52 protein-coding genes (2 of these 52 running past the window's edge) are annotated in these 56996 nt (G+C 57.8%); 19 read left to right on the top strand and 33 right to left on the bottom strand.

The window, feature by feature from the left end; translation table 11 throughout:
* Both BIND_RS00965 and BIND_RS00960 read left to right on the top strand, forming a co-directional pair.
* Positions 1–971: the 3' end of an FUSC family protein gene (locus BIND_RS00965; RefSeq protein WP_012383208.1), read on the top strand. The gene continues 1012 nt to the left of window position 1, outside the view; only the last 971 of its 1983 coding nucleotides appear in the window; its start codon lies off the left edge, out of view; it ends in the stop codon at positions 969–971.
* A 43-nt stretch (positions 972–1014) separates the two neighbouring features.
* Positions 1015–2541, top strand: a complete 1527-nt coding sequence (locus tag BIND_RS00960; RefSeq protein WP_041777858.1) for a TolC family protein — start codon at positions 1015–1017, stop codon at positions 2539–2541.
* Here the strand turns inward: BIND_RS00960 and BIND_RS00955 are convergent.
* Both BIND_RS00955 and BIND_RS00950 read right to left on the bottom strand, forming a co-directional pair.
* Positions 2535–3338: a bestrophin-like domain gene (locus tag BIND_RS00955; protein WP_012383206.1), complete on the bottom strand. Its 804-nt coding sequence runs from the start codon at positions 3336–3338 to the stop codon at positions 2535–2537. The genes BIND_RS00960 and BIND_RS00955 overlap by 7 nt on opposite strands.
* A 16-nt stretch (positions 3339–3354) precedes the next feature.
* Positions 3355–5217: a chloride channel protein gene (locus BIND_RS00950; RefSeq protein ID WP_041778274.1), complete on the bottom strand. Its 1863-nt coding sequence runs from the start codon at positions 5215–5217 to the stop codon at positions 3355–3357.
* 353 nt (positions 5218–5570) lie between these two features.
* Here BIND_RS00950 and BIND_RS21760 point away from each other — a divergent pair, with 353 nt between their 5' ends.
* The 4 genes from BIND_RS21760 to BIND_RS00940 all read left to right on the top strand — a co-directional run bounded on the left by BIND_RS21760 (position 5571) and on the right by BIND_RS00940 (position 7026).
* Entirely contained in the window at positions 5571–5732 is a 162-nt protein-coding gene (locus BIND_RS21760) for a hypothetical protein (protein ID WP_012383204.1), read from the top strand.
* Between the two features lie 161 nt (positions 5733–5893).
* Positions 5894–6055: a hypothetical protein gene (locus BIND_RS21755; protein ID WP_012383203.1), complete on the top strand. Its 162-nt coding sequence runs from the start codon at positions 5894–5896 to the stop codon at positions 6053–6055.
* Between the two features lie 45 nt (positions 6056–6100).
* Positions 6101–6349, top strand: a complete 249-nt coding sequence (locus BIND_RS00945; RefSeq protein ID WP_012383202.1) for a hypothetical protein — start codon at positions 6101–6103, stop codon at positions 6347–6349.
* Positions 6350–6417: 68 nt separating this feature from the next.
* Positions 6418–7026, top strand: coding sequence for a TetR/AcrR family transcriptional regulator (locus BIND_RS00940; RefSeq protein WP_012383201.1), 609 nt, complete (start codon positions 6418–6420; stop codon positions 7024–7026).
* A gap of 29 nt (positions 7027–7055) precedes the next feature.
* Here the strand turns inward: BIND_RS00940 and BIND_RS00935 are convergent, their stop codons facing one another.
* The 3 genes from BIND_RS00935 to BIND_RS00925 form a co-directional block, all read right to left on the bottom strand.
* A complete protein-coding gene (locus tag BIND_RS00935; RefSeq protein ID WP_041777856.1) occupies positions 7056–8150 on the bottom strand; it encodes an MBL fold metallo-hydrolase in 1095 nt (364 codons plus the stop codon).
* A 255-nt stretch (positions 8151–8405) separates the two neighbouring features.
* Entirely contained in the window at positions 8406–9746 is a 1341-nt protein-coding gene (locus BIND_RS00930; protein ID WP_012383199.1) for a sigma-54-dependent transcriptional regulator, read from the bottom strand.
* A complete protein-coding gene (locus BIND_RS00925; RefSeq protein ID WP_244395930.1) occupies positions 9746–11524 on the bottom strand; it encodes a sensor histidine kinase in 1779 nt (592 codons plus the stop codon). Before BIND_RS00925 ends, BIND_RS00930 begins: the two co-directional genes overlap by 1 nt.
* Positions 11525–11856: 332 nt before the next feature.
* Between BIND_RS00925 and BIND_RS00920 the strand changes: the two genes are divergently transcribed.
* Positions 11857–13161: a dicarboxylate/amino acid:cation symporter gene (locus BIND_RS00920; protein ID WP_012383197.1), complete on the top strand. Its 1305-nt coding sequence runs from the start codon at positions 11857–11859 to the stop codon at positions 13159–13161.
* Between the two features lie 412 nt (positions 13162–13573).
* Positions 13574–14563, top strand: coding sequence for an alpha/beta hydrolase (locus BIND_RS00915; RefSeq protein WP_012383196.1), 990 nt, complete (start codon positions 13574–13576; stop codon positions 14561–14563).
* Between the two features lie 170 nt (positions 14564–14733).
* Here BIND_RS00915 and BIND_RS00910 read toward each other — a convergent pair whose 3' ends face one another.
* From BIND_RS00910 to BIND_RS22135, 4 genes are read right to left on the bottom strand one after another with little or no spacing between them, the layout of a single operon-like run.
* Positions 14734–15639: a metal ABC transporter substrate-binding protein gene (locus BIND_RS00910; RefSeq protein WP_012383195.1), complete on the bottom strand. Its 906-nt coding sequence runs from the start codon at positions 15637–15639 to the stop codon at positions 14734–14736.
* A gap of 5 nt (positions 15640–15644) precedes the next feature.
* Complete coding sequence (locus BIND_RS00905) at positions 15645–16517, bottom strand: metal ABC transporter permease (RefSeq protein ID WP_012383194.1); 873 nt, start codon at positions 16515–16517, stop codon at positions 15645–15647.
* An 8-nt stretch (positions 16518–16525) separates the two neighbouring features.
* Positions 16526–17269 (bottom strand): metal ABC transporter ATP-binding protein, encoded by a 744-nt coding sequence (locus BIND_RS00900; RefSeq protein WP_012383193.1) that lies wholly within the window; start codon positions 17267–17269, stop codon positions 16526–16528.
* Entirely contained in the window at positions 17266–17391 is a 126-nt protein-coding gene (locus tag BIND_RS22135; RefSeq protein WP_280109988.1) for a hypothetical protein, read from the bottom strand. The genes BIND_RS00900 and BIND_RS22135 overlap by 4 nt, the downstream gene beginning before the upstream one ends.
* Positions 17392–17671: 280 nt before the next feature.
* Here BIND_RS22135 and xylB point away from each other — a divergent pair, with 280 nt between their 5' ends.
* Complete coding sequence (xylB, locus tag BIND_RS00895) at positions 17672–19150, top strand: xylulokinase (RefSeq protein ID WP_012383192.1); 1479 nt, start codon at positions 17672–17674, stop codon at positions 19148–19150.
* 70 nt (positions 19151–19220) lie between these two features.
* Here xylB and BIND_RS00890 read toward each other — a convergent pair whose 3' ends face one another.
* The 3 genes from BIND_RS00890 to BIND_RS00880 all read right to left on the bottom strand — a co-directional run bounded on the left by BIND_RS00890 (position 19221) and on the right by BIND_RS00880 (position 23491).
* Positions 19221–20624: an MFS transporter gene (locus tag BIND_RS00890; RefSeq protein WP_012383191.1), complete on the bottom strand. Its 1404-nt coding sequence runs from the start codon at positions 20622–20624 to the stop codon at positions 19221–19223.
* A gap of 159 nt (positions 20625–20783) precedes the next feature.
* Positions 20784–22313: a CoA-acylating methylmalonate-semialdehyde dehydrogenase gene (locus tag BIND_RS00885; protein WP_012383190.1), complete on the bottom strand. Its 1530-nt coding sequence runs from the start codon at positions 22311–22313 to the stop codon at positions 20784–20786.
* A 14-nt stretch (positions 22314–22327) separates the two neighbouring features.
* A complete protein-coding gene (locus tag BIND_RS00880) occupies positions 22328–23491 on the bottom strand; it encodes an iron-containing alcohol dehydrogenase (protein WP_012383189.1) in 1164 nt (387 codons plus the stop codon).
* 170 nt (positions 23492–23661) lie between these two features.
* On the opposite strand from BIND_RS00880, the gene BIND_RS00875 reads away from it, so the two are divergent.
* On the top strand, positions 23662–24558 hold the full coding sequence (locus BIND_RS00875; RefSeq protein WP_012383188.1) for a LysR family transcriptional regulator: 897 nt from the start codon (positions 23662–23664) through the stop codon (positions 24556–24558).
* An 86-nt stretch (positions 24559–24644) separates the two neighbouring features.
* On the opposite strand, the gene BIND_RS19895 is transcribed toward BIND_RS00875, so the two are convergent.
* Entirely contained in the window at positions 24645–26330 is a 1686-nt protein-coding gene (locus tag BIND_RS19895; protein WP_012383187.1) for a DUF2382 domain-containing protein, read from the bottom strand.
* Positions 26331–26557: 227 nt separating this feature from the next.
* Entirely contained in the window at positions 26558–27541 is a 984-nt protein-coding gene (locus BIND_RS00865; protein ID WP_012383186.1) for an aliphatic sulfonate ABC transporter substrate-binding protein, read from the bottom strand.
* A 304-nt stretch (positions 27542–27845) separates the two neighbouring features.
* Here BIND_RS00865 and ychF point away from each other — a divergent pair, with 304 nt between their 5' ends.
* The 3 genes from ychF to bluB all read left to right on the top strand — a co-directional run bounded on the left by ychF (position 27846) and on the right by bluB (position 30839).
* On the top strand, positions 27846–28943 hold the full coding sequence (gene ychF / locus BIND_RS00860) for a redox-regulated ATPase YchF (RefSeq protein ID WP_012383185.1): 1098 nt from the start codon (positions 27846–27848) through the stop codon (positions 28941–28943).
* A 169-nt stretch (positions 28944–29112) separates the two neighbouring features.
* Positions 29113–30117: a MaoC family dehydratase gene (locus BIND_RS00855; RefSeq protein WP_012383184.1), complete on the top strand. Its 1005-nt coding sequence runs from the start codon at positions 29113–29115 to the stop codon at positions 30115–30117.
* Between the two features lie 11 nt (positions 30118–30128).
* Complete coding sequence (gene bluB / locus BIND_RS00850; protein WP_012383183.1) at positions 30129–30839, top strand: 5,6-dimethylbenzimidazole synthase; 711 nt, start codon at positions 30129–30131, stop codon at positions 30837–30839.
* A 20-nt stretch (positions 30840–30859) separates the two neighbouring features.
* Here the strand turns inward: bluB and BIND_RS00845 are convergent, their stop codons facing one another.
* The 3 genes from BIND_RS00845 to BIND_RS00835 all read right to left on the bottom strand — a co-directional run bounded on the left by BIND_RS00845 (position 30860) and on the right by BIND_RS00835 (position 32494).
* Complete coding sequence (locus BIND_RS00845) at positions 30860–31678, bottom strand: fructosamine kinase family protein (protein WP_012383182.1); 819 nt, start codon at positions 31676–31678, stop codon at positions 30860–30862.
* On the bottom strand, positions 31679–32149 hold the full coding sequence (locus tag BIND_RS00840; RefSeq protein ID WP_012383181.1) for a low molecular weight protein-tyrosine-phosphatase: 471 nt from the start codon (positions 32147–32149) through the stop codon (positions 31679–31681).
* 135 nt (positions 32150–32284) lie between these two features.
* Positions 32285–32494: a DUF2239 family protein gene (locus tag BIND_RS00835; protein WP_041777854.1), complete on the bottom strand. Its 210-nt coding sequence runs from the start codon at positions 32492–32494 to the stop codon at positions 32285–32287.
* Positions 32495–32768: 274 nt separating this feature from the next.
* Here BIND_RS00835 and BIND_RS00830 point away from each other — a divergent pair, with 274 nt between their 5' ends.
* Positions 32769–33989: a patatin-like phospholipase family protein gene (locus tag BIND_RS00830; RefSeq protein ID WP_012383180.1), complete on the top strand. Its 1221-nt coding sequence runs from the start codon at positions 32769–32771 to the stop codon at positions 33987–33989.
* Between the two features lie 646 nt (positions 33990–34635).
* On the opposite strand, the gene BIND_RS00825 is transcribed toward BIND_RS00830, so the two are convergent.
* From BIND_RS00825 to BIND_RS00805, 5 genes are all read right to left on the bottom strand, one after another.
* Positions 34636–38181: an ATP-binding protein gene (locus tag BIND_RS00825; protein ID WP_012383178.1), complete on the bottom strand. Its 3546-nt coding sequence runs from the start codon at positions 38179–38181 to the stop codon at positions 34636–34638.
* 22 nt (positions 38182–38203) lie between these two features.
* The gene (locus BIND_RS00820; RefSeq protein ID WP_012383177.1) at positions 38204–39436 is read right to left on the bottom strand and encodes a metallophosphoesterase family protein; all 1233 of its coding nucleotides are present in this window, start codon (positions 39434–39436) and stop codon (positions 38204–38206) included.
* Positions 39437–39524: 88 nt separating this feature from the next.
* Positions 39525–40199: an HAD family hydrolase gene (locus BIND_RS00815; protein WP_012383176.1), complete on the bottom strand. Its 675-nt coding sequence runs from the start codon at positions 40197–40199 to the stop codon at positions 39525–39527.
* Positions 40200–40246: 47 nt separating this feature from the next.
* The gene (locus BIND_RS00810; RefSeq protein ID WP_012383175.1) at positions 40247–40786 is read right to left on the bottom strand and encodes an adenine phosphoribosyltransferase; all 540 of its coding nucleotides are present in this window, start codon (positions 40784–40786) and stop codon (positions 40247–40249) included.
* Positions 40783–41658 (bottom strand): S-methyl-5'-thioadenosine phosphorylase, encoded by an 876-nt coding sequence (locus BIND_RS00805; protein WP_012383174.1) that lies wholly within the window; start codon positions 41656–41658, stop codon positions 40783–40785. Before BIND_RS00805 ends, BIND_RS00810 begins: the two co-directional genes overlap by 4 nt.
* Positions 41659–41864: 206 nt before the next feature.
* On the opposite strand from BIND_RS00805, the gene msrP reads away from it, so the two are divergent.
* Positions 41865–42830, top strand: a complete 966-nt coding sequence (gene msrP, locus BIND_RS00800; protein ID WP_012383173.1) for a protein-methionine-sulfoxide reductase catalytic subunit MsrP — start codon at positions 41865–41867, stop codon at positions 42828–42830.
* A 75-nt stretch (positions 42831–42905) separates the two neighbouring features.
* Here the strand turns inward: msrP and BIND_RS00795 are convergent, their stop codons facing one another.
* The 3 genes from BIND_RS00795 to petA all read right to left on the bottom strand — a co-directional run bounded on the left by BIND_RS00795 (position 42906) and on the right by petA (position 45825).
* Positions 42906–43763, bottom strand: coding sequence for a cytochrome c1 (locus BIND_RS00795; RefSeq protein WP_012383172.1), 858 nt, complete (start codon positions 43761–43763; stop codon positions 42906–42908).
* 167 nt (positions 43764–43930) lie between these two features.
* Positions 43931–45187 (bottom strand): cytochrome b, encoded by a 1257-nt coding sequence (locus BIND_RS00790; protein ID WP_012383171.1) that lies wholly within the window; start codon positions 45185–45187, stop codon positions 43931–43933.
* A 119-nt stretch (positions 45188–45306) separates the two neighbouring features.
* Positions 45307–45825 (bottom strand): ubiquinol-cytochrome c reductase iron-sulfur subunit, encoded by a 519-nt coding sequence (gene petA / locus BIND_RS00785; RefSeq protein ID WP_012383170.1) that lies wholly within the window; start codon positions 45823–45825, stop codon positions 45307–45309.
* Positions 45826–46248: 423 nt separating this feature from the next.
* On the opposite strand from petA, the gene BIND_RS00780 reads away from it, so the two are divergent.
* A complete protein-coding gene (locus tag BIND_RS00780) occupies positions 46249–46788 on the top strand; it encodes a tRNA (cytidine(34)-2'-O)-methyltransferase (protein ID WP_012383169.1) in 540 nt (179 codons plus the stop codon).
* A gap of 3 nt (positions 46789–46791) precedes the next feature.
* On the opposite strand, the gene BIND_RS00775 is transcribed toward BIND_RS00780, so the two are convergent.
* The 5 genes from BIND_RS00775 to BIND_RS00755 form a co-directional block, all read right to left on the bottom strand.
* The gene (locus BIND_RS00775; protein WP_012383168.1) at positions 46792–47769 is read right to left on the bottom strand and encodes an Hsp33 family molecular chaperone; all 978 of its coding nucleotides are present in this window, start codon (positions 47767–47769) and stop codon (positions 46792–46794) included.
* Positions 47766–48725, bottom strand: coding sequence for an ornithine carbamoyltransferase (gene argF, locus BIND_RS00770; RefSeq protein WP_012383167.1), 960 nt, complete (start codon positions 48723–48725; stop codon positions 47766–47768). The genes BIND_RS00775 and argF overlap by 4 nt, the downstream gene beginning before the upstream one ends.
* On the bottom strand, positions 48722–49939 hold the full coding sequence (locus tag BIND_RS00765) for an aspartate aminotransferase family protein (protein WP_012383166.1): 1218 nt from the start codon (positions 49937–49939) through the stop codon (positions 48722–48724). The genes argF and BIND_RS00765 overlap by 4 nt, the downstream gene beginning before the upstream one ends.
* A 270-nt stretch (positions 49940–50209) precedes the next feature.
* Positions 50210–50800, bottom strand: coding sequence for a cob(I)yrinic acid a,c-diamide adenosyltransferase (locus BIND_RS00760; protein WP_012383165.1), 591 nt, complete (start codon positions 50798–50800; stop codon positions 50210–50212).
* A gap of 37 nt (positions 50801–50837) precedes the next feature.
* Entirely contained in the window at positions 50838–51032 is a 195-nt protein-coding gene (locus BIND_RS00755; protein ID WP_012383164.1) for a twin transmembrane helix small protein, read from the bottom strand.
* 301 nt (positions 51033–51333) lie between these two features.
* Between BIND_RS00755 and folP the strand changes: the two genes are divergently transcribed.
* Both folP and folK read left to right on the top strand, forming a co-directional pair.
* Positions 51334–52107 carry a dihydropteroate synthase gene (gene folP, locus BIND_RS00750; protein WP_012383163.1) on the top strand — a complete coding sequence of 258 codons (774 nt, stop codon included), beginning with the start codon at positions 51334–51336 and terminating at the stop codon, positions 52105–52107.
* Positions 52100–52618, top strand: a complete 519-nt coding sequence (gene folK, locus BIND_RS00745; RefSeq protein WP_012383162.1) for a 2-amino-4-hydroxy-6-hydroxymethyldihydropteridine diphosphokinase — start codon at positions 52100–52102, stop codon at positions 52616–52618. The genes folP and folK overlap by 8 nt, the downstream gene beginning before the upstream one ends.
* On the opposite strand, the gene BIND_RS00740 is transcribed toward folK, so the two are convergent.
* The 3 genes from BIND_RS00740 to BIND_RS00730 all read right to left on the bottom strand — a co-directional run bounded on the left by BIND_RS00740 (position 52606) and on the right by BIND_RS00730 (position 55561).
* Positions 52606–54570 carry a S9 family peptidase gene (locus BIND_RS00740; RefSeq protein WP_041778264.1) on the bottom strand — a complete coding sequence of 655 codons (1965 nt, stop codon included), beginning with the start codon at positions 54568–54570 and terminating at the stop codon, positions 52606–52608. The genes folK and BIND_RS00740 overlap by 13 nt on opposite strands.
* A gap of 233 nt (positions 54571–54803) precedes the next feature.
* On the bottom strand, positions 54804–55070 hold the full coding sequence (locus tag BIND_RS00735) for a hypothetical protein (protein ID WP_012383160.1): 267 nt from the start codon (positions 55068–55070) through the stop codon (positions 54804–54806).
* Positions 55071–55303: 233 nt separating this feature from the next.
* Positions 55304–55561, bottom strand: a complete 258-nt coding sequence (locus tag BIND_RS00730; RefSeq protein ID WP_012383159.1) for a hypothetical protein — start codon at positions 55559–55561, stop codon at positions 55304–55306.
* Positions 55562–56239: 678 nt separating this feature from the next.
* Here BIND_RS00730 and BIND_RS00720 point away from each other — a divergent pair.
* Positions 56240–56996: the 5' end (the start) of a sigma-54-dependent transcriptional regulator gene (locus BIND_RS00720; protein WP_012383158.1), read on the top strand. The gene runs 797 nt beyond the window's last position; the window shows 757 of its 1554 coding nt (coding positions 1–757); it begins with the start codon at positions 56240–56242; its stop codon lies off the right edge, out of view.

The raw sequence follows: 56996 nt of genomic DNA, 5'->3' as shown, positions 1-56996 counted from the left end.
GCCATGCGCTCAAAACCACGGCGGCAGCGATGATCTGCTATATTTTCTATCTGCAGATCGATTGGTCTGGCATTCATACCTGCCTGATCACCTGCTACATCGTCTCGCTCGGCAGCGCCGCCGAGACGGCACGCAAAATGATGCTGCGTTTCATTGGCGCTGTGATCGGCGCGGCCCCTGGCATGCTGATGCTGGTCTTTGTCATGCCGCATCTCGAATCGATCGGCGCCTTGATGATCCTCGTCTTTCTCGGAGCCTTCGTCGCCGCATGGGTGGCGGCGGGCGGCGAACGCATCGCCTATGCCGGGTTCCAGATCGCCTTCGCCTTTTTCCTCAGCGCCATCCAGGGCTATGGCCCGGGCTTCGACCTGACGGTGGCGCGCGATCGCGTCATCGGAATTTTTGTCGGTAATCTTGTGATGTATGTGATGGCGACACAGGTCTGGCCGGTCAGTGTCAGCCAACGCATCGGCGAAACGATCAAAGCCTCTCTGCGAGGATTGCGGGACATGGCGAAATCCGCGAGCCAGCCGGAATGGAATACCGGCGCTTTGGCCGCGCGGAACGCGCTCACGACACTCGAAGATGAGATCGAGCTGGTGGCTTTCGAGCCCTCCGCCCTGCGGCCTCGTGAAGATTGGATCGCGGCGCGGGCACAAGTGAGCACGGAACTTGAGACCACTTTTCGACTGCTCGCCCCCCTGACACCCGCCGATGGGCCCGCATCCTTGGCGGATTGCGCCGCTCAATTCGATCAGCTTGTCGGGCCTGCCAGCGCGGAAGAGGATCGTGTCGCCGCATCCGTTGAGGCTTCCCCTGGCACCAGTGCCGCACCAACTGGCACCATCGTCACGGACGCGGCCAGAACCGCCCTGCGCCAGCAGATCGACCGGCTGACACGCGCCCTGAACACGGCTTCCGATATCCCGGCCACGGGAACGATCCAGCAGGCTTCCCATGCGACGGTCTGATTTGGCTCGCCCCTTTCCTATCCGCCTTGCGACGAGAAGCCGAATGGTAAGCGGCCTCTTCGCCGCGCTTCTCCTCACTGGCTGCGCCCCAAGCGCGATCGATCTCGCACCGCCCGCGCCGGACCAGCCCTATGTGCCGCAAACGAAGGAAACCGGCGCGATTGACGCAGGCAAGCCTGCCCAGGAGCCCGTGAAACAGAATTTCACTTTGCCCGCCAATGCCGAGGCTGGCGGCCTGCCGGCCCCGCCAGAGCTCGCAGCCAGCAAAATCTATTCGCTGGCCGAATTGATCGATATTGCCCAGCGCAATAATCCGACGACCAAGGTTGCCTGGAATGCGGCGCGCGAGGCGGCGCTGGCCGTCGGCATCGTCGAATCGACCTATCTGCCGCGTCTCAGCGTCAGCGCCATCGGCGGCACGCAGCAAAGCAACAGCACGCTGACCACCGGCGTCCTCAATGTCGGCATCAGCAATACCAACAAGGCCCATTCGCAGGGTGTGATCGGCGCCGCCGGCCTGCAATGGCTTCTCTTCGATTTCGGTCGCCGCGCGGCTTTGGTCGAGGCGACGCAACAGCTTTCCACAGCATCCAACATCACCTTCACCGGTGCGCATCAATTACTGATCCACAAGGTCAGCCTCGCTTTCTATGCTTATTCCGCCGCGCGGACGCTCACGGCCAATGCCGCGCAATCGCTGCAAAATGCCAAAGAAGTGCAGGACGCCGCCGAGGCAAAGCTGAAACAGGAAGTCGGCACGATCGTCGATGTGGCGCAAGCCAAACAGGCAACCTTGCAGACCAATCTCTTGCTGGTCCGGGCCAAGGGCCTCGAACAGGACGCCTATCTTGCCCTTCTCGGCGCCATGGGCATTTCGCCCCTGACAAAGATCCGTGTCGCCTCGGCGGAAGGCCGCACGCTATCGGCCTCCATGATGCAGCCGACGGAAGCGATCATCGAAACGGCCCTGGCGCAGCGCCCGGATGTCCTTGCCGCCTTTGCCGCGCAAAAGGCGAGCGAGGCCAATGTCCGCGCCGCGCAGGCCGATTTTCTGCCAAAGGTTTTCGCGTCGGGCACCGTGGCGCAGGATAACGGCGGCCTCGGCGTGACGGCCATTCCCGGCGTTGGCAGCGATTCCTTGCCGACCCTCAATCTCAACGGCAGCCGGTTTTCCGGGATCGTGCTCGGCGGCGTCACCCTGCCGCTTTACGATGGCGGCACACGGGCCGCCTTGCTGCTGCAAGCGCGTGAGAGGGAAGCCGCCGCCGGTTCGATCCTGAGCCGCACCAAGCAGGAAGCCGCGCGCGAAATCGTTGCCGCCGAAAATGGTCTCAAGACCAGCCTCGCCGCTTATACAGCGGCCAATGCCCTGGTGCAGGCGGCGCAGACTACATTCGATGCAGCCCTCGCCGCCTATCGCAATGGTGTTGGCTCAGTCACCGCGACCTCGCTCGCCGAAACCAATCTCCTGCAAGCGCGCATCGGCAGGACAGATGCTTATAGCGCGGCACTGACCGCCGCCGCCACGCTCGCGCTCGCCAGCGGCTCGCTCGGCTCGGTGCCTTATTGATCAGCGCCTTGTTGAGGCGTGACCTCAATGCTCTTCAGGAGGGTGGTCAGTCTTTCGAGAACAGGCCGAAATTCATCCGGCGGCAAACTCAGGGCCCCTTCAAACGGGTAATCCAACAACCGCACCAGAACCAAAATGCTGGCAACGCCGAATGTGAAGCAAGCGCTCATGGCAACAGCCATCAGTCTGTCCTCGATTTGTGAAAACGATGCGAAAAGCGACAAAAGGCCGGAAAAAATGATCAGGAGCACCCAGAGGGGCAAAGGAACGCCATAGCTGGCTTCGAAAATCCGTTTGTCGCGCTCGATTTGCGCTTGAGCGAGCAAGGCGGCAACGCGCCGTTTCGTATCATTCAAATCCGGTTCGGAAAGACGCATCGCGGCTATTTGCTGGGTCAATGTATCAAGCTTCTCGGCCGTGGCCTTGTCGCCGCGCCGATGCCCCGCCAGCCGGGGCCATTCCGTCTCGATGACGCTTTCGACATAATTTCTTTGTGCCTTGAGGATCGTGCCGGCTTCCTCCCGCGGCAGGGTCACCGCCAGAACTCCCATGCTGCGCAAGGCATCGCTTTCAGCCCAAAGCGCGTGCGCCGCCTCGTTATATTCACTCCAGACCTCGCTGAAGACGAAAGCCAGCAATACGGCGAAGATGACGCCAAGCTGCAGGAACATGGTGGCGCCGACATCGTGATAACGGCGGCGCAGGCCAATCTCGATGTGATGATGGACAAGCAAAGTGACACAGATGGAGAGCGAGATCACGATGCCAATGACAAGAAGCGAACCCAAAGAGCCCATGACGGCCTTTCCTTCTTTATCCCTCACCTGACCAGGTCTCGCCCGACAAATCCCGGCGCGCTTTGTCGAGTTCCTGCGTATAGCGGCGCAGGACTTGGGATTCCGTGAGCAGGCCGATGATCCGCCAATCCTTGACATCGGCGACGACGGCCAGGGCCTCGCTTTCGCTGCGCTCGAACATCTGCGCCGCCATTTTGACGTTCATCTCCGGTAGAAGGACGCACATTTTTTGGCGCAGCAAAGGGGTTATGGTTGCATCTTTCGGCGCACCCGTATCGCTTTTACCACCCTTTTCGCGGCCAAAATCCTCCTGAACCGGATTGTTTTGAAATTCGGTGAGCCAGGCATCGGTCACCGCCACCATGCCGGCATAATGGCCCTGCGTGTCGGCGGCGATGACCCATTGGGCGGAACCTAAGGGAAATTCTCGCTTGAAACGGGCGAGCGGCAGATCGGACCGGACGATGGCCGTATCGCTGCGCATCAGCTTGCCAACCGTCAAATCACGCATCCAGCCGATGTCTTGCGCGCTGCGGATCGATTCCCCGCGCAAATGCAGGCGCCATGTAGCGAAGGAATAGCCGAACATGCGCCGCACCATGACCGAAACGATCGCCGCGACCGCCAGCATTTCGATTGAGAGCGGCAGATCGCCGGTCGTCTCCAGCGCCAGAAAGGTCATGGTCATCGGGCCACCGATAATCGCCACAGCCATGGCCGCCATTCCGACAATGGTCGCCAGCCAGGCATCGGGCGCCAGCGTCGGATTGGCCCAGGCCGTGACCCCGACGAATATTCGCCCGAGAATACCGCCGAGATAGAGCGAGGCGAAGAAAAGGCCGCCGCGAAAACCCGAGCCGATGGAAATGGCCGAGGCCGTGGCCTTGAGCAACAGCACGCCGAAGAGGAACCCGATAGCGGGCGCCTCCTCGTCGAAAAGGTCTGAGAGCGCACCATGGCCGGAAGCCAGCACATGCGGTGTGATCAGGGCGAAAGCGCCGAGAACGACGCCCCCGACGGCCGGCCGCAGGATGATCGGTATGCGGCTGTTGCGGAACAAAGCCTCGGCGGTGGTCACCGCGCGCATGACACCAATGCCAAACAGGCCGCAGATCATCCCAAGCAGGAGGAGCAGCGCCATATCGCTGTTCGAGAGAGCGACGGCGGGAATATGGCCGATGAAATCGCCGCCTGTGCCAAGTGCCCGGGCGGTCAGCGCACCTCCCACCGCCGCGGCTCCGATCGGCGCGAGACCGAAAGGGGTGTAGGAGCCGAGAATCAGCTCGAAAGCATAGAAGGAACCGGTCAGCGGCGCCTCGAAGGCCGCGGCAATGGCGCCCGCCGAGCCGCAGGCAACAAGCGTGCGCAGATCAGCGCGCCGCAGCCGGAAAGCCTGCCCGAGCCAGGACGCAAAACCGGAGCCGAGCTGTGTATAGGAGGCCTCCAGCCCGACCGAGGCGCCGCTGCCATTGGAGAGAATCGTCTGGCCGGTGATGAGCAGACTGTCGAGCAAGGACATGGTGCCGCCACGCAACGCATTGGCCTCGATCGGATCGATCGGCCGGTCGTTGCGCCAGGTCTGGATAAAATGACCGGTGACGCCGACTACCAGGCCGCCCACGACCGGCACCAAAGCCTGGAGCGGATGGCTGAGGACACTTAGGCTGCTCAGATGGGATTCCAAAGCAATGCCGAAGAGCAGCTTGTGCATTTGGCCAGCGAGGAAAAAAATGCCCGCGACGAAAATGCCGGCGATCTGGCCTGTGATGAGACCAAGCAGGATGAGGCCCAATTCATGACGGCGCACGATACCGCGCAGAATCGCGGGCACATCGATCCGAAGCACTTTTTCAGAAAAAATCGGGGCTGGGGCGGGCATAAGGGGAGGCAACACCTCTGGCGGCAAAACAAGGGCAAACCACATTTGGCTTGGCCTCGATGAGGAAGAAACAAGATTTTTTGAACCGAACCCCGGCAACAATACAGGCCCTCGTGAAAATATCTTTATCGAACCAATGATCTATGGCCGAGCCATGGGCCGGCTCCCCCTTTTCATGAGACCTTCGGAAAAAATATTCTCCAGGAGAGGTGAAAGCCGATTTGGGTGCGGCCTCAATAAAAAATACGGACGTCCGTATTTTTTATTGACACAGGCAATACGTTCGTACATATTATCACTATCGAAGCACGGAACACACCGCTTCAACGATTTAAACCCGAGGAACTTCCGTCATGACTAAGACCCTGAAGACCATCGCTCTGAGCGCCGCTCTCGTTCTCACGCTTTCCGAAGCCGTCCTCGCGGCTCAGCCCGTCTCGAACGGATCGCAGAACCAGGCGCCTTATAATTACAACAACCGGTACGGCACCTTTGGTGATCAGACCAACCGATAAACGCCTATCGTACCCGAAGAAGCGAAGCCGGTTTGGCTGCCGCTTCAATAAAAATACGGACGACCATATTTTTATTGACATAAATAATACGGTCGTACATATTGATCCCCATCGAAGCACGGAACACCGCTTCAACGATTTAAACCCGAGGAACTTCCGCCATGACTAAGACCCTGAAAACCATCGCCCTGAGCGCCACTCTTATCCTCACTCTGTCCGAAGCCGTCCTCGCGGCTCAGACCATCTCGAACGGATCGCAGAACCAAGCGCCTTATAATTACAACAACCGGTATGGCTCCTTTGGTGATCAGATCAACCGATAAACGCCTGTCGTACTTGAAAAAGAACGCTCGCCGAGAGCTCCCGCCATGATACAGATCCTGAAACCCATCGCCTTGAGCGCAGTTCTTTTGCTCCCTCTTTCCGGGGTCGTTCTGGCCGAGCCGCATCAGTCTCGGCCTGAACTAGCCGCTGGGCTCCTTGAGGGTCGTTCGATCGGAACGGGCCGGCACACAGTATCCGATTGGTCGCATGCCGTGTTGTACAAGCCCTTCGGCCAGACACCCTATGATGACAATAACCGTTATCGCGCTTTCAGCGATCAAACCGGACGATGAGAGGCACCTGAGCGTTTTTCGTTCGATCTATCGCTGTTGTCCCTCGTTGGTCACATTGACGATTTAATATGGTCATCCATAGTGTCCCCATGCTCAAAGTTTCAAACCGAGAAAAAATCCTGAACGAAGGCCTTCGCGTGGTCCACGAGCGCGGTTTTGCTGGTGCGAGCGTTCGCGACATCGTTCAGGCCGCCGGTGTGCCCCAAGGGTCCTTCAGCAATCATTTCGCTTCGAAGGAAGCGTTCGGATTGGAAATTCTGGAGCGCTATCTCGCGCGGGTCCATGCATCGATCGCGGCGACGCTCCTCAATGAGAGCTTCGCTCCCATCGAAAGATTGCGCGCCTATCTCAATGATGTGGAAGAAAGTTTACAACGCAACGACATGCGCAATGGCTGCCTCTTCGGCAATTTTTCGGCCGAATCCAGTGATAACACCGAAAGCATCAGGTGTCGGCTGAAAGAGATTTTCACTGAGGTGCAGACAGCCTTGGCCACGTGCCTGAGGGCCGCTGTCGCGGCAGGTCAAGCCCCTGCGGATCTCGATTGCGAAGAAATGGCGGGCTTTGTGTTTTCGTCGCTTCAGGGCGCCATTCTGGTCTCGAAAGCCGAACGCAGTCCCCTCCCCTTTCAGCGTTTCAAGAACGTTATTCTCACAAGAATCCTCCGGCCGGCCTAATCCAGCCGACGCCCCCGCAGCAGAGCCCCTTAAGAAGCGGAACCGGAAAAGACCAATTGCGTGCCCGTATAGGCGCGGACCAGCTTGTCTGGCATTTCCGCTTTGGCCATTTCATAAAAGGGCTCGCCGGAGCAATGCAGCGGCACGATATAATCCGGTCCGATCTCCTTGAGCGCCGCGACTGTCTGGCGGACATAATCCGCCGGATAAGGCGCGAGATGAAAGCCGCCGATGATGGCGTGGACTTTCTCGATGCCGGAGACTGTCTGCGCCTGCCGGACCGCATTGACCACTCCTCGGTGGCTACAAGACGTCAGAATGACGAGGCCGCGCCCCTTCACATGGAAGGATGTGGCGATCTCATGCCGGAACTGATCGGGGATGGAGCCCGGCCCGCGTTCGCTCTCCGGCAAACGGTCGGGATAGCAGCCAGAGCCCTCTGTCACGCCAACATGCATCGCGCTGGGAGACAGAAGCTTCTCGAAACTCCGCTGGCCGATCTGACCCGAGATAAAACCATGATCGGCCACGAGGGCCGGCTGTTCCATCGCGGTTACGCTGAGCTTGGCAGCAGCCAAAGCTTCCCGGTCGATGACACCGAAATTCCCTTTGACGGGTGGCGCCGTCCATTCTCGGGCGCAAAAACAATCTTCGCCTCCCACATAGAAAGGCAGTTTCGGTTTCAATTGATCCTTGTATTGCCGCAGAAAGCCGGCAAGACCACCAAAATGATCATAATGCCCATGGCTCAGAACAAGAGCATCGATCTCGGCCGGCTGAATCCCCAAAAGCTGGAGATTATTGTTCAACGCCATCGCGGTGAAGCCAAAATCGATGAGTGTCTTCCGTGTTTCCCCCTTCCGCGATGATGTCACAACCATAGACAGGCCGAATTCACTTGCCAGAGTGGGACCTGGCGGATAATCCGGGCTTATGCCCCAGCCGAAATGCTCGATGGAAAGCGTATCCATTTTGCGGCTCGGCGCCACGGCGAATTGATAGCTATCCGTCACGATGCGGATACTCAAGGCATCGAGTTCAGGCACCGGCAAGGCCAGTGTTTGCGCCTTGGCTGGTGAGGCATCGCCCAAAAGGCCAGCCAGCAACACACTGAAGGATGCCACGCCGCATCCGCACACTATTTCCCGGCGATCTGGATTATCGCAAGAAAAGGAGGATCGCCGGGTGCCATCGCTTTGGTTGCGAGAAAAGCGATTTTTTGATGCCATGGGTAATGTCATAGTCAATTACCTCCCAACATCGATAATAGTTATATCAACAATTTGACTGATGCGTTAACTATGACGCCGCCATTAACCTGGGATGTTTTGATTGTTTAACGCAAAAAACAGGCAGCTACCGCCTCACATGCATTATAATCAAAGAGACTTGGTATGAGTACCTCTGAAAATAGTCTGGTCGATGCTATATCGGTGCAATTTGTCGTAGAGGGTCTTACGGGCGATACCGAGAGACTTGACTGTTTCCTGTATATCTCCGCTGTTTGCAGCCAAGGCCGCGCGGATTTGATCTGCTTCAAAGGCATCCATTCGTTCCCGTAGCGTCGCCTCAGGTTCTGCTGAGACCTGCTTTTGCTCTTCCACGAGACCAAGAGCTACGCGTTCAGCATAGTGAACGAGTTCGCGAACATTGCCCGGCCAATCATAGGAATTCAGATGATGCCGTACCATTTCGGTGATCGCGACAGGCGAGCGCCGGAAACGCTTGGCCGCATTTGCCAGGAAATAACCGAATAGAAGTGACACATCGGCCTTACGCTCTCTGAGTGGTGGAATGTGTATGTAAGCAACATGAAGACGATAATAGAGATCTTCACGAAAGGAATTGCGTTCGACGAGCGTTCGTAGGTCGGTCTTAGATGCTGCTACTACACGTATATCGACGTGACGGATATTGTTCGTTCCAAGAGGAGCAATTTCACGCGTTTCAAGCACCCGCAATAACTTGACTTGCAGGACAGGTGGCATTGACTCAATTTCATCAAGGAAAAGTGTACCCCCATGGGCATGCTCAATACGTCCCACCCGCTTTTTCACGGCACCGGTAAAGGCACCTGCTTCGTGTCCGAATAGCTCGCTCTCGATCACACTTTCTGGCAACGCACCACAGTTCAACGCGACAAAGGGCCGATTGGAGCGGTGACTCCATTGATGCAAAGTATTCGCGACGACTTCTTTTCCAGTGCCGGTTTCTCCTTCGATGAGAACGTCAACATCAGCATCCGCAAGCTGATGCAACGTTTGTCTGAGTCGTTCCATCGCAGGCGAGCTTCCAAGCAATGGAAGATTGATCGCAGAGGCTTCTATTTGTCGTTTGAGTCTCCGGTTCTCTAGCACAAGTCGACGGCTTTCCAGTGCATGCCGAATACTTCCGAGGAGACGGTCGAATGTATAAGGCTTGGAGATAAAGTCATAAACTCCATCGCGCAGAGCGTCGACGGCCATAGAGATATCACCATGACCCGTGATGAGGATGACGGGAAGATCCGGGTCGATTTTCTTAAGATATTTGAAAAATTGCAGGCCATCAATGCCTGGCATACGGATATCGCTAACCACTACGCCTGTGAACTCAGAGTTAAGTTCGTCAAGCGCGGCCATGGCAGAATGATATGTCACGACATCAAGCCCTGCCAGAACAAGGGCTTGAACATTGGCCGCGCACAGTATCTCATCATCATCAATAAAGGCTACATCCATCAATTGACTCTCGGTAGGGTAATGGTCAACGTGGCGCCGTCACAATTTTCCACAGCGAGCGTACCGTTGAACTCATTAAGGATGTCGTGGGAAATCAGGAGTCCGAGCCCAACTCCATCTGGCTTAGTGGTCGTGAAGGGCATGAAAAGAGCAGTCATGACGGCATCGGGAAAGCCTGGCCCATTGTCGGCGATCGTCACGATAACGTTTTCCGCCGTTGGTCGGGCCAAGATCTGGATGGATCCATCGGGCTGATTGGACACAGCCTCGATGGCGTTCTGCAATAAGTTTACAAAAACTTGTTCGAGTCGGATACGCTCTGCCGCCACCACAATATCCGCATCTGCCAGATCGACGAATAAATTAATTGTCTGCTGCTTGAGACGATGTCCGACCAGAAGAAGCGCTCCGTCGATGGTCTCCCGCAGGGAGATGGGTTCCTTCTCACTTGTTGTTTTGCGTGAGAAAGCACGAAGTTCATCCATGATAGTGCCGATGCGTTCTGTCAGACCTGCAATCGTCGAGAGATTGATTCTTGCAGTGCCTGTATCACCTCGAATGAGAAGAACTTGTGAATTCTCGGCGAAGGTCCGAATCGCGGCGACTGGTTGATTGACTTCATGAGCTACGCTTGCTGCGATCTGACCGAGAACGGCAAGCTTACTTGCCTGAACCAATTCGTCCTGCAGATTATGTACAGCTATTTGCGCATGTTCGCGTTTCTCGACTTCAGCAGTCAAACGTTCATTGATGTGGCGAAGCTCCTTGGTACGGTGTTCAACCATATTCTCGAGCTCCCGGCGCGCCGTCGCGTGCTGTTTCCTTTCCTCGACCAAGCGATGCTGTCGAGACAACCATAATCCCACCACCCCAAGCGCTACGGTGACTAAAAGCAAGGTTAGGGAGCGCCAAGCCGTGACCGTTAGTTTCATCGTGGTCTCTGTCGGCGTCAAAACGTGGAGCGTCCAGTCAATCGAAGAAACCTTGCTGCCCCCTTCAACGAAGTAGCGAGGCCTGTATTCACCAGGCAATGTCGCTTCCACGAGACCTATACTTCCAGTGTTGGTGTGTAGTGGGAGAAGGTCGAGTTTAGCATCACCAAATTGCAGATTGGCCAGGATTTCGGCGCGACGCTCGACCGGGATCGGCGTCTTTGTGCGAAAACGCCAAGACGGTTCACTTGTCACCAGAATGATGCCACGCTCGTCGCTGACGAAAGTAGGCGCCGTGCCGTGCCGCCATTCAGCCTCGACCGCGTCGAATTCCGCTTTCACAATCAGCATACCAAGCGGCCCGGTTGGACCGTCCAACCGTTGTGTCAGGTAGAGCCCTGGTTTATGACTAACGGTACCAAAGGCAAAATGCTCGGCACTTCCTTCCTCCAGGGTCCTTTTGAAATAAGGGCGGAACGCATAATTGGTCCCGACGAAACTGGTGGGCATACGATAATTGCTCGCGGCGATCGCGATGCCGTTAGCATCCAGGAGGTAAATTGCGCCAGCACGAGTGGCGGCAGCCAATGCCTCAAGCTTGGCGTTTAGGGCAGCAAGGCGGACAGATCCGCCTCTTTCGAGCGTTGCCCGAACATCCGGATCTTGTGCCAGCACGATGGGAAGTGTGCGCTGCTTTTCAATTTCATTGCGCAACATAGCGACTCGGAGGCTCGCCGCGATTTTCGCCGCTGCGCCGAGTTCCGAGAGCACGGATCGCTGAGCCACATAGCGGGCGGCGCCGTCAAATCCGAGGATCAAAATGGCGGCTAGCGCGAACAGCAGCAAGCGGCAAGGCATCGAGTGCCATCGCGCAATGCCCATGCTCTGCCTAATCCAAGCTAGCCCCAAAATTTTAGATCCCGATTATCTGTGTAATTCTCCGCATCGTCTTTTTCTATTTGTGCGTAATTCCGCACGATTTGTCTAGGCGCGCTTGACCTAATACCTATAATATTATTTTTATAACAAGTACTTACGGACTCTTTCCTCTCGCCCAGCATATGGTCTGCAATTTGCGCAAACGCAAATACCGATTTTCCATGTCCGCATCTGATGAAACGGCCGTGGTTAGGTACAGCCCCATAAGTGAGGTGCTGACGGTCCACGGGAGGAACTCTATGGCTCATGCCACAACGACGCCGGCTGTTGCCGTGCCTCAAAAGCTATACCTACACCTTTATGCGCAGGTTCTTGTTGCTATTGCGGCAGGTATCCTCATTGGTCACTTCTATCCGGATCTTGGCGCCAACCTAAAGCCGCTTGGAGATGTCTTCATCAAGCTCGTAAAGATGGTGATTGCACCCGTGATTTTTCTCACGGTTACAACCGGCATTGCCAGCATGCGTGATCTCACCAAGGTTGGCAGGGTCGCCGGAAAAGCAATGGTGTATTTCCTTACATTCTCAACTTTTGCGTTATTCATCGGCTTATTGGTTGGTAACATACTTCAGCCGGGCGCCGGTCTTCACATCGATCCAGCCAGTCTCGATACAAGAACAGTCAATGAATATGCGATCAAGGCGCACGATCAGACCGTCATAGGCTTTCTCACTAACATTGTACCAACGACGCCCATTAGCGCGCTGGCCTCAGGTGATATTCTACAGGTTCTGTTCTTCTCTGTCTTATTTGGTATTGCCTTAGCCAGTGTCGGACAGCATGGCGATCCTGTCATTGTGGTTTTGAACGCGCTGTCTCATGCCATGTTCCGTCTGGTTTCCATCTTAATGAAAGCTGCGCCTATCGGGGCCTTTGGTGCGATGGCCTTTACAATTGGCAAATACGGCGTTGGTTCAATTGCCAATTTGGCCATGCTTGTAGCTACTTTCTATCTGACGGCAATATTGTTCGTAACCGTTATCCTTGGGATCGTGGCATATTATAATGGTTTCTCGATAATTGCCTTGCTGCGCTATCTCAAGGAAGAGCTGCTGCTTGTGCTCGGCACTTCCTCCTCGGAAGCGGCGCTCCCAACTCTTATGGAGAAAATGGAGTATGCTGGTTGCAGCAAATCCGTCGTTGGGCTCGTTATCCCATTGGGATATTCGTTCAATCTTGATGGAACTAACATTTATATGACATTAGCCGCACTCTTTATAGCGCAGGCGACTGGCATACATCTCAGCCTATGGGATCAGCTTTTGCTTTTACTCGTTGCTATGTTGAGCTCGAAAGGCGCCGCGGGTATTACCGGAGCTGGCTTCATTACATTGGCGGCGACACTATCGGTGGTTCCGGCCGTTCCTGTTGCCGGTATGGCTCTCATCCTTGGCATTGACCGGTTCATGTCGGAATGCCGAGCCCTTACGAATCTCATCGGCAATTCGGTTGCGACGATCGTAGTCGCCCGATGGGAAGGTGAACTCGATGACAGTCGCCTCAAACAGGCTTTGAAAGGTGTGACTGACACCACGATCATCTAACCATGCAAAAAATGTCCGGTAACTCTGGCCAGAACACCGCACGGCTCTGTCCGTGACGCGGCAATGTCAGTTGGTGTCAATCAATCATGCTGAAACATTTTTTAGGTGCATGCAGCGGAAAGCTCCGGCAAGGTTCTGTTTCGAAAGAAACAGTGCCGCGCCCAGGAGCTGAAGTTCTTCGCCAGTCAGCCACTGCACATGGTGACCATGGAGGCTTACGGTGGCACCCATTGCCGGGGTGCGAGATCGGCACGTTTAGCCATGAAGCCCGATTGATTACGCCGGCCTATGTCAAACCCTTCGTCATATCATCGCTCAATATACAAGTACAGGTTGGATCGTGCCTAACTGACGACACGCCATAAGGTATTCATTCTAAGTATAAATATAAAGCAACAATGAGGGAGGAAATATGAATAGAAGACACATCTTGACTGCAGGGCTTTCGGTAACCGGACTATGTGCATTTTCAGCATATGCCGCGCCATATTATGGTTTTCAGCAAGACCACTCACAATGGACGCAGCGGGTAAGTAGACGGGATCAGCTCGCAGTTGAAGAACATATTCCTCTCTGGGAGGGCTCGCCTCCTGGTGGCGGAGGTCCAGCAGGGCCGGAAGCCTTAAATTACAAGGGTACACTGACCAACGTCTCGGTTCCCACGATCAGCCTGTACCGCCCCGCTGTTCCCAATGGCGCCGCAATACTTATAGCCGCGGGTGGAGGATACCATCATATCCAAATGGGTAAGGAAGCTGTTCCAGCAGCCGAATGGTTGAACAGCCTTGGTATAACAGCCTTCATACTCGCTTATCGTCTTCCGGAAGAAGGCTGGGGGGCTGGGCGTATCGCTCCTTTCCAGGACGCTCAACGAGCTCTACGTCTCATTCGTGGCCGGTCCAGTTCCTTCGGGATCGATCCGTCACGCTTGGGCGTACTCGGCTTCTCTGCAGGTGCTCACTTACTTGGAATGCGCGCCACCCGCCCAGACTGGTCGTGCTATCCTCCGATGGATGCGTTTGACAATATTTCCGATGAATCAGCATTGAATCTGCTGATCTATCCGATTGTTACATTAGAGCCTCCCTATCAGGATACACAAACGTGCCGCATTTTGCTCGGCCCAGATCCTAAGCGACATGAAGCGTCGGAATGGTCGGTTCAGACATACGTGCGCCGTGACGATGCGCCGTTCTTTCTTGTTCAAGCGTCTGATGATCCCATCTCCAATCCGGCTCATACTGCTATTCTCGAAGCTGCCTGTCAGCGCAAAGGCGTTGCTGTGGCACGTCATCTTTTCCCTACGGGAGGACATGGGTTCGGGCTCGGCTCCCCGGGAACACAGACGGTAGAATGGCCCTCCATGGCTGAACACTGGATGCGGCAGATGAAGTTCATTTAGGTGGTTGCCGTTGTCGGGCGTTCATTCCAGAGTCGTCCAAGGGACATTCCGATACCTTTGGATAAGTATTGATGTTGTCACATCAACGGGCCGATGCCAAGCATACAAAAACAATGCTCTGCATTTCCCTCAAAACTTCGGCTTGGGCAAAGCTTTGAGCGATGACGAGCCTATTGGGAAAGGGCGCCGGCAATTTCATTTACATTGTTGCGAAACATGTCGAGATAGGTCGGCGCCTTGCCATCGGGCGGCGAGAGCGATTCGACATAGAGCGTACCACCAGGCCGTGCGCCGGTGGCATCGCCGATTTGCTTCACGAGGCGTGGATCATTCGAATTTTCGATGAAATAGACCTTCACCTTTTCCTTGCGGATCTGGTCAATCAATTTGGCGACGGTCGCCGCCGAGGCTTCCGTTTCCGTCGAAAATCCGAGCGGTGACAAAAAGGTCACGCCATAGTCCTTGGCAAAATAGCCGAAGGCGTCATGGCTCGTCAGAATCTTGCGTTTCTCCTGCGGCACGGCATCGATCCGCGCATGCGCATAGGCGTCAAGCTCCCGCAAATCCTTGCGGTAGCGGTTGGCATTGTCATGGAAGGCCTGCGTGTCCTCCGGGTCGGCCGCAATCAAGGCTTTTTCGATATTATCAACCCAGGTCACGACATTGGCCGCGCTGTTCCACACATGCGGATCGGTGACGCGCTCACCGCCCTCCTCCATGGTAAAGGTCTTGATTCCGTTCGAGACGACAATCGCCGCACCCTTATATCCTGACGCTTTCACCAGCCGCTGGAACCAGTTTTCCAGGCCCTCGCCGCTGATGAAAGTAATATCGGCGCCCTTGAGCGCACGAGCATTGTCGGGCGAGGGTTCAAATTCATGCGGATCACCATTCGGCGGCACGAGACTTTCGACCGTGACTTGATCCCCCCCAACTTGTTTCACGACATCGGCGAGAATGGTGAAACTGGCGACCGCGCGCAAGGTTTTCGCATGCGCCGACGACACGCCAGGCGCAAAGCCGCTCACCAAAGCCAGCGCACACAACAGGCCAGCGCGCGAGAAATGTCGTCTCATGATCATCAACCTGTCAGATGCAGGGAAGGAAGATAGCGCCGCACGGCGCCTTCGGGACCAAGCAACAGCGAAAGGCCATAGATAAAGCCGCTCGTCAGAATGATCGTCGGCCCCGAGGCAAACCCCAGATGATAGGAGATGATGAGCCCGACAAACCCCGAAAAGGCCGCCATGCTGGCGGCAATCGCGATCATAGCTGGCAAGCTCCTCGCCCAGAGCTGCGCCACGGCAGCGGGCAGCATCATCATGCCGACCGACATCAAGGTGCCGAGCGCCTGAAAGCCGGCGACAAGATTGAGGACGACGAGAAACAGAAACAAAAGATGATAGAAGGACCCCATGCCACTGACCGAACGCATGAAACCTGGATCGAAACATTCGGCGACCAGCGGCCGATAAACGATCGCCAGAGTGATGAGCGTGAAGGAAGCTATGGAGCCGACGAGATAAAGGGCAGTGGCGTCGATCGCCAGGATCGTGCCGAAGAGCACATGCAGAAGATCGATATTCGAGCCACGCAGCGAGACGATGAGAACGCCGAGCGCCAGCGAGGTCAGATAGAAACTGGCAAAGCTCGCATCCTCCCGCAGAGCGGTGGTGCGGCTCACAAGGCCGGACAGCAGCGCGACACTCAAGCCGGCGATCAAGCCACCGAGCCCCATGGCCGGTAGAGACAGGCCACCGGCGATTAAAAAGCCGATCGCCGCTCCTGGCAGCACCGCATGGCTCATGGCATCGCCGACGAGGCTCATCCGGCGCAACATGAGCAGGACGCCAACAGGCCCAGAGCCGAGCCCCAGCGCGACCGAGGCGACGAGCGCGCGGCGCATGAAGCCATAATCGGCGAAAGGCGCGATGAAGAGAGAAAAGAAACTCATGCCGGTCCTCACGCCGCGCAATGCGGGGCGTTCTCGTCCCAATGTTCAGCCATGGCGCGGGCGCGCACGAGATTGGCCGCGGACAAGGCTTTTTCGGTCGGGCCCCAATCCACGGCCTCGCGGGCGAGCAGCAAAGTCTCGGGAAACGTGCTTCGCACCTGATCGAAATCATGCAGGACGGCGATGACCGTACGGCCATCGCGATGCCAATCCCGGATGATCGCCAACAGATCCGCGGTAGTGCGCGCATCGATCGCCGTGAAAGGCTCATCGAGAATCATGACCCTGGCGTCCTGCAAAAGCAGCCGCGCGAAGAGCACGCGCTGGAACTGGCCGGCCGACAGGGAACCAATAGGACGCGCCTCGAACCCTTCAAGCCCAACATTCAGCAAGGCTTTGCGGGCGCGTTGGGCGCAGGCCCGCGTGGCACCGCCGAACGCACCCATCTCGCGCCAGGCACCGAGCATGACCGTGTCGGCGACCGAAAGCGGAAAATGACGATCGATTTCGGCGGCCTGCGGCAGATAGCCGAAATCGCGGACACTCAGCCCACCCCGGTCGATCGAGCCCTCGGCCAGCGGCAGCTCCTCCATGATGGCCTTGAGCAAGGTGGATTTGCCGGCGCCATTGGGGCCGGCCAAAGCCGTGAGGCTGCCCGGCGCGAAACAGCCGCTGACATGATGCACCGCCGGATGCCGGTCATAGGCCACCGTGACATTGCGCAAGGTGATGGCAGGGTTCAAAGTGTTCATGGGAGCGAAACCGCCCAAAGAATGGCGAGCCAAAGACAGGCGACAATGCCAAGGGCAACCGCCAGCCGCTGAAGCGCCGAACGCGCCATGAGGGAGGCGAGAAATGGGTCATGAACAGCCATGCGGCGGGAGCATCCTTAAAGGATTTTGGCACGAAAACCCAAGCGTTCCGGCACGCAAATAATCAGGCGCGCCGTGAATCCAACACGCGGCAGGTTGGAATGAGACTCCCGATAATAGGGAAATGTTATAATATTTCAATAGCGTTTTCTTGGCCTGTTTCCCGCGTTTTTGAGGAGACGAAGGAAATTTCGCGAACGGCCCAACAGGCATCCCCGTGGTATTCCCTTCTGTCGGAACGAAGCGCATACAGGCTCAACGAAAGAGGCCTCGGGATCTGAAATGAATTTTATCGGCATTGATCTTGGAACCTCTTCCGTCAAAACCCTCGTCATCGATGAAAATGAAAACGTCACCGCCGATCTGAGCGAAGATGTTGTCTGGTCAAGTCCGCATCCCAACTGGAGCGAGGCCGATCCCGAGTCCTGGTGGGACGCCGTCGCCCGGACGCTCGATCGTCTGGCGGGAGAGAATCCCGGCCTGCTCAAGGAGATCCGCGGTATCGGTCTATCCGGTCAGATGCATGGCGCGGTTCTGCTTGATGGCGCCCACAAACCCCTGCGTCCCGCGATCCTCTGGAACGATGGGCGCTCGCATCGGGAAGCAGCGGAACTGGCCAGCCTCCCCTCCCCTTTGCTTGAGCAATTGGGTGTCATGCCCATGCCGGGACTGACCGGCCCCAAACTTCTTTGGCTGCACCGTCATGAACCCGAGACGCTTGCCGCGACACGGTCGCTGCTTTTGCCGAAAGATTATATTCGTCTGAAACTCTGTGGAGAATTAGCGACCGATGTTTCCGATGCCGCTGGGACATGGATGTTCGATCAGGCGGGACGTTGCTGGTCGGAGGCTGCCATCAAAATCTGCGGGGCTGATCCAGCCTGGCTCCCCAAAATTTACGAGTCCAATGAAGCAACCGGCATTTTGCGCAAGGAATGGGTGTCGCGTTGGGGCCTGCCGAACGACGTCGTGATCGCGGCCGGTGGTGGTGATGCAGCCATGGGCGGCGTGGGTATTGGTGCGATCTCCAATGGAGATGCCTTCATCTCGCTTGGAACCTCGGCCCAGCTTTTCGTCGCGGCCGATCAACATCGGCCTTCCATACACAATCTGGTCCATGCTTTCTGTCACGCCGTGCCGCAAGGCTGGTATCAGATGGCAGCCATGCTTTCCGGCGCCAGTCCCCTGGCCGCCGCCGCGCGCTGGCTTGAGGCTGATATCCCTCTTCTCCTGCAAGAAGCAGAACAATCCTTTCGCGGACCGTCGAAACTGATCGCTTTGCCCTATCTCGAGGGAGAACGGACACCGCATAATGATCCTTTCGCACGCGGTGTCATTTTTGGCCTCGATAATAGCGCGACGCGCGCCGATATTACCCAGGCAGTTCTCGAAGGCGTCGCCTTCATGCTGGTCGATGCGCTTGACACGCTCAAGGCGGCTGGCGCCAGCATTGAAACCGCCGCATTCATTGGCGGCGGTGCACGCTCATCCTTTTGGGCAAAACTGATTGCCTCGGCGACGGGCCTGAGACTTCAGAAATTTGTCGTCGCTGAGCGTGGCCCCGCTTTCGGCGCGGCACGATTGGCGCGTCTCGCCGTGACTGGCGAAAATCCCCGAACCATTCTCCTGCCGCCAAAAGTTCAATCCGTGATCGAGCCGGATCCAGCGCTCCACAGGGCTTATCAAAGTTCGATCGACCGGTTTCGCAGGCTTTATCAAGCGCTCAAACCAGTTTTCCGACCGGCGTCGGAATCTCGTTGAGAAAAGGGAATGAGAAAGGGCGGGAACCTTGCCGGCTCCGCCCTTTGGCACAAGAGATTACAGGCTGCGATTAGGCGGCGGATTTCGGCGGCAGCGCGGCCGCGAAAGGCAGGCTTTCATCCGCCAGATCCTCGACGGAGGTCCGGCCATCAATCGGTGTATGCAATGTCTCCGGCAGATAGAGGCTGCCAATGATGACATTGATCACGCAAACCGCAATCGGATAGATGAGCCCGGCGAGCGGATTGCCTGTGGCCGCGACCAGTGACAAGCCAATCAGCGGCAGAAAGCCGCCGAAAATGCCATTGCCGATATGATAGGGGATCGACAAGGACGTATAACGAATCTGCGGCGGAAAGACCTCGACGAGATAGGCCGCGTAAGGTCCATAGACCGCCGCCGCAATCGCGACGAGAACGAAAACACAGGCTGCCAGCAACCAGATATTGATACCCTGCGGACCGACCGCCGACTGCATGACCATGAAGATCGGCACTAGCAGCACGACCGCCGCCGCCATACCGGCGATGATGAGCGGCTTGCGGCCGATTTTATCGGACCAGATGCCAAACAGGACAAAGAGAGGCATGCCGATCAAGACACCCAGAACCATCACAAGATTCGAGGTCAGGAAATCCACCTTCAAAATACTCTGGAGGAAATAAAGCGCGTAAAAATTTGCCGTATAGAACGTCACGGCCTGACCGCTCGCGACTCCGAACAGAACGGCGAGCATCAGGCGGCGATTACGCGGATCGGCGAAACTTTCGCGCACGGGTGATTTCGACACACGATCCTCGGCCTTGAGCTGAAGAAAGATCGGCGATTCGGCAAGCCGTAAACGCGCCCCAAGAGAGAGCATCACCAGCACGGCCGAAAGCAGGAAGGGAATGCGCCAGCCCCAGGATGCAAAGATGGCATCACCCAAAAGAAAACGGCAGGACAGGACCACCGCGAGAGATACGAAGAACCCCATCGAGGCCATGGTCTGGATCGCGCTCGTCCAGCCACCCCGTCTGCCATCTGGCGCATGTTCGGCCACATAAGTTGCCGCGCCACCATATTCGCCACCGAGCGCCAGACCTTGGATGAGACGCAGCACGACGAGCAGGACAGGCGCCAAAAGGCCGACGCTGGCATAGGTCGGCAAAATGCCGATCAGGGCCGTGGCACCACCCATCAAGAGCAAGGTGATCAGGAAAGTCGTCTTGCGACCGATCCTGTCGCCGAGATGGCCGAACAATACGGCACCAAGAGGACGCACGGCAAAGCCCGTCGCAAAAGTGGCAACGCTGATGAGCAAAGCCGCAACCGGATTGTCCTTGGGATAGAAGAGTTCAGAAAAGAAAACCGCCAGGCTGCCGTAGAGAAAGAAATCATACCATTCGATCATGGTGCCAAGGCTTGATGCAAAAACCAGGAATTTCAGCCCGGCCCCGTTCTCTACATCGGAGTCCGCCCTCTGTGTCGTCATGCTAATTCCTCCCACTATTTTGTCTTTATCTGTTTATCCTAACGCATCGTTCCTCTTCTAAAAATTTCCCCTTTCGACGTATGCGCCTTTATCGTCCAAAGAGCGCGGATCGAAAACATTCGATCCGCGCTCTGTCATTCTCCAAACGTCCCGTTCGAATCAGCCGAGCGTCGGCATTGTAAATTCAGCACCCGCGCGAATACCTGTCGGCCAACGCACAGTCGCGGTTTTGAGACGCGTGTAGAATCGCACACCCTCAGGACCATGCATATGATGATCACCGAACAGCGAGCGCTTCCATCCGCCAAAGGAATGGAAGGCCATGGGCACGGGAATCGGCACATTGACACCAACCATGCCGGCCCGCACACGCGAGAGAAACGACTGTGCGGCATCACCGTCACGGGTAAAGAGGGCCGTGCCATTGCCAAAGGCATGATCATTGATGAGGCCAAGACCTTCCTCGAAGGATTTTGCCCGCACCATACACAGAACCGGGCCGAAAATTTCCTCCTTATAGATACGCATCGAGGATGTCACATGGTCGAACAAGGAGCCGCCAAGAAAGAAACCCTCGGCGTGCCCCTCGACCGCCAGCCCGCGGCCATCGACCCGAAGCTTCGCCCCCTCGGCGAGGCCTGTCTCGATATAGGCCGTCACTTTGTCGAGATGTTGCCGCGTGACCAGGGGCCCCATTTCGGCTGAGGGATCTGTGCCTGGCGCGACTTTGAGAGCCTGTATGCGTGGCACCAGCCGCTCAATCAGCGCCTCGGCGGTCTTTTCGCCGACAGGCACGACCACGGAAATCGCCATGCAGCGTTCGCCAGCCGAACCGAAGGCCGCGCCCATCAAGGCATCGACGGCCTGATCGAGATCGGCATCGGGCATGACGATCATATGGTTCTTTGCCCCACCGAGCGCCTGCACCCGTTTACCGCGCGCCGTGCCCTGTTGATAAATGTATTCGGCGATCGGCGTCGAGCCGACAAAGCTGATCGCCTCAACCTTTTCATGTTCGAGGAGAGCGTCCACAGCCTCTTTGTCGCCATGGATGACATTGAAGACACCGTCGGGCAGGCCCGCCTCACGCAGCAATTGCGCAAGCGCGACACCCAGGCTCGGATCGCGTTCGGACGGCTTCAAGACAAATGTATTGCCGCAGGCGAGCGCGACCGGGAACATCCACATCGGCACCATGGCCGGAAAGTTGAATGGCGTGATACCGGCCACAACGCCCAAGGGCTGGCGCATCGAGACGGCGTCAATGCCGCGCCCGACCTGTTCGCTGAATTCCCCTTTGAGAAGCTGAGGAATGCCACAGGCGAATTCAACGACTTCGAGGCCACGGGTCAATTCGCCTTTGGCGTCGGAAAACACTTTGCCATGTTCGGAGGTGATCAAGGCCGCAAGACGGTCGGCCTGCTGCTCGACGAGATCGCGGAAGCGAAACAGAACCCGCGCCCGGACATGGGGAGGCGTCGCGGCCCAGGCGGGAAAAGCGGTGGCAGCGGCTTCCACGGCCTGCCCCACCTCCTCGCGCGTCGCCAGCGGCACGCGCCGAACAACGCTCCCCAAGGCCGGGTTGAAAACCTCACCAAAACGGCCGGATTGCCCCTCTGTCAATTGGCCGTTGATGACATGCGGGATAGGCTCGATCGTCGTCTGTGCGGGGGTCACGGGAAGGGTCATTGGTCAACTCCTGTTCAAGCCGCCCAGGCCTGGCGGTAAAGGGTTTGAATCTGGTCGGATGTCGGAACAATCGGATTATTGCCGGGCGAGCCCGAGGCTAAAGCCTGCTCCGCCATCAAGGGCAGCAAGCTGTTCCAGCGTGTCTCCTCAATGCCGTATGCGCGCGGTCCCGGCACTTGGAGATCGGCATTGAGTTGGCGCAATTCATCGATAAGCCGGGCAACGGAGGCCTGATCGCCCTCCTCCTCGCGCGCCACGCCCATGGCCCTCGCGCAATCAGCATAGAGCGGCAATGCCACCGGCGCAGAAAAGGCGGTAATCGCGGGCAGAAGCATGGCGTTCGAGAGACCATGCGGCACATGAAAATGCGCGCCGATCGGCCGGCTCATGCCATGGACAAGCGCAACCGAACTGTTCGAGAAGGCGATACCGGCCTGCGTCGCGCCCAACATCATCGCCTCGCGCGCGGGGCGATCATCGGGATTGGCAAAGACCCGGCGTAGATTGGGCGCAATCGCCCGCATCGCCGCCAAAGCAAAAGTGCTCGAGAAAGGATTGGCCTTTTTCGAGACATAGGCCTCGATCGCATGGGTCAAGGCGTCGATACCGGTATCGGCGGTCAGACGCTTGGGTTTCGTCAGTGTCAATTCGTAATCGACGAGGGCCGCAACGGGCAGATAGGCAAGGCCGGCGCAGAGCATTTTCTCGTCATTGCTCTCGTCCGTAATAATGGTGAAACGCGTCACCTCCGAACCAGTGCCGGCCGTGGTGGGAATGGCGATGATCGGCACGCCCGGCAGATCCTGCGCATGCGGCGCCTTATATTGGCTCATCGGGCCGCCATGCACGGCGAGCACAGCCACGGCCTTGGCCGTATCGATCGGACTGCCCCCACCAAAACCAATGATACAATCATGATCGCCCTGCCGAAAAGCCTCGAGCGCGGCATCGACGGATCTGACAGTCGGGTCCGGCACCGTATGCGAAAATACCGCCGCCGTAAGACCAGAAGCCTCGAGCCCCTGCACCAGACCATCGGCCCGGCCGCTTTCCTGCAAATAAGCGTCGGTGACGATGAAAGGGCGGCTGAGCCCCAAACTTTGCAGCACCGACGCCAATTCACGCGAGGCGCCAGCGCCAATCCGCAACAGGCGCGGCAATGCGATCGTACTCGTCATTTTTCCTCCCAGGGCTTGGGCTGTTTTTCTCCGCAATCGCCGGCACCCAAAGCCTCGGACGCAGCGCCAGCGATTGAAGAGTGATGATCTTGAGAGAAACTATCGGCTGAAATTGTGAAAAGAAACAGATAAGATCACAGGCTTTCTGTGCGGAAATACAGGACAAGCCGATGGACAGAGGGTTCGACTGGAACGACCTGCGCTTTTTCCTGGCCGTAGCGCGAGCGGGCACTGTCTCGCTCGCCGCCCGGCGCCTCGGCGTAGATCACGCCACGGTCATCCGGCGGATCGATGGACTGGAACATGCGCTGGGCGCCAAAATCTTCGAACGCAACCCGCGCGGCTATAATGTGACGCAGAAAGGCGAGAAACTGCTCGCCTCGGCTCAGATGATTGAAAGCGAAGCCCAAAAGGCCGAGCAAGAACTGGCCGGCAGCCATCAGACGGTTTCCGGCCTCGTCCGGATCAGTTCGCTCGAAGGGTTCGGGAATTTCTTCCTGGCGAGCCGCCTGCCGCGCTTCACGGCGAACCATCCCAATATCACGCTCGAATTGCTCAATATTCAGCAGATCGTCGCGCTCTCGCGCCGCGAGGCCGATCTCGCCATCACCTTGCAACCGCCGGAAACCGGCCGTTTCGTGCGCGAGCGCCTCACCGATTACATGCTATTCGTTTATGGCTCGCGCGCCTATCTCGACAATGCGAAACCCATTCGAACGCGCGAGGATTTCATCGATCATCCGTTCTCCGGCTATATTGACGATCTCGTTTTCACGCGCGGCCTCGATTATCTGCATGAAGTCAAACCAGGCTTGCGTGCACGCATACAGAGTTCGAGCCTTCATGCACAAATGGAAGCGGCATGCGCCGGTTTCGGCCTTTGCATCCTGCCAGCCTTCATCGCCGCGCACAGGCCAGAACTCGTGCCCGTCCTACCGCAGGAGGTGGCTCTCAAGCGCTCCTATTGGCTGGTCGCTGATGCCGATGCGGCGATGAGTTCCCGCATCCGCGCGGTGCGCCACTTCATTTTCGCGGAGGTTGCCGAGGCGCAGGCCCTCTTCGTGTAGACCATGAAAATGGCGATTTCGGCTCTCGCCGAAATCGCCACCTTTCCACCCAACGAGGAAGCCAAGCCGAACGTCTACGCGGGGCTTTACCAGGAGGCCTTCACCATATTGGCCGGTTTGTCGAGTTCCACATCCGCTCCAATCGTCTTCACCCAGGCGAGAGGAATGAAATGTTCCAGGTGATCGGGAGAGTCGCTGCTGGTCAGCATGATCCGATCACCCTCGAGATGATCGACGACACCGATAAGCTGACCGTCCGAGGCCATGACATTCATATGGTCGTGAATCTTATCGGCATAGGAAACCATGTCCGACCCAACGAGGCCAGTGCTTGCTGCAAGTCTGCTCCGGCGTGTGTCCTCAATATCCACTTTGGTCTCGCGCACGGAATCAGAAACCGTTTCTTGATGTTCGCGAACATCCTTGGCGAGGCGAATTTCCTCGCTCACATGAACGTCCTTCTCCACGACGGGGACTTCAGCATGCTGATCAAGTTCGATTGTTCTTTCCGCGAACGCATTATCCGTGGCCGTGATCGGCCGATCGACGGGATGCCGTTCGATCGTGATATTTTCTTCCCGCAATTTGATCGAAGCGCTTGCCGGCTTTGTGACAGTATAGCTGTGGACACGAACACGGCCGTTGTCGATCTCACGCTTGCCAATGTGCAAGAGTTCTTCGGCAATCGGAATCACCATCTCTTCATTTTCGAAGGCTTTACTTTCGGCAGGTTGTTCCATCAAAGGAGCGCCAGTTTGCAAAGGAGTGCCAGTTTGCAAGCTAGCAGGCTCCGAAACAGTCTGCGCGAGCGGTGTCACTGAGACCGCGCTGGTGGAAACGACACTTGCTGCTGCCTCAGCCTCACCCGCCACGATCGGCTGTTCAACGACCGACTGTTCAAGGGCAGGCTGTTCAAGGGCAGGCTGTTCGACGACCGGCTGCTCAAGGGCCCCCTCATAGCCCGTCCATCCTTCGGCTCGCCAGAGCGCTTCCTGTTCCGTCAGGTTAAGGGTCCCTTCGGAATCAAGGATATCGAAAGCTTTCCCGTAAGTGGCGTCATCCGCTCTAACCGAAACGAGATAACCACCCCGTTTCAAGCCTTCGGCATAAATATGCCGGTCCTCTTCCGGCAGGAAAAGATATTTGATGATTTCCCAGAATCCTTTGTTCTCTTCCACGATCGCCGCATGCATGGCGCGGCCGTGGATGAAATGAATATCATCATTGGGAATACCGATAGCGAGCAGTTTGTCGACGGCCGCTTGCGCCGCGGCCTCATTGTCGTAGAACGCCGTAATTAAACGATAGTGTACGGACTCATTGATCTCCGTCATGGATGGCCTCCCATTGATCGTTGAATCGTCCTCACCGCCTGTATCGGACGCGGCTTCCGGGAACGGGGTCTGCACAAGGGCACGCTGGCTGCGCCGTTCGACTGGAATTTTCACATGTTTGCTGACAATCCAGCGCCGGAGGTGAATTTCCTCAGCCAGGACGAGGCGCTTTTCGACGAAGAAAACTTCTTTCAGGACAGGAACGATCATAAGATCGCCTTCGATCCGTACCTCTGGGACATGATCGACGACGCGATCGACGGGAACACGCTTCACGTCGATCCTGTCTTCCGACAACTCGATATCCACATGATCCCGTATCGTGTCGGTGACGGTTCGCACATGGATCGTACCAGTACGCACACGTCTCTTCCCCACCGATATCGTTTCTTCATAGAGCGGCAGAGTCTTCGCTTCGCTTGGCGTTGGCTTGTTCATCGCGCAACCTGATCCCGTGCCGATAGGAACAAACGCCTCTCTCTTAGGTTCCAATACTGCTATGAAGAACAAATAAACTTTTACTTTACAAAAAAAAATGGGCACCAATGGCTTTACTATAATAATAATCCATCAGCTATACAGTATAGTGGCTTTGCTGTTCTTGACCTCGGCCCATCTGTTTCGCCGCATGGTTTAAAGCAACCGAACCCGCATCAGGACAAGCGTCACGGCGCTTGAGGCGTAAAGATCGACACATCCTGTGTATCAATCCGCTTCGGCAAAAGGCCCGCCTCGAAAAAGGCATCGGCGATGCGCTGCTGCTCGCCGAGCCCATCGCGTGTAACGACCCCGACACGATAGCTTCTTTTGCTATTGGCCTGTTCGACTGTCTCCGCGTCAATGCCCCAGAGTTTCGCCAGAATGTCGGCCGCTGCTTGCGGATGCGCCTTGGTCTCTCGGCCCGTCTCCTCGAGCTGCGCAAAGAGCGCATCGAGAACCGGCGCATGATGTTCAGCATAGTTTGGGGTCGTCAGGTAATAACGTTTGTAATTCGCAAGCCCCGTCCCATCCGCGAGAATCCGGGCTGATGTCTGCCGCGCAACGCTGGATACGAAAGGCTCCCAGGTCACGAGAGCATCCACCTTGTCACTGGCCAAAGCCGCCCTGCCGTCAGCAGGCGTCAGATAGACGGGCTGGATTGCCTTGAAATCGAGGCCCGCACTGGCGAGCGCCTTAATCAACAGATAATGGCTGCCCGCCGCCTTGGTGACGGCGATTTTTTTGCCCTTGAGATCAGCAAGTGTCTTGATCGGCGAATGGGCCGGCACCAGAACCGCCTGGGCCTCGGGCGAGACCGCCTCCTCGGCAATATAGGTCAGCTTCGCACCCGCGGCTTGCGCGAAGATCGGCACCGTATCGGCGACATCGGCCGTGACATCGACATTGCCGAGGTTCAAGGCCTCCAGCATGGGCAAGCCGCTGGTGAATTCGAGCCAGCGCAGGCTCACGCCTTTGGCCACCAAGGCCTGATCGAGACGGCCGCTGGCCTTCAGGAGCGCCATCAAGGTGGAGGATCGCTGATAGCCGATGCGGAGCACGCCCTCTTCGGCTCCCGCCCATTCAGCCGGAAAGGCCAAGCCCAGCAAAACACTCAGGAGGAGAAAACAGGCTTTTCGCCGACCCGTTGTCCAGAAATCGTGTCCAGCCATGCCGATGACCCCTCCATTATCGTCGGCCGCCCCTACCATACCGCCAAGCCCCCACAAAATTGGAGAATAAGTTTCTACACGTCGCTATATCCTGGCTTTTGTTTTCCCCTTACCGGCTTTTATAAAGAAGAAAATTCCAAACCGGCCTAAAGCCCTTCCGTGAATCACGGAATCATGAAAGTGCTTTGGCTTATCGAACGAACGCATTTTCTGAACGCGAACTGATGCTCATTTCGCTTGAAAATGCTCCAGCGCCAAGGCCCCGCCCGCTTGCTCCTGGCCGGGCTTCCACAACGAGGATTCCATGGGTTTCAAATGCGGCATCGTCGGTCTGCCCAATGTCGGCAAATCGACCCTCTTCAATGCCCTGACACAGACGGCGGCGGCGCAGGCGGCCAATTATCCCTTCTGCACGATTGAGCCGAATGTCGGCGATGTCGCCGTGCCCGACGACAGGCTCACGACGCTGGCGGCCATAGCCCATTCCAAAGACATCATTCCGACGCGGCTCACCTTTGTCGATATTGCCGGCCTCGTGCGCGGCGCCTCCAAGGGTGAGGGTCTCGGCAATCAATTCCTCGGCAATATCCGCGAATGCGACGCCATTGCCCATGTGGTGCGGTGTTTCGAGGATTCCGATATTACCCATGTGGCCGGCAAGATCGCACCCATCGATGATATCGAGACGATCGAGACCGAACTCATGCTGGCTGATCTCGAATCGCTCGAAAAACGCGTCGGCAATATCGAGAAAAAGGCCAAGGGCGGCGATAAGGAAGCCAAGGAAATCCTCGAACTCGTCAATCGCTGCCTCGTGCTCCTGCGCGAGGGCAAGCCGGCGCGGCTCGCCGAAGTACGGCCGGAGGAACGCAAGCTTTTCGCGAGCCTCGGTCTCTTGAGCGCCAAGCCGGTTCTCTATGTCTGCAATGTCGAGGAAGCCTCTGCCGACAAGGGCAATAGCTTTTCGGCCGCCGTAGCCGCCCGCGCGGCCGAGGAAGGCGCCGTCGCGGTTGTCGTGTCAGCCAAGATCGAAAGCGAGATCGCCATCCTGCCCCCCGAGGACCAGAAGGATTATCTGGAAGCGGTTGGCCTCGAGGAGCCGGGCCTCAACCGTGTCATTCGCGCCGGCTATGGCCTGCTCGGCCTCATTACCTATTTCACGGTCGGGCCAAAGGAGGCTCGCGCCTGGACGATTCCTGCCGGCACCAAGGGACCGCAGGCGGCGGGGGTCATCCATACTGATTTCGAAAAAGGTTTCATTCGCGCGGAAACCATCGCCTATCCCGATTATGTCACGCATCAGGGTGAGACGGGGGCGAGGGAAGCGGGAAAATTCCGGCTCGAAGGCAAGGACTATGTTGTCGCGGACGGTGATATTCTGCATTTCCGCTTCGCCACGTGATACCAAAGGTCGTGAAGAACGACCTTTGGTTCCTTTCTTGAATTTTCGCTTCTTCAAAGCGATGGCGAAAATTCAAGAGCGGGCCAACGGTCATTCATTATGACCGTTGGCATGACATCGGGCGATGCATACAGAGGAAAAACAGAAACGGAAGGGAGGCTCTTCGGACATGATTTTTTACGAAGACATGACGAGCGGCAAAGTCATCGAAAGCGGCACGCGTGAAGTGACCAAGGAGGAGATCATCGACTTTGCGAAAGTCTATGATCCACAGCCTTTCCATCTCGACGAGGAAGCGGCCAAAAGCTCGCTGCTTGGCGGGCTCGCCGCCTCCGGCTGGCAAACGGCCTCCCTGACACAACGCCTGGTGCATGACGTTTTCATTGGCAAGGCCGCCTCACTTGGGTCTCCCGGCATAGAGGAATTGAAATGGCTGAAGCCGGTGCGCCCCGGTGACAGATTGAATGCGCGCATTCACATACGCGACAAACGGATTTCCAAAAGCCGGCCGGAAATGGGGCTCGTCAATCTCTTCGTCGAGGTCGGCAATGCCTCGGGCGAATTGGTGATGACACAGCAGAATGTTTTGCTGATGGGCCGCCGCGACATGCCACAAAAGCCGGTCGAGCGTTCGCTCCCATCGGGCGCTGGCAATAGTGCAGCGACAAAGTTCCCGGACCGGCCCCTTAAGCCTTGGCCGCCCTCGCAATATCTGGAGGATCTGCGCATCGGCGAGGAGATTACGCTCGGTACGGAACTGTTTACGGCGGAATCGATTATCAGTTTCGCCTCGGCCTATGACCCGCAGCCGTTTCATCTCGATGAAGAAGCAGCCCGGCAGAGTCATTTCGGCCGTCTCGCTGCCTCGGGTTGGCAGACCGGCGCGATCTGGATGAAACATTACATGATCCATCGTGATGCCTTCTTCAAAGAATTCGCCGACCAAGGCGGACTCCTGCCGGAACTCGGCCCCTCGCCCGGTTTCGTCGATCTGAAATGGCCGCATCCCGTTTATGCAGGCGATCGGATCACCTATACAGGCACGGTCGAAAGTGTACGGCCGACATCACGGCCCGGGTGGGGTCTCGTCACAAGCATCAACAAAGCCGTCAACCAGGACGGCCGTTTGGTCTTCTCCTTCAAACCCGTCATTTTTTGGCAGACACGGCCTTGAAAAGCCCCGTGATGAAGAATCCGGTCATGAGCACCACGACCTTGACAGCGAAGACAGCCGATTTCATGGAGCCGGGCCGAACACAACAGCCGCCCGTCTTCGACGATGCTTTCTTTACACGCTTGATGGATCTGTTCCGCTGGCGGCGTGACGTCCGCCGTTTTTTGCCGGATCCGGTTGCGCCCGCCCTCATTGAGGAACTGGTGGCCATGGCGACACTCGCCCCTTCGGTGGGCAATAGCCAACCCTGGCGTTTCGTGAGTGTCGAAAGCCGTGAACGTCGGCAACAGGTGATCGATGATTTCAACGCCTGCAACGCCGAGGCCTTGAACACCTATGAAGGCGAACGCGCCGCCCGTTATGCGCGCCTCAAACTATCAGGGCTCAAGGAAGCGCCAGTTCATCTCGCGGTCTTTTGCGATATGGATACACTCGCCGGCGACAGGCTCGGCCGCTTGACCATGCCAGAAACCCTATCCTATTCGGTCGTGGCCGCCATTCAGATCATCTGGCTCGCCGCCCGCGCGCGCGGCCTGGGGCTTGGCTGGGTTTCGATCCTGCATCCAGGTGTTTTGAAGAAAACGCTCGACGTACCATCCGACTGGCAATTCATCGCCTATCTCTGCATCGGCTATCCGCAAGAAGAACACGAGGACCCGGAACTGGTGCGTCAACAATGGCAGGCAAGACTCAAGGAACCGAGCCAGATCCTGCGGCGCTGATCGCTTTCAGCAAAGGTTCATTACAAACCAAGACGCTTCAATAAGTCATCCACCAGACGGATATAGGACCCGCCAAACAGATACAGATGCACCAAAGCTGGCCACAATCTGTAGAGCGCGATTCTCTCCTCGTGTCCTTGTTCAAGCACAAAGTAGTTTTGATAGAAGGCGGCGTCTGGCCTGTCGAAGAGAGTCAGCATGCCGAGATCCACCTCCGCATGGCCGTAATAGCAGGCCGGATCGATCAGACCAGTGATCTTGCCTTGTGCCACCAGAATATTGCCGCTCCAAAGGTCGCCATGCAACAGCACCGGCGGCGGATTTTTGGGAAGCCTGTTCGGCAGATCACGCGCGAGGCTTTCCAGTCTTTGTCCCAGGGTTGAATGGATGTGCGGTAAAAAGGGCAACAAGCGGTGCTCGGCCCAGAAGGCCGGCCAATCCTTTTGCCTTTCATTGACAATCGGCAAGAGACCAAAGGCGTAATCACTCTCCCATCCATAAAGATCATCTTGCGCTGTATGTAATCGCGCCAGCACGGTGCCAAGGTCCGCCCACAAATCCTTCGAGCTATCGCTCAAGCGCCCCTCTTGGGGCAATTCCTCCAAAACGAGCGCTGTCTCATTCACGGCCAGCACTTTGGGGGCTGGCACTCCGGCATCAGCGATGGTCCGTAACATGCGAGCTTCGACCTGCGGCGCGGGACCATTCTTGACAAGAATTGCGTGTCCGTCCGCCAGGATCAGACGCAGAACCTGCGAAAGATCGCCACCACTGACCGGTTCAACGGCACGGACCTCCACGCCAAGCAAGCGCGCCGCAATCGCCGCGAGAGGATTCATTCAGCGCCTCCACAGGCCTCGCGCCAGCCCCGCCGCCCCTTCCACGACATCTCGCCACGTCTGATCGAAACCGGCATCAGACCCATAATAAGGATCTTCGACATCCTGCCCGGCGCGGCCAGGAACATGATCGAGCAAGAGGCTCGTTTGCGCGCGCGATCCCTCTGGAGAAAGACGCCGTAGCGCTCGGAGATGGCTGTTGTCCAAAGCAATCACATGCGTGAAATGTTCAAAATCCGTCTTTTCGACTTGCCGCGCGCGATAATCTCCGATCTCGATTCCATGACGGCGCGCCACCGCCTGCGCGCGCCGATCGGGCGGATCACCAATATGCCAGGCACCGATGCCCGCGGAATCGACCTGCGCCAACACGCCAAGGCGCATGATCTCTTCCCGAAAGGCCGCTTCAGCGAGAGGCGAGCGGCAAATATTGCCTGTGCAAACGAAGAGAACGGCGATTTGAGAGGACATGGATACATTTTCCGTGGAAGAAAAAGATAAGGCATTGAGGACTTGTCGATCGGTTCGAGCATCAGACCCAAAAGTGGCTCCCACTTTTGGGTCTGATCTGATGCGTTTACAGAAAGAGAGAGCATCGGACTGGGTTCACTTTGAAAGTCCGATGCTCTCGTCTTGTCTGTCATCGCCCGCAAGTTTGAGCGCATGCACTCGCAGATCGGGCGGCCATGCCGCCATATCATCCTCGAGCCTTTTGCGATCACCCGCAAACAAAGCGCATGCCGCTTCCTCAAATCCCGGAAGATCCTCGGCCATCGCCGCTAGGAAGCGATAGGCAGCCTCCTGTGCCGCACGCATCCGACTGACTCCCCATCCTTGCGCTGCGCTTCGGCCACCCTACGACCTCTTGCCACCATTCACCATCAGGCTGTTCAACGGGCCGATTGGCGCCGCAATTCGCATCTTCAGTCGAAGAGCACTTTCCAAGGTTAACCTGTTACTAAGCTGTGATCGAGCGCAGCGGCGCGGACTGCGCAATGCCAGTTCAGCGGGAAATCTTATCACTGGAAAACCTTTTTCCGAAGGCCTATGTCTTACCCACGTCTGACTTAGGCCGTCGTGGCGTGAAAATATGAGAAGCAGAAGCGAATTCGATTTGAGCCGCCGGCAGTGGCTTTCCGCTACCGCCTTCGCGTTACTATCCGCCTGCTCCAAAGTCGGACGCGGCATTGCTGTGCCGCCATCCGAACGCCGCGATGCGATCGTACTTGGGCTCCCGAATGCGCGTTTTTTTCTCGATGAGCCGGGGGCCCTCTCCGCAGAACAAGAGCTCGCGCTCGTTCGCGAAGCCAACAGCCTTGGCGTCAGCCAAGGCGGCATCCTTCCGACTGGGCATTACCTGGCGCTTTCGGGAGGCGGAGATAATGGTGCTTTTGGCGCTGGTCTGCTCGTCGGTTGGACCGAACATGGCGACCGTCCAAAATTCAAACTTGTCACCGGAGTGAGCACCGGCGCGCTGACTGCGCCGTTCGCTTTCTTGGGCCCTGAATATGATGCGGTTCTGACCGACGTTTACACCAATATCAGCCCGTCGAAAGTCTTCGTCGAGAGGTTCGCGCCCTTCGCCGCACTTTGGCAGGACGCCATGGCCGACACGAGTCCGTTGTTTGAAACTATTGCGCACTATTTCGACGAAGCGGTACTTGCCAAGATTGCCGCAGAATACGAGAAAGGACGACTCCTGTTAATCCAGACGGCCAATCTCGATGCCGGTGTGCCGGTCCTGTGGAACATCGGAGCCATCGCCGCAAGCGGCCATTCAGATGCGCTTAAACTCATCCGCCGGCTCCTCCTTGCGTCCGCATCCATACCAGGGGAATTTCCTCCTGTGTTGATCGACGTCGAAGCCAATGGCAGATCCTATCAGGAAATGCATGTTGATGGCGGCGCTGTCAGCCAATCATTTCTTATTCCGCCTACTCTCGTCGTGCGCATAGCCCAGGAAAAGACGGGGTTTCGCAGACAGCGCATGGTCGCATACGTGATTCGCAATTCGCGCCTGACAACCGACTGGAGCGATGTGCAGAGGGCGACCCTTTCGATCGCCGGCAAGGCTATCATGATAATGATTAACTATGTTGGTCTTGGCGACCTCTATCGTATTTATTTGACATGTATGCGTGCTGGCGCAGACTTCAACGTCGCTTACATCGGCGATGATTTTCAGGCGGAGCACAAGGTGCTATTCGATCAGGGATACATGCGTGCTTTGTATAACTTCGCCTATGAGAAAGCGGCGAGGGGTTACCGCTGGGAATATGCTCCGCCCGGATTTCAGGCCGAAACCCGGTGATAAATTTTTTAAATAACCGGAACAAACCGTCTAAAGGACGCATTTCGGTTGTCGATCAAGGGAGTCAAATTCAGGTAAGCCGCAGTTCGTTCGGAAGCCCTATTTGGGGAATGTCGGTTTAAGCAAGCCCCCCACTTAAAAAGGGAGAAGAAGAATGATCAGGTTAATTGCTGTCGCTAGCTTTGCCTTATTCGCCGCAACATCGGTGCAAGCAATGACGCCCGCGCCGACTCCTCACCCGGACGCCATGATCACACAAGTCCGCCTCGGCTGCGGGCCAGGTAGCACACTCGTTAATGGCGTCTGCGTAGCCAGAAGTACCATCCGCCAAACCCGCAGGTGTGTTCGATGGTCAGGAGGCGCCTGCGCTCTGTACCAGTGAAATGCCGCCGAACTGGCTCTGATCGATCAGAGCTAGTTCTCTTTCTCTGCTCGAACGGCTGAGTGATGAAATACAAGCCTATTTCAATGGGAAGGTTTTGAAGGAACACCTGTCCTATTGGCGCTTGAAGCTCAACGCCGAAATGATCTGAGCTTCCCTCTTCATAATACCAACGGTCATAATAAATGACCGTTGGACCGCTCTTGAATTTTCGCCATCGCTTTGAAAAAGCGAAAATTCAAGAAAGGAACCAAAGGTCGTTCTTTACGACCTTTGGTATAACTCGATGACATCGACCGCGTCACCGAGAGCCGCCTTGGCGATCTCGACGACATGATGATGATGCGTGAAAAGAATGGGTTGCACAAGATCACCGATCGCCGCCAGCGCGCGCAATCCATGGCCTGTCCGCACATCATCGAAACTGGCGAAAAGATCATCGCCAATAAAAGGCGCGGCCTCGGCGCGCTCGGCATAATCGGTCAGATAGGCGAGCCGCAAAGCGAGATAGAGCTGATCGCGCGTGCCCTCGCTCATGCCGATGACCGGCACCGCCTTTCCCGCACTCTCCTCTTTTGTATCTTCCCGTCTTATGGTCTCCCGGCTTTTGCGGCCGACAAGATGCGGCTTGTCATCGGCATCGAATTCCTGCTCGATGGCGGCCCAGTCTCCCCCCGTGAGATGCGCGAAAATCTCGCTCGCGCGCCGCAACAAAGGGCTTTGCCGTTCTTCGCGCGCGCGCGTGATCGCGCGCTCGATCAGCTTGCCGCCAATCTTCTTCACGACATAATCGCGCGCCGCAGCCAGCATTTCAGCTTCGGCATTACGCCGCCGCTGCAAGGCGATTTCCGCCTGGACACCATCACCGCCTTCCAGTTTCTGACGCCGCTCCAAATGTCTTTCCTGGCTCGCATAGATTTCGTTGCTTTTCTGCACGAGCCTTTCGCCTTCCTCCCGCAAGGCTTGAAGATCGGCATCGAGGCGATCACGGTCACTCGCCGCCAGTTCGTCACGTAGATCAGCTTCCGCATATCCGTCGGCAAGATCATGGATCTGCTGTTTTCTCGCCTCGATCTCCTTCTGGAAACTCTCACGCTCGGCCAGCCTTGGCCATAGACCCGCAAGATCGTCGCGCGCGGCCCCTATGCTGGCGGCGTGGTCAGCAAGACGCGCCTCGGCCTGTTCTAGAGTCTTTTCCGCGCTGGACATCTCGACCTCGAAACGCTGCAAGGTCTTGCAGCATTCCTCCCGTCGCGATTGGTCCTTCTGCATGGCCACGAGCCGCGTATGCAGAGTTTTAATCGCATGATCATGCGGCAGAGCCGCGAGATCGGGGGCGACATCGGCCAGGAGCGGCACCGTCTCGCTTTCAAAAAGCTTTTGATCGCGTTGCATGCCTTCAACACGACGCGCCCGATTATTACGCGCCTCGAACAATGCTGGTGCCTGTCGCCAGACATCCAGCGCGGCCTCCGCCTCTTCGATCAGGGCCTCGCGGCGAAGCCCGATCGCGCTGACCGCTTCACTCCACTTGGTAGCAAAGACAGCATGGTCGCGCTCGCTCTCCAAAACCGCATTTCTGAGATCGGTAATGCTTTCGGCGAATTGGCGCTCCCGCGCGGCGAGATCGCGCGCGCCGTCCCAGGCGTCTTTACGGGCTTGCACCAGCCGCCCGATCCGGCCGTAGAGATTTGCGAGATCCTCCGCTTCAACGGTTTCGAGCGAAAGCACTTCCAGATTCAGGATTTTGGCCAGAGCCGCGAGGCCTGGGCGTGCCACGGCGAGACGCGCCTCACTTTCGGTCCAAGCCGCATGCTCGCGCAAAAGCCCCTCACGCCGCCGCAAAAGCTCATTGAGCTGCATTGCGAAAGCCTGCATTTCAGCGGGCATCAGAGGCGTGAGACCGCTGCCGGCCCAGGCCTCACCCCAAGTTTCGGCAAGGCTTTGCTGGCGTGCCCGCTGGTCCGCCAGTTTGTGTACCGCCTCATCGGCCTTACGTTCTTCATCCTTGAGACTTTGCGTGAAGCGCAGATGAGCTGCGATCCTCTGTGCCTCTCCCGCCGCGCGATCGGCAAGATCATCGGCTTCCAAACGGCAGCGATCGAAAGCGGCGATTGTTTCCACGCGGGCCGCTTGCAACTCAGTGCCGGGATTCAGCAAATCTTGTCGCAACTTGTCCCAAAGAGCCTCGCGCGCGCCACGCGCCGCCAATATCGCCTCGCGCGAGGGCACTGGCCCCTCGCCGGCGAGCCTTGCAAGCTCTTCCCGCGCATTTGCGGCCCGTTCCAAAGCCTCGCCGCGTTTTTCCTCCTCGCGCCGGATCTCCGTCTCGAGCGTGGCGAAATCGGTTTGAAACCGCTGGATCGTTGCATTGCTCGGCAACGGCCGTGAAACGACATCATCGAGCCTTGTCACTCTCGGCTGAAGCCGCGCAGCCGCCTCATCGAGCGCCTGTGTCTCCGCACGAATTTTCTGACGTAAATCCGTATATTTCGCGATTTCGGTCTCGAATGCGCCCAAGCGAGCCATTTGTTCCAGCAAGGGCGCGGGATCGCTCAAAACACCGAGGCGTTCCTTTTCCCGCAATAAGTCACGCTGCCTGTCTTCCTCCTTCCGCAAATTGTGCCGAAGGCTTTCCACTTCATTCGCGGCGGCTCGCCCCTTTCTGATGAGATGGGTGACACGGGCAATGGCGGCGGAACTTGGTTGCTGATCCTCCCGCAAAATGCCCTCGGTGAGGCCGAGGCTCGCGCCGCATTGGCGCAATGCCGCTTCCTTCTCATCCCTTTCGCTCACCACGCGCGGGAGATCCTTGCGGCTCGCGGCATAAGCTTGCGTACGGGCAAACAACTCACTGATCGTCTCGGCCTGATCAAGCAAATGTATATCGATTGCGATCGAGGCGAGTTCATGTTCGGCGCGTTGCTTCTCCCCCAGCAAATCGGCGAGACGCTTGCGCGCGGCTTCGGCCGCATTCAATTCGTCTTCGATATGCCGCGCAAAGCCTGGCGGGACCTCCGGCAGATCACCCAAAGCCTCGATCTGCCGCATACGTCCGTCGATCGCATCGAACAGCGGCGCGATCCGTTTCAATCGTTCGAGCCGTGCCTGTTCCCGCGCAAGATCCACCCTTTGTTCCTTGAGAGAGTGACGGTCCGCTCCCAGCCTTTCGATTTCGGCATTGAGCGTCTTCCAATCATCCGCTTTGAGTTCATCCTTGCGGATCGCCTCGCTCGCCTCCTCGTAACGGGCAAGCGCCTGATAGAAGAGCCGGTGCTGAGCCTTGCGTTCGCCATAGATCTGGTCTGCTTCGTCATCGAGGGTCTGGCGCAGGGTGACGAGACCGCGCAAGCCGGAAGCAGCTGCCAAGAGGCTCGCGCCCATATCGCCCTCGGCGTCGAGGAGCATTTCAGCATTGGCGCGCAGACTCTCCGCATCGAGGCCGAAGGCATGGCCAAACACCTCACGCGAGAGACCGCCCAGCCATGGCGCCAGTGCATCATCGGGTAGCGTATTGCCGTCGGCCCCGATCAAGGCGCCTTTTCCACCGGGCTTACGACGAAAATCAAAACGGAGCCCCTCACGCGACAACAGGGTCGCGCCAAGGCGCAAATCGCGTTCCTGATGCACAAAGGCAAAACGTGTCTTGCGGGGAATGCCGAAGAGAAGATCGCCGATCGCGGCCAATGACGAACTTTTGCCCGCCTCGTTCGGCCCGTGGACGAGATGCAGTTTCGCGCCCTCACGAAAGGTCAGAAGGCGATCGGTGAAGGGGCCGAAGCGTTCAAGCGAGAGCGAGAGGAGACGCATCCACAGCCTTTCGAAAACGCATCTAACGCAGGACGCGGCCGAGCGTCGAGGCACGGGCATCTTCGATCAAGGCATCAATCTCCGCCATGAGTGTCTCTCCCTGATCGCTACAGCCGCGCGGCAGCTTGCGGCTGACATCCTTGATCAATTGCTCAACATCTTCACGCAGGACCGGGTCCTTCTCGCAGGCCGCGAACAGACCTGCGAGATCGAGATCGGAGGGGGCGGTCATGCCCGTCATCGAGGCAGGCTCGCGCGTCGCAATCGCGAGTTTTTCCAGCCAGACATTTTCGCTCACGCGATGCGCCGCTGCCTGCACTTCATCGCTCAACCTTTGCGCATCTGCCTTGAGCGCGCGGTGCAAGCTGGTCTCGCCTATACATTCGACGCGCAGAGCGAGGAGCCGTTTCCCGGCCTCGTTGACGAAAGGCGCAAGGTTTGTTTCCACAAGGCGGAGGAGATCAGCCTCTTCCTCCACGCTTCCGAGATCGAGCGTCAGCTTGCCGAAACGCGCCTGATCGAAGGGGATATGCGTGACGGTCTTGATCGCCTGATCCTCGACATCGACACGCACCGCGCCCTTGGGACCACATTCCCTGATGCTGCGGCCTTGCAAATTGCCCGCGAAGACGATTTTGGGTTCGTCGCACAAGATCTCATGCGCATGCACATGGCCGAGCGCCCAATAATCATAGCCATGGCGACGCATGTCATCAAGGCTGCAGGGCGCGTAACGCGCATGCGGCGGACGGCCGTCGCAGGATGTATGCAGCACGCCAATATTGAACCAGCCCGCGACAGGTTCAGGATAGGCCTCGACATAATTCTCGTTCACTTCCCGGTTCGGGAAGCTACGGCCATGCAAGGCGACGCGGTAATCATCGAGCCTGAACGTCGAAGCCTTATTGGTCGGAAAGACATACACACTTTCCGGCAAGGTGATCGTCTTCGTCACGACGCTCGCTGCATCATGATTGCCCTTGAGGATTACGACCTCTATGCCAGCCCGATGGAGGCGGGAAAGCTCACGGTTGAAGAACAGACCGATTGAGGAATCCTTCCATTCGCCATCATAAATATCGCCGGCGATGACGACAAAGGCGATGTGCTGTTCGATCGCATAAGCAACGAGGTCGGAGAAAGCCTGGCGGCTCGCGGCGGCAAATTGCCGGGCAATGTCCTCATCCTTGGCAGCCAGCCCGATCAAGGGGCTGCCAAGATGCAGGTCGGCGGCGTGGAGAAAGCTGAATTTCATGGATCGCCGCACCTCATGGTTTAAGACATCGGACGCTCAGCCAGTTCCGCTCCCAAAAGGATGCACACTTTCCGTTATGGAGCGTCGATCAGCGGCGCCCGCCCAATTCATCGAGATGCAAAAGAATATCGGCCGGATCTTCATAGACCCGATAGGCTCCGGCTCGCTCCAGTTCATCGGCGCCGTAACCTCCTGAGAGAACGCCGACACCAAGCGCCTGACAACGGCGCGCCGCGAGAATGTCCCAGATACTGTCTCCCACCACAATCGAAGCGGTCGTCGGCGTATCAAGCCTTGCCGCGGCGGCCAGAAACAGATCCGGATCGGGCTTGGCATATTTGACGTCATCGCGTGTGACGACCGGCGATTTCGACGGATCGACGCCAAGCGCCTCGAGATTTTTGGCAGCGGTCTCCATCCGTCCGCTGGTGGCGATCGCCCAGGGAATTTGCTCCCGCGTCAAAGTATCCAGCAATTCGCGGGCACCGGGCAGCGGCTTTATCTTCGCGGCATGGTGCCGATAAGCCTCCGCATGGAGGCGACGCAGCCGGTCGATCCGCTCCGGGCTGATTTCGACCTTCGTTTCCCTCAGCAATTGATGGGTAAACAGACCGCCGCTCATGCCGATCTTGCGATGAATGCGCCAGACGGACAAAGGGATTCCTTCGATGTCCAGGGCCTCCTGCCAGGCGAGCACATGCTGATACACACTATCGACAAGCGTTCCATCAAGGTCGAAGAGAAAGACCGGCCGCATATCCATCCTGACCTCCGATTGTTTGGATTGGCGCGCGACATTCCCGAAGCTGTTTAATGCCCTTCAAAAGAGATCAGGCTGCGCACCGGCACGCCGAGCGCCTCGATCTTCTTGGCTCCGCCAAGATCGGGCAGGTCGATCACGAAACAGGCGGCGATGACTTCCGCGCCGAGCTTCTGCAACAAACCGACAGCGCCGGTCGCCGTGCCGCCGGTGGCGATCAAATCATCGACAAGGATGACCTTCTCGCCCTTCACCACAGCATCGGCATGAATCTCCATCTCGTCGAGACCATATTCCAATGAATAGGCGATCGAGACAGTGGTATGAGGCAGCTTGCCTTTCTTGCGGATCGGCACGAAGCCGGCGGAAAGCTGATGCGCCACCGCGCCGCCCAGAATGAAGCCGCGCGCCTCCATGCCGGCGATCTTGTCGACCTTGGTCCCGGCCCAAGGCTGGACCAATTCATCGACCGCGCGGCGAAAGGCGCGAGCATCACCAAGCAAAGTGGTGATGTCGCGAAATTCTATGCCTGGCTTGGGATAATTGGAGATCGTACGGATCGCGCTTTTCAAATCGATGGGCTTGTTCATTTCGCATTGATCCGTTGCATGATGGCATCGAGCTTTTGCAGAAGATCCGGGTCGCGCGCGTCGGGCGCCGTCAAAAAGGCATTATCAAGCGCGCGATCGGAGCCGATCGGACAGGGCTCGTGCTGATCTGGAAAATCGGCCAGGAGCCGCGCCAGAAGGCGCGCGGCATTGGCGGCATTGGCCTGCACAACCTTGATTACCGAGGCGACATCGACATGATCATGGTCTGGGTGCCAGCAATCGAAATCCGTGACCATGGCGATGGTCGCATAGGAAATTTCCGCCTCGCGCGCGAGCTTGGCCTCGGGCATGGCGGTCATTCCGATCACATCGAAATTTTGACTTTTATAACCAAGGGATTCGGCGCCTGAGGAAAATTGCGGTCCCTCCATGCACACATAAGTGCCGCCGCTGACAAAGGGAATCTCTTCCGCCGTCGCGGCAGCGGCGATCCTTTTTTGCAGCAAAGGCGCAACCGGATGCGCCATGGAGACATGCACGACGCAGCCATTGCCGAAGAAGGAGCTCTCACGCCCCTGCGTGCGATCGACAAATTGATCGACCAGGACGAAAAGCCCCGGGTAGAGTTCCTGCTTGAACGAGCCACAGGCCGAGACCGAAACAATATCGGTCACGCCCACACGTTTCATCGCATCGATATTGGCGCGATAGTTGATGCCGGAAGGGGAATAGACATGACCACGCCCATGCCTCGGCAAAAACACCGCCTCGGTGTCCCCAATACGGCCGAAGCGCAAAGCATCGGAAGGCTCGCCCCAGGGCGTCTTGACCCGCTCTTCCCGCAAATCCTTGAGACCCGGCAGGTCATAGACACCGGAACCGCCAATAATACCGACCACGGCTTTGGACATCAGCACCCCTCTCGGGCTCGCACATTTTTCCGGCCTTCTTGCGTAACGTCAGCTTCCGATCAACCGTAGAGGCAGAAGAGCGGAAAGAGAGGCCAGAAAGTAGGAGGCCTTTACGTGAAATCTGGCTCAGGCTCCAGAGTTTTATTGCCAAGTCGGCACGAGGTCACGCGCGATGCGCTGTCGCCAAAAAACAGGGAAAAATCATCATGCCGTTCCATCGCCGCCGTGGATGGGAAATCGCCGCCTGCGAGGCGACGCCCGAATCCCTTTTTCTCAATCGCCGCGCCTTTCTGCGCACAAGCGTGGCTGCCGGAGCTCTTTTGACCACGGGCCTTTCAGAATTCGGCGGCACGGCCGATGCGGAGGGCTCCTCGGCTTCTCTTTATCCCGCCAAAACCAATTCGACCTATAGCTTGGACCGGCCGCTGACACCCGAGCGCGTCAACGCCCATTACAATAATTTCTATGAATTCGGCGCGACCAAGAATGTCGCCGAGGCAGCGGAATCCCTCAGAACAAGGCCCTGGACGCTCAAAGTCGATGGTCTTGTCGAGGCGCCACGCGACTATGCCATTGATGATCTGGAACGCACCTTTCCGCTGGAGGAAAGGCTCTATCGCCATCGCTGTGTCGAGGCCTGGTCCATGACCATCCCCTGGACCGGCTTTCCCCTGCGCGCTTTGCTGGATCAGGTCCGCCCTTTGTCGGGCGCGCGCTATGTCCGGATGGAGACTTTTCACGACGCGAAAATGGCGCCCGGCCAACGCCAGTTCTGGTATCCCTGGCCCTATGTGGAAGGGCTCACCATTGCCGAGGCCGGTCACGACCTCGCCTTTCTCGTGACCGGAGCCTATGGCAAGCCTTTGGGAAAAGTGTTCGGCGCCCCCCTGCGTCTCGCCGTGCCCTGGAAATACGGGTTCAAATCAATCAAATCGATCACCCGCATTTCCCTCGTCGCCGAGCGGCCCAAAACCTTTTGGGAACAATTGCAGGCTAGCGAATATGGTTTCTGGGCCAATGTGAACCCCGCCGTCGCGCATCCGCGCTGGAGCCAGGCGAGTGAAGAGGTTATCGGCACTGGCGAACGAAGGCCGACACTGCTTTTCAACGGTTATGGTGAGCAGGTCGCCTCGCTTTATGCGGGGCTCCAGAAGGAAGTGCTCTATCGATGAGCCCAAAAAACATCGGCCCCGAAACGCATTCGCTTCGGGGCCGATGTTGTTAAGAACAGTGTGAACTGTCGTAGATCAATGTCCGTGGACGCTCGACCAGACTTTGCGCTTCACGAAATAGAGCATGGCCGCGAAGACCGCCAAGAAGATCACGACCCGGAAACCGAACTTCTTGCGTTCCTCGAGCTTCGGCTCCGCCATCCACATCAGGAAGGAGGTGACGTCCTTGGCATATTGCTGGGCCGTCTGCGGTGTGCCGTCGGTATAAGCGACAAGACCATCGCTCAAAGGCTTCGGCATGGCGATCTTATGACCCGGCATGAACTCGTTCCAGTTCGGGTCTTTCTCATTCGTATAGCCGTTCAGGAGCGCATAAATGTAATCGGCGCCATGCTCCTGATATTGGATAAACGGATCAACCAGGAACAGCGGGAAGCCGCGCTGATAGGTCCGCGCCTTGGCCAGAACCGACATATCGGGCGGCAGAGCCCCGAGAGCGGCGGTCGCGGCCTGAGGATTGGCGAAGGTCCAGGGGAAGGCATCCGAAGGACGGCCGGGACGCTCGAACATTTCGCCGGCCTCGTTGGGGCCGTCCTTGATCTTATATTGCGCCGCCAGCGCCTTGACCTGGGCCGGGGTGAAGCCGGGGCCACCCGACTCAGAGAGATTGCGGAAGTTCAGGAATTTCGCCGCATGGCAATTGGAGCAAACCTCGCGGAACACCTGAAAGCCGCGCTGCAATTGAGCCTGGTCATATTTGCCCAAAGGCCCGCCAAAGCTCCATTCCTGGCGCGGCGGCTTCGGATGCGCGGTTTCCGCGCCGCCTTCTTCAGCGAAGGCAGACATGCCGGAGGCCGAAAGAAGCAAACCCGCCGCGACGATCCGCGACATCCAGCTTTTCCCGCGCCCATTGCCGCTTTTGAAAAGACTCATCCTCTTCTTTCCTCGTGCCTATCGACCGCTGGACCAGGATCTCTTCTCACTTCGATCCGGCATCGCGCATGATGTTGCTTCAATGCCTGACCAAAACCTTAGGTCTTGGTCAGGCTGGATGAGACCCATTCGATCAGGTCTCATCCGCGTGTCTGTTTGGTTTCAGCTTAGTGTGTGGTCGCACTGGCCGTTGCGGCAACCTCGTGTTTGCCGAGGACGGCATCCGCGATGGACGCAGGCAGTTCACGCGGCGTCTCGAACAGGCCGATCAGCGGCAGAATCACCAGGAAGTGCAAGAAATAATAAGCGGTGAGAAGCTGGCCAGCGAGCACATAACCGCCTTCCGGGGGCTGGGCGCCGATATAGCCAAGCAGCAGGGCGCAGACGACGAAGACCCAGAAGAAGAAGCGGTAGACCGGACGATAAGCGGCGGAGCGAACCCGCGACGTATCGAGCCAGGGCAGGAAGGCGAAGACCAGGATCGCGCTGAACATCGCGATGACGCCGCCGAGCTTGGAGGGAATCGACCGCAGGATCGCGTAGAAGGGCAGATAATACCATTCCGGCACGATATGGGCGGGCGTCTGCATCGGGTTGGCTTCGATGTAATTGTCCGCATGGCCGAGATAATTCGGCACATAGAAGACCCACCAGGAGAAGAAGACCAGGAAGCAGACGAGGCCGAACCCATCCTTGATGGTGAAATAGGGATGGAAGGGCAGTGTGTCCTTGGGGGTTTTGACGTCGAGACCCGCCGGATTGTTCGAGCCAGGAACATGCAAGGCCCAGATATGCAGGACGACAACGCCGGCGATCATGAAGGGCAGCAGGTAATGCAGCGAGAAGAACCGGTTGAGCGTCGGATTATCGACCGCGAAACCGCCCCACAGCCAAGTGGTGATCGTATCACCGACGAAGGGAATCGCCGAGAACAGGCTGGTGATGACGGTGGCGCCCCAGAAGCTCATCTGACCCCAGGGAAGCACATAACCCATGAAGCCGGTGGCCATCATCAACAGATAGATGATCACGCCGATGATCCACAAAACCTCGCGCGGCGCCTTATAGGAGCCATAATAAAGCCCGCGCAGCATGTGGATATAAACGGCGATGAAGAACATCGAGGCGCCGTTGGCATGGGCATAACGCAGCAGCCAGCCATAGTTCACGTCGCGCATGATATGTTCGACGGAGGCGAAGGCCAGGGTCGTTTCCGGCGTATAATGCATGACCAGCACGACACCGGTCACGATCTGCGCGACCAGCATGAAGGTCAAGATGCCGCCGAACGTCCACCAATAATTGAGATTGCGCGGCGTCGGAAAGACGATGAACGAGGAATGTATCAATCCCACGATCGGAAGCCGGCTCTCGAACCATCGAGCCAGGCCGCTTTTCGGGACATAAGTTGAAGATCCGCTCATCGGTCTCGTCTCTTCTTTCAGGGTTTCGCCTTGGACTGGCTCTTCACGACCGAGCGAGGCGTGAGGAACACAGTCACAAGGCTAAAGGGAAAGATCGGGGGAAGAATTAAAGGGGTGGGTCAGCCGATCGAAATCTTGGTGTCGCTGACGAAGCGATAAGCCGGCACCGCGAGATTCAGAGGCGCCGGCCCCTGACGGATGCGGCCGGAAGTGTCATAGACCGAACCATGGCAGGGGCAGAACCAGCCTTCGTACTGGCCTTCATGACCGATCGGAACACAACCAAGATGCGTGCAAATGCCGATCACGACCAGCCATTCGGGCTTCTGGACGCGGGACTGATCGGTCTGCGGATCGCGCAATTCGGAAACCGGCACGGCCTCGGCGTCGGAAATTTCCTTTTTGGTGCGGTGACGGACGAAAACCGGCTTGCCGCGCCATTTAACGGTCACGATCTGGCCTTCGGCAATATTGCCAATATCCACTTCCGTCGTTGCCGCGGCGAGGGTCGAAGCATCAGGGTTCATCTGATCAATCAAGGGCCAGAGAACAGAGCCTGCTGCCACGACGCCCATGGCGCCGGTCGCGATGAAGAGAAAATCCCTACGGGTCGGTGCGTCGATCGTCGCGGTGGCCAAGATCTTGATCCTCGAACTCGTGATATGCCTATGCCAAACCCTCCTATCGACTTTTTATAAAGGACGATAGGCTGACTTTCATAAGAGAGAGATGGCTGCGCTGCCGGTCTATCTTTCAGGATGGTTTGCGAAACAATCATGAAAGACGGCACGGCGGGTTCGCGCACTATCCTTGCTCATACGGGCATTGTCGTCATAGAAGCAAGTTCAAGGGCGCCGCAATGCGACGCTTCGCCACCCTCGAAAGACAGAAGTCGGGCTAAGATCAGGGAAAAACGGCACTTGTTTCCCTGGCGTCTCAATCGCTGAATAAAGCTGAAAAGGCAAGGAAAATCCCCTTCCGACAGCACCCGGAAAGGGACCGCCGCGAAAAAGTGGGCCCCGTTCTGGTTCGCGGCGCATGCAAGCAAAATGGAATGATCAATGTCTTTTGATAGGGAGCGCGAGGATGGCGAGAGGCCAGAGGCGAAACCAAGCTTGATGCTCGCGCTCTATCAGCCTGATATTCCACAAAATTGCGGGACCATGCTGCGGCTTTGCGCCTGCCTCGGTGTCGAAGCGGCAATTATTGAGCCGGCCGGCTTTCCGGTGAGCGATCGCCATTTTCGCCGCGCTGGCATGGATTATCTCGATCAAGTCGCCCTGTCGCGGCATGTCTCCTTTACGGCTTTTCGCGCCTGGCAAATCGAAACCGGACGCCGCCTCGTGCTGCTGTCCACCAAGGCATCGCAGCCCTATACGGATTTTACCTTTCGGCCGGATGATATTCTGCTCATGGGACGCGAATCGGCAGGCGTGCCCGAAGCGGTCCATGCGAGCGCCGATGCCCGTGTGGTGATTCCGCTGCGGCCTCCGATGCGCTCCCTGAATGTCGCGGTGGCCGCCGCCATGGTTCTGGGCGAGGCCTTGCGGCAAGTGGGAGCCCTTGCAAAGGTCATGGACGCGCCAAGAGCCTCACTCTGAGCCTCAGTCTTCCGGCGATGGGGTCTCGAGTTCCTCGGGTTCAAACTCCCTGAAGGTCGAGCAGAATTCGCAGGTCACCCCGATCTTGCCATTGTCGCCGATCATGTCCTGGCGTTCCTGCGGCGTGAAATTCCGCAACATCCGGGCAATGCCATCGCGCGAGCAGCGGCAGGCATCATGCACGGTTTGCGGAGCGAACACTTTGACGCCGCGTTCGTGAAACAGGCGATAGAGCAGGCGTTCGCTGGAAAGAGTCGGATCCACGAGTTCGTGATCCTCGATCGTTCCGGCCAGGATCTTGGCCTCGCTCCAGGCATCATCCTCGGCCAGGGGTTCCGTCTCGTGGCCTTCCGGCGCATCGCCCGGGTGAAGATCGGCCTGCCGCTGCCGCTCGGGGGAACTCGGCAGGAATTGCAGCATGATTCCGCCGGCACGCCAGACCGCCCCGCCACCGGTGATATTTTCCGCAACCGCCAGACGCACGAAGGTCGGGATCTGCTCGGACTGGCGGAAATATTGATGCGCCGCTTCCTCCAGCCCCTGCCCTTCCAAGGCAACGACGCCTTGATAGCGCGACATGTCATTGCCCTGGTCGATGGTGAAGGCGAGATGGCCCTTGCCGAGCAATTCCGTGCCGCGTTCCGCAAATTCCAGTCTTTGCGCATCATAGCGGGCGAAGGCGCGCAATCGGTCCGGCGCATCGAAATCGACAACCAGCATATCGACCGCGCCCTCGCTCCGCGTCTGCAACTGGAATCGTCCCTCGATTTTGAGGGATGAGCCGAGCAGCACGGTCAGGACAACGGCCTCGCCAAGAAGACGGGCAACGGGGGCCGGATAGCGATGTTGCGACAGAATATGATCAAGCGAGGGACCAAGCCTTGCCACGCGGCCGCGCACGTCGAGCGGCTCCACGGCGAAAGGCAGCACGCTGTCATCCTCGCCATTATCGGAGACGAAGCGCGCGGCGGATTCATTCATGAACCGGTTACTCCAAAACACCAGGCGAGAATGCCTTTTTGCGCATGCAGGCGGTTTTCAGCTTCATCGAAGACCACCGATTGCGGCCCATCGATCACCTCATCGGTGACTTCCTCACCACGATGCGCCGGCAGGCAATGCATGAAGATCGCGTCCTTGGCTGCAGTCGCCATCAGCTCGGCATTGACCTGATAGGGCGAGAGCAAGGCCTGACGGCGGGCTTCCTCTTCCTCATCGCCCATCGATACCCAGCAATCGGAGATCACCGCATCGGCGCCGCGCACCGCCTCGAAGGGGTCGCGCAGAACATTCAGCCTCTTGCCCTGAGCATTGGCAAAAGCGACGAGCTCGGGCGCGGGTGAAAGCTCGGCCGGACAGGCGACGTTCAAGGTGAAATCGAGCCGCCGCGCGGCCTCGATCCAGCTTGCGAGCACATTGTTGGAATCACCGGTCCAGGCGATGGTGCGGCCCTTGATCGGCCCGCGATGCTCCTCGAATGTGAGGAGATCGGCCATGATCTGGCAAGGGTGCGAGAGTTTCGTCAAGCCATTGATAACCGGCACTTCCGCATATTCGGCGAGTTCCAGGAGATCGGCATGATTGAGGATGCGGATGACGATCGCATCGACGAAACGCGAGAGAACGCGCGCCGTATCGGCGATGGTCTCGCCGCGCCCGAGCTGCATTTCCTGACCGGTCAGCATGATGGTCTCGCCGCCCAGCTCACGCATGGCGAGATCGAAGGAAACGCGGGTGCGGGTCGAGGGCTGGTCAAACACCATCGCCAGGACCTTGCCCTCGAGCGGCTGCTCCTTGGCTTTTTGGCCACGCCGGCGCTTGGCCTTCAAACCCGCCGCCAAATCGAGAATAGCGCGGAGATCCTTGGCTTCAAGCCGGGACAAATCAAGAAAATGTTTGGGCTGCACGATGAGATCGGACACAGGGAGAGGCGTCATTCAGCGGCTCCGCTCAGGAGAGAGGAGCTATTGGCGTTGATTCGGGCTTTGAGCGCCGCGCAAGCCGCGTCCAAACGCTCGATCGCGCCATCCACTTCCTCTTCGCCAATGATGAGCGGCGGAAGGAGGCGCACGACATTATCGCCCGCCGGGATGACGAGCAGCTTTTCGGCGCGTGCCGCCGCCGCGAAATCCGCGACCGGAAGGGTAACCTTGATCCCACGCATCAAACCTGCGCCTCGCAATTCGGCGATCACCTCTGGATGGCGTTCCCGCAAAGCGACGAGCCTTTGCTGCAACAGCACCCCGGTGGCCTCGACATGGGCGAGGAAGCTCGGTTCCAGCACGATATCGAGCACGGCATTGCCGATGCTCGTCGCCAAAGGGTTGCCCCCATAGGTCGAACCATGCGTGCCGACGACCATGCCCTTGGCGGCTTCCCGGGTCGCCATGAAGGCACCGAGCGGAAAACCACCGCCGATGCCCTTGGCAATCGCCATGACATCCGGCTCCACGCCCGCCCATTCATAGGCAAAGAGCTTGCCGCTGCGCCCGACGCCGCTCTGGACCTCGTCCAAGAGGAGCAACAGGCCCTGTTCGTCACAGAGCTTGCGCAAGGCTTGCAGAAAATCCGGCGAGACGACACGAATGCCGCCCTCGCCCTGAATGGGTTCAATCAGGATCGCGCCGGTCTCGGGCTTGATCGCGGCCTTGACCGCCTCAAGATCGCCGAAGGGGACATTGTCGAAGCCCGGCAGACGCGGTTCGAAACCGTCAAGATATTTCTCATTGCCGGCGGCGGCGATGGTCGCGAGCGTGCGGCCATGGAACGCGCCCTGGAACGTGATGATGCGGTTCTTTTCCGGATGGCCGCAGGCCGCATGATATTTGCGCGCCGTCTTGATCACGCCTTCCATCGCCTCCGCACCGGAATTGGTGAAAAAGACGAAATCGGCGAAACTCACGGCGGTGAGCCGTTCAGCCAGGCGTTCGGCCTGAGGAATCTGGAACAGATTTGACGTATGCCAGAGCTTGTCGCCCTGCTCATGAAGCGCCTTGATGAGATGGGGATGGCTATAGCCAAGGCTCGCCACGGCAATGCCGCCGCCGAAATCGAGAAAGCGTTCACCCGTCGTCGAGGTCAGCCAAGCACCCTCGCCCCGCTCGAAAGCAATCGGCGCCCTGGCATAGGTGGGAAGCAGCGACGAAGTCACTGGCGGCTCCGCGAAGTTGGATAGCAAGGCGTGCAACGCATGTGGCAGGAAGCCCGACGTGGGGTCCCGCGTCTTCGCGTGCGAAACGCCTAAAAATCAAATTGCCGCCCGAAGGCGGCAAGGCACGCAATGATCTTAGAGGACTCTTGGCCTTCCGGTCAAATCCAGGCCCGAAATTTTACGTGATTTTCTTTAAAGGCAAAGGTTTTTCTGGAAAAAAGGAGGTTATTTCATCGTCCTGTCGTAAATTATGAACGCCTCGAGGCGAGATCATCGGTTCAAGCCCGGCACCCAGAGCACGTCCCCCGCGCCCTGCTGATTGACATGACGCGCCGCAACGAACAGGAAATCCGAGAGCCGATTGAGATAGGCCAGCGTTGGTGCGCCCACACTCTCGCCCGGCGTCTCCCGCAAAGCGCACAGCAGGCGTTCGGCGCGCCGCGCAACGGTGCGCGCGAGATGCAGCGCCGCCGCCGCCGGTGTGCCCCCCGGAAGGACAAAGGAGGACAAAGGCTCGAGCCCTGCATTGATCGTATCGATGTCGCGTTCCAGCCTCTCAACCTGGGCCGGCAGAATGCGCAAAGCCTCAACCTTGGGATTGGCCGCGGTATTTTCCGGCATGCAGAGATCGGCGCCGAGATCAAACAGATCGTTCTGGATGCATAAAAGCATGGCGTCGAGCTTGGCGTGAGCCGCCTCGCTGGCGGTATGGATCCGGGCAAGACCGATGCAGGCATTGGCCTCATCGACAGTGCCGTAAGTTTCGATCCGCAAATCCTGTTTCTTACGCCTCTCGCCGGTCCCCAGAGAGGTCGTCCCACCATCGCCGCCACGGGTATAGATTCTCGTCAAGACAACCATAGCATTCGTCCCTCCTGGAGCCGTCGATGGCCTCTCCTCAAATCCCTTCCCGGTACAAAAGCACGCCAAGAATGATCAGGATCGCCACGAATTGAAGGCCTATGCGCCAACGCATCAGCTTTTGTGATAAATTCGGACTGCCGCCTCGCGTCATATTCACCAGACCGAGGAACAGAACGACGCCGACGGCAGCGACGGCAAGGCCGACGAAGAAATTGCCGGGATGAGACATGTTTTTTGATCCTTGGGCTTTTGGTCCTCGGGCTTTTGATCTCTGGACTTGAGATCCTTATTGAAGATCCCAGATTGCGATCGGTATAGACTGAAGTAGAACCTCGGGCAGGCGAGGACAAGGCCGCTCGGCAAAACGGTCCCTTCTCTTCGAATCCTCTTTGAACGAATTTTTCGTCTTTATAAAGGCTTACGTCATAGCTCGAGCATCAGACCCATCGGCCGGCGATCTGGCCCCTACCGGGGATCTTTCCCTGCGCCGCGATCTTTTGTTTTCCCGGTGCTGGGAAAAGCCCGTGGTCATGGGGATCTTGAATCTGACACCGGATTCTTTTTCAGATGGTGGCCGGTTCAATGCAAGCGAGGCGGCGCTCGCGCGGGCGAAACAGCTCGTGGCCGAGGGTGCCGATCTGATCGATATAGGTGCGGAATCGACCAGGCCCGGCTATAGGCCCGTCTCGGCGGCTGAAGAATTGGCGCGGCTCGATCCCTTGCTGGGCAAGATTTGTCGGGCGGTGAACGTGCCGGTCTCGATCGATACGATGAAGGCCGAAGTCGCCCGCCGCGCCGTCGCGCTTGGTGCCACGATCGTGAACGACATCTGGGGCCTGCGGAAGGATCCGGCCATGGCCGATACGATCGCCGAGACCGGCGCCGGGCTTGTCATGATGCACAACCGGGAGGACATCGATGCGCAACTCGATATTCTCGCCGATCTGCACCGCTTCTTCGACCGTTCCCTGCATCTTGCCGAGAAGGCGGGCATCCCGTCATCACGCATCATGCTTGATCCTGGCATTGGTTTCGGCAAGACGGCGGCTCAGAATCTTCTCGTCTTGAGAGAGCTCCACCATTTGCGCGATTATGGCCTGCCCATTCTTGTCGGCGTCTCACGCAAATCCTTTATCGGCGCTCTGCTCGACGCCGATGTCGATCATCGTCTGATCGGAACCCTCGCCGCCAATCTTGTGGCAGCCACACGGGGAGCCTCAGTTTTTCGCGTGCATGATGTCGCGGAGCACGTCGCCGCCTTCAAGATCTTTTCAGCGATCAGGAATGCGCGCGCTCATGCCTGACAAAGCGGTTCCGATCGGCCTCGGTTTCGGCAGCAATATCGGCGACAGGCCCGGCAATATCCGCCGCGCCATCGATCTGCTCATGGAGCGGGGCGTGGCCAGGATCACAAAAATCTCCTCCCTCTATCGCACCGCGCCTTGGGGCTATCGCGAGCAGGAGGATTTCGCCAATGCCTGCGCGCTCGCAACGACACGCCTTGCGCCGCATGCCCTGCTCGCCGCGCTCAAGGATATTGAAAAGACCATCGGCCGCCAGGAGACGATCCGCTGGGGACCGCGCGTGATCGATATCGACATTCTTTTCTATGATGATGAATGGCTGGATGATCCAGACCTGATCCTGCCGCACAAGGAATTGTTTAACCGGCCGTTTGTCCTCTTGCCTCTCGCCGAGATCGCGCCGGATCTTTGCTTGCGCGGGCGCGGAATCGGCGAAGCTGCCGCAGCCGCCGATCCATCCGGGATTACGCTTTGGGAGAAGAAAGAGCCCATCGAGACTCATCCTTCATGATCGTCCCCGATGAGAGATATGACCACGCGCTCGCTTAAATTGGGCGGCTCGAAGCCAAAGACACGGCCGTAAAAGCCGAGTTCGAGGTCGAGCACGCGGCGGATGGTTTCGGCTTTGCGAAAGCCATGACCTTCACCGGCAAAGAGATAATAGGAGACCGGAAGATGCCGGGCCTCGAGCGCCGCGACCATGGTTTCCGCCTGGTTCGGCGGCACGGTCTTGTCGTCCTCGCCTTGAAAGAAGATCACGGGACAGGTGAGCCGATCGATGTGATTGATCGGTGAGCGCTCGGCATAGAGCGCTTTCGCCTGCGGCAAGGGGCCGATGAGGCCATCGAGATAGCGCGATTCGAATTTATGTGTATCACGCGCAAGCAGCATGAGATCGGCGACGCCGTAGAGACTGGCGCCGGCCTTGAACGTCTGTGTCGTCGTGAGCGCCGCCAAAGTGGTGAAGCCGCCGGCACTGCCGCCCCGGATGGCGATGCGGTTGGGATCAACCAGGCCCTTTTCCACGAGATAAAGCGCCGCCGCCTGGCAATCCTCGACATCGACAAGGCCCCATTGCCCATCGAGCGCCCGGCGATAATCGCGGCCGTAGCCGGTCGAGCCGCCATAATTGACATCGACGACGCCGAAACCCCTGCTCGTCCACCATTGCACCGAGAGCGTGAAATGATTGGTCGTCATGCTCGTCGGACCGCCATGCGAGAGCACGACGAGCGGCGGCAATGTGCCGTCAGGAGCCTGATAATCGGCGTTTTTCGGCGCATACCAGAAGGCATGCGCAATCGTGCCTCGGCTCGGATAATCGATCGGTTCCCCGATTGAGATCGTCTCCTCAGGGATCACGGCGGGAGCCGCGACCCGCACAATTTGAATCTTTGTGGCCTCGGGCTTATCGACAAGGCTCAAGGCGGGCGGCGCCGTCGGCGGCGTCGCGAGAAAGGCGAGGCCTTGACCGATCGGTTGCGGACAATCCGCCACCTGCCCCGCTTGGCCCTGGCCGAGCGACAGCGGCGTAATCACGTCTCCATCAATCACGCAAGCCGTCCTGATACCGTCCCGCACGATGGAGGCGACGAGGCGCTTGTCTGGCAAAAAGGCATAATAATGCTGGGCGAAGACCCAATGCGGCCCGCCGATCTCTGCGTCGACCGGCGCCACGGGCACGATTTTATCGCCTCGCAAGGCATAAAGATTCCACCAGCCGGTGCGATCGGAACAGAAATGGAGCGTGCCATCAGGTGCAAAACCCGGCTGCACGATGGATTCACGCTCGCGGCCGGCGAGCACCACAGCCGGCGTGATCGAGCCATAGAGCGTGAGGGGCGCAAGATGCAGCCGCGTCCAGTCCCAGGGCATAAAGGGATGCTCCCAGGACAACCAGACGAGGATCTTGCCATCGGGTGAAAGGCGCGGAGAACTCAGAAAATCCGGCCCCTCGACGATCACCCTCTCCTTGTCCGAGGCATCGAGCGGCAAGGAGACGATCGCGGATTTGGGATCGGTCGGCGGCCTGTCGCGATGATCCTCGCGGACACAGAGCACGCGCGGATGGTTCGGATCGAAGATGAAATCGGCGTAGCGACAATTTTCCGACGTCGGAATACGGCGCGGCGCCGCTCCCTCCCCCTGGCCCTCGATGATCCAGACCGATCCGTCGCGGCGATCGCTGAAGATGATGGTCCGGTTTTCGACCGCATAGGCGCCGCCGCCATATTCATGAACCCGTGTGCCAACATAGAAAGGCGCCGGCGTGCGTTCGACGATCGTGCCATCCTGCTGGCGCTGGCAAAGCGTCGTGCGGCCGCCTTCACTTGGGCGCGTTTCGAGCCAGTACAGATCTGTCCCATCGACGGCGAGCCCCCCAAGCCCGATCGCTGCCTCGGTCATAAGATCGGTCGTAACCGGCGAAAGCCAGGTCCCGTAGGGAGCAGTACGTGGTGTCATTTGGACATTCTCGTCGAAACGGGGGAGTGAAAGGGCGTTGGAATATTTGCGATTTTTTTCGAAGTCTTGAAAACAGCAAAAATTCGTAAACGGAATCATATGCCGGCGAAGCAACATTCATGGTTAAAGCAGAAAAAGCCCGTTTTCGAACAAAAAGCCGAAGCCCCGGCAGGTGCTTCCCCTGGGACTTCGGCTTGAACCGTCTGGTTGACGTCATTCTATTTCGCGGATCGCTATCTCACGGATCGTTCCGACGGCGCATCGACATCTTCCGGATCATCGTCATCGGGCAGAACCTTGGCATCGGGGCTGCCTTCGCTGATTTCGGGCGTTGGCTCGGCGGAGGATGGGGCATCATGACCCTGGGCACCCGCCGCATCATTGGGTGTGCCGCCAGCGAACGCCACTCCCGTGGCCAGGACGCTCACAAAAACGCCCACGACGATGCCGAGGAGGGCAAAACCGGCCAGTAACCCACTGCAACGTTGGTTTTCCTGCATGACATCCCTCACCTTGAAAAAAGGCAACAGCATCAAACCGACCATAATCCCAAAAGCATGTCCCGCTTTTAGGATCATTTGATGCGATCAGAAAGGTTTATAGCACTCACAAAACGCACAAAAGGCCGAGCATCGTTCTTTCAGGACCGAGGCTCGCGATCTCCGACAACACGTCAAATCAGTCCAAAACGGGTTCTTTTTGGACTGATACTCTGCGAGAAGAGTCGTGCCGCTTACTTTGCGTGTTCTTCCGGCGCCGCGCTGGCTTCCTCGGTATCGGATTTCTGGTCGAGGGAGCTATAGGGCAGGATCTTGGCGTTCGGGTTCCCCTCGCTGACCCCTTCGGTGGGGGCTGCGATGGAGGGTGCATTATGACCCTGGGCACCGGCCGCGTCATTGGGGGTGCCCCCCGCGAGCGCCGCGCCCATGGCGATCACGCTGGCGAAAGCGAAACCGGCGAGTAAAGTACCAAGACGTTGAGGTCCTTGCATGACATTCTCCTTCCCACATTGATTTCATTGAAACGGTTCAAGGATGCTCCCTGACCGTCGTCCATCATGAAATAGGCACCAAGAGAATAAAATCAAACGGATTTGCTGACGACCAAACTCATACCATCATCGCTCGCGCGGGGCAGGTAAGGGTTTCGGACGCGCAAAGGATCGTTTGCGCTCGATAAGGTGATTTTGTCCCTCAAGTTCTCAGCTAAGTACGGTCAGCGCAAGCCAAAACTGCTTCATTTGGCCGCATGGTCTGTTTCTATTCGTGAATGCGAATCGATTCATAAAAAATTTCTTAAAATCAGCCATTTCATATCACAAAGCCCTGCACTTCATGAGATGCGCCACGTCATGCCAAAGGTCGTGAAGAACGACCTTTGGTTCCTTTCTTGAATTTTCGCTTCTTCAAAGCGATGGCGAAAATTCAAGAGCGGTCCCACAACCTCACCCTGAACCCGATCGCGATCGGCGCCTTCGATCGGATTCACAAAATGACACGCCACGGTCTCGGCTTGAACGTGATTGTTTCTTTTCAGGGCAGGTTGACGGCGACATTAATGGCCCATTTACCGTCATAGAGGAGCATGGGGACAAGGGTGATCGGCCTGAGCGAGCATTGGGATCGATCCTGAACGACCATTTGGCGGTCAGCCCTGAAGATGAGGTCCCATGTCTCCTAGAATTTTGATCGCCGATGATGATCCGGTCCAACGCCGCCTGCTCGAGGCGCAGGTGCAGCGTTTCGGTTATGTGACCGAAACCGTCGATAACGGCGCAGCCGCGCTGGCCCGCGTCAAGGCGCAAGGCCAGGCTCAGGGCCAAGGACATGGCCATGCGCCGCTCGATCTTCTGATCCTCGATCTCGCCATGCCTGATATCGATGGCCTCGGCGTCTTAAAAACCCTCCGTAAGGAAGGCTATCGCGTGCCGGCGATCGTTCAGACCGCCAATGGCTCAATCGAAACGGTCATCGCCGCCATGCGCGCCGGCGCCGCCGATTTCGTCGTGAAACCAGTCGGCACTGAGCGGCTGCAAGTCTCGATCAAGAACGCGCTTCGCGCCGACGCGCTGGAAGACGAAATCCGCCGCATGAACCGCCATGCCGCAGGGGCTCTCTCCTTCAAGGATCTCATTGCCGGCAGCGAGGCCATGGAGCGCGTCATAAGGCTCGGCGAACGCGCCGCGAAATCGACCATTCCGATCCTCCTCGAAGGGGAATCCGGGGTCGGTAAGGAAGTCATCGCCCGCGCCATTCAGGGTCTCTCCGACCGGCGCGGCAAGCCCTTCATCACCGTCAATTGTGGCGCGCTTCCCGAACCCCTCGTCGAATCCATCCTATTTGGCCACGAAAAGGGTGCCTTTACCGGAGCCAATGAGCGGCATGTCGGCAAATTCGTCGAGGCCAATGGCGGCACCCTCTTTCTCG

This window comes from Beijerinckia indica subsp. indica ATCC 9039 (genome assembly GCF_000019845.1).
Classification (GTDB): Bacteria; Pseudomonadota; Alphaproteobacteria; order Rhizobiales; family Beijerinckiaceae; genus Beijerinckia; species Beijerinckia indica.
Note: the sequence above shows the minus strand (reverse complement) of the source record. Positions and strands in the feature narration are given on the sequence as shown.

Excerpts from the sequence above, each read along its gene's own strand:
- BIND_RS00825 (WP_012383178.1), bottom strand. The coding sequence starts at position 38,181 with ATGCGTCTCCTCTCGCTCTCGCTTGAACGCTTCGGCCCCTTCACCGAT.
- BIND_RS00730 (WP_012383159.1), bottom strand. The coding sequence starts at position 55,561 with ATGCAAGGACCTCAACGTCTTGGTACTTTACTCGCCGGTTTCGCTTTC.
- BIND_RS00960 (WP_041777858.1), top strand. The coding sequence starts at position 1,015 with ATGGTAAGCGGCCTCTTCGCCGCGCTTCTCCTCACTGGCTGCGCCCCA.
- bluB (WP_012383183.1), top strand. The coding sequence starts at position 30,129 with ATGAAGAATCCGGTCATGAGCACCACGACCTTGACAGCGAAGACAGCC.
- BIND_RS00735 (WP_012383160.1), bottom strand. The coding sequence starts at position 55,070 with ATGCAGGAAAACCAACGTTGCAGTGGGTTACTGGCCGGTTTTGCCCTC.
- BIND_RS00920 (WP_012383197.1), top strand. The coding sequence starts at position 11,857 with ATGGCTCATGCCACAACGACGCCGGCTGTTGCCGTGCCTCAAAAGCTA.
- BIND_RS00955 (WP_012383206.1), bottom strand. The coding sequence starts at position 3,338 with ATGGGCTCTTTGGGTTCGCTTCTTGTCATTGGCATCGTGATCTCGCTC.
- BIND_RS00910 (WP_012383195.1), bottom strand. The coding sequence starts at position 15,639 with ATGAGACGACATTTCTCGCGCGCTGGCCTGTTGTGTGCGCTGGCTTTG.
- folK (WP_012383162.1), top strand. The coding sequence starts at position 52,100 with ATGCCTGACAAAGCGGTTCCGATCGGCCTCGGTTTCGGCAGCAATATC.
- BIND_RS21760 (WP_012383204.1), top strand. The coding sequence starts at position 5,571 with ATGACTAAGACCCTGAAGACCATCGCTCTGAGCGCCGCTCTCGTTCTC.
- folP (WP_012383163.1), top strand. The coding sequence starts at position 51,334 with ATGGGGATCTTGAATCTGACACCGGATTCTTTTTCAGATGGTGGCCGG.
- BIND_RS00880 (WP_012383189.1), bottom strand. The coding sequence starts at position 23,491 with ATGACGAGTACGATCGCATTGCCGCGCCTGTTGCGGATTGGCGCTGGC.
- BIND_RS00845 (WP_012383182.1), bottom strand. The coding sequence starts at position 31,678 with ATGAATCCTCTCGCGGCGATTGCGGCGCGCTTGCTTGGCGTGGAGGTC.
- BIND_RS22135 (WP_280109988.1), bottom strand. The coding sequence starts at position 17,391 with ATGGCTGTTCATGACCCATTTCTCGCCTCCCTCATGGCGCGTTCGGCG.
- BIND_RS00815 (WP_012383176.1), bottom strand. The coding sequence starts at position 40,199 with ATGGATATGCGGCCGGTCTTTCTCTTCGACCTTGATGGAACGCTTGTC.
- BIND_RS00885 (WP_012383190.1), bottom strand. The coding sequence starts at position 22,313 with ATGACCCTTCCCGTGACCCCCGCACAGACGACGATCGAGCCTATCCCG.
- BIND_RS21755 (WP_012383203.1), top strand. The coding sequence starts at position 5,894 with ATGACTAAGACCCTGAAAACCATCGCCCTGAGCGCCACTCTTATCCTC.
- BIND_RS00820 (WP_012383177.1), bottom strand. The coding sequence starts at position 39,436 with ATGAAATTCAGCTTTCTCCACGCCGCCGACCTGCATCTTGGCAGCCCC.
- BIND_RS00760 (WP_012383165.1), bottom strand. The coding sequence starts at position 50,800 with ATGGTTGTCTTGACGAGAATCTATACCCGTGGCGGCGATGGTGGGACG.
- BIND_RS00950 (WP_041778274.1), bottom strand. The coding sequence starts at position 5,217 with ATGCCCGCCCCAGCCCCGATTTTTTCTGAAAAAGTGCTTCGGATCGAT.
- BIND_RS00775 (WP_012383168.1), bottom strand. The coding sequence starts at position 47,769 with ATGAATGAATCCGCCGCGCGCTTCGTCTCCGATAATGGCGAGGATGAC.
- msrP (WP_012383173.1), top strand. The coding sequence starts at position 41,865 with ATGCCGTTCCATCGCCGCCGTGGATGGGAAATCGCCGCCTGCGAGGCG.
- BIND_RS00810 (WP_012383175.1), bottom strand. The coding sequence starts at position 40,786 with ATGAACAAGCCCATCGATTTGAAAAGCGCGATCCGTACGATCTCCAAT.
- BIND_RS19895 (WP_012383187.1), bottom strand. The coding sequence starts at position 26,330 with ATGAACAAGCCAACGCCAAGCGAAGCGAAGACTCTGCCGCTCTATGAA.
- BIND_RS00940 (WP_012383201.1), top strand. The coding sequence starts at position 6,418 with ATGGTCATCCATAGTGTCCCCATGCTCAAAGTTTCAAACCGAGAAAAA.
- BIND_RS00900 (WP_012383193.1), bottom strand. The coding sequence starts at position 17,269 with ATGAACACTTTGAACCCTGCCATCACCTTGCGCAATGTCACGGTGGCC.
- BIND_RS00835 (WP_041777854.1), bottom strand. The coding sequence starts at position 32,494 with ATGCGTGCGGCACAGGAGGCTGCCTATCGCTTCCTAGCGGCGATGGCC.
- BIND_RS00795 (WP_012383172.1), bottom strand. The coding sequence starts at position 43,763 with ATGAGTCTTTTCAAAAGCGGCAATGGGCGCGGGAAAAGCTGGATGTCG.
- xylB (WP_012383192.1), top strand. The coding sequence starts at position 17,672 with ATGAATTTTATCGGCATTGATCTTGGAACCTCTTCCGTCAAAACCCTC.
- BIND_RS00805 (WP_012383174.1), bottom strand. The coding sequence starts at position 41,658 with ATGTCCAAAGCCGTGGTCGGTATTATTGGCGGTTCCGGTGTCTATGAC.
- BIND_RS00740 (WP_041778264.1), bottom strand. The coding sequence starts at position 54,570 with ATGACACCACGTACTGCTCCCTACGGGACCTGGCTTTCGCCGGTTACG.
- BIND_RS00790 (WP_012383171.1), bottom strand. The coding sequence starts at position 45,187 with ATGAGCGGATCTTCAACTTATGTCCCGAAAAGCGGCCTGGCTCGATGG.
- BIND_RS00945 (WP_012383202.1), top strand. The coding sequence starts at position 6,101 with ATGATACAGATCCTGAAACCCATCGCCTTGAGCGCAGTTCTTTTGCTC.
- BIND_RS00930 (WP_012383199.1), bottom strand. The coding sequence starts at position 9,746 with ATGGATGTAGCCTTTATTGATGATGATGAGATACTGTGCGCGGCCAAT.
- BIND_RS00865 (WP_012383186.1), bottom strand. The coding sequence starts at position 27,541 with ATGGCTGGACACGATTTCTGGACAACGGGTCGGCGAAAAGCCTGTTTT.
- BIND_RS00755 (WP_012383164.1), bottom strand. The coding sequence starts at position 51,032 with ATGTCTCATCCCGGCAATTTCTTCGTCGGCCTTGCCGTCGCTGCCGTC.
- BIND_RS00780 (WP_012383169.1), top strand. The coding sequence starts at position 46,249 with ATGTCTTTTGATAGGGAGCGCGAGGATGGCGAGAGGCCAGAGGCGAAA.
- argF (WP_012383167.1), bottom strand. The coding sequence starts at position 48,725 with ATGACGCCTCTCCCTGTGTCCGATCTCATCGTGCAGCCCAAACATTTT.
- BIND_RS00840 (WP_012383181.1), bottom strand. The coding sequence starts at position 32,149 with ATGTCCTCTCAAATCGCCGTTCTCTTCGTTTGCACAGGCAATATTTGC.
- BIND_RS00830 (WP_012383180.1), top strand. The coding sequence starts at position 32,769 with ATGAGAAGCAGAAGCGAATTCGATTTGAGCCGCCGGCAGTGGCTTTCC.
- ychF (WP_012383185.1), top strand. The coding sequence starts at position 27,846 with ATGGGTTTCAAATGCGGCATCGTCGGTCTGCCCAATGTCGGCAAATCG.
- BIND_RS00915 (WP_012383196.1), top strand. The coding sequence starts at position 13,574 with ATGAATAGAAGACACATCTTGACTGCAGGGCTTTCGGTAACCGGACTA.
- BIND_RS00875 (WP_012383188.1), top strand. The coding sequence starts at position 23,662 with ATGGACAGAGGGTTCGACTGGAACGACCTGCGCTTTTTCCTGGCCGTA.
- BIND_RS00855 (WP_012383184.1), top strand. The coding sequence starts at position 29,113 with ATGATTTTTTACGAAGACATGACGAGCGGCAAAGTCATCGAAAGCGGC.
- BIND_RS00905 (WP_012383194.1), bottom strand. The coding sequence starts at position 16,517 with ATGAGTTTCTTTTCTCTCTTCATCGCGCCTTTCGCCGATTATGGCTTC.
- BIND_RS00890 (WP_012383191.1), bottom strand. The coding sequence starts at position 20,624 with ATGACGACACAGAGGGCGGACTCCGATGTAGAGAACGGGGCCGGGCTG.